Consider the following 55083-nt stretch of genomic DNA (forward strand, 5'->3'; position numbering starts at 1 on the left):
CAGACAGTCCGTGGCGCGCGGCAGATTCTCGGGCTGGACCGTTCTGAGGTCGATAAGATCAAGGAGTTATTCGAGGACTTCAAGAAGAAGTCGTTCGAGTACCGCTGGCTCGAGGCACTGCGGGATGCATTGCAGCACGGTGATATCAATGCCTTCAACTGGAATTTCAAGGTCAGCGTTCGATCTGAGCCGGAGGTGACGATCACTGTAAACCGCGCGTTTCTGTTGGAGTTCTTCAAGGAGAACCGAAAGAAGCCGTGGCTCAAGCGGCGCGAGCTGGAGAACCTGACTTCTGATCCGAGTGTGCTCCACATGATCGCATCGGTACAGCCGGTGATCGGCTCGTTGCAGGAGAAGCTCGACAAGATCTTGTACCCGGACGTCGCCCACGACGCTGCGACAGTGCGTGAACTGATCAGTAGATTCGAGGGTAAGGAAGGTGTCTACTGCCTCCAGACGGGTCCTGGGCTCACGCGCCGCAGGCTGGCGCCGCCCCACTCACGTCTCGCACCGCGAGTGCTGGCTTTCGCCGAAAACTACGGCGAGTAAGACTGAGTTATCTCAGGAACCTTCGTACGCATAACGGCATGGACGCATGACGGTTTGGCCAACGCGACCTCGTAGGTTCTGATCGGGTCTGTCAGAATCCCCTCATGACTGCGGCGCGCCCGGGACTCGTCATTTGGGATATCGACGGCACCCTGATCCCTGCCGACCTGAGATGGCTCAGAAGGGCTATCGCGCGTACTTACGCCCTACCGGAGCCAGATGTGGTTTTCCCAGCAGCACGAGTGCATGGGTTCACTGACGAGTCGATCGTTGTCGAAACCGCTCTTACGTCGGGCATCTCGCAAGAACTGGCAGAGGGCGGCGTCCCTCGCTTCCATGACGAGCTGGCGAAGGTGATGTCCGAAGGCGAAGCAGAGATGGCGCGAGACCAACCAGCCTACGCTGGCGCGGCTGAGTCGATCGCCGAACTGGACAAACATGGGTTCGTTCAAACCGTCTTGACCGGTAACTTGCGATCTGCGGCAGAAACCAAGCTGAGAGTAGCCGGCCTGGATTCGCTCCTGCGACTCGACCTCGGTGCTTACGGCTCGGATTCCCGGGACAGGCTGGAACTGCCTGCTGTTGTCGCCGACCGATATCTCAGCCAGTTCGGAAGCCCACTTTCCATTTCGCAGACTGTGGTTGTAGGTGACGCTCCGAACGATATCTATTGCGCTCGGCATGCCGGATTTCGAGTTATCGTCGTAGCGCACCGGATAAAGCACAGCGAATTACTGGAACACTCTCCCGATGAGATCCTCGATGCCTTGGATCCGGAATCGGTTGTTTCCGCGGTCCAATCACTGACCAGTGCCGCTCACTGAATCTCGGTACTCCGGATCCGTTCCCGGAGCGCCCGGACAGGCTGCTCGTTGCGCCACGGTGTGGTTCTCTCGATTGCCCGATGTGCACGTTCGATACCACGTTGGTTGCCCATGGCAAAGAGACTGCTGTGGGTTTCTCCGAGAATCCGACACCCCTCTTCGAGTTCGCCGATCTGGTTGTATGCGCTCGCCAGGTCGACCTGTGCGGCGAGCCCCACATTCCGGTTCCCGTCTCCAGTTGTGCTCAGTGCCGCGTCGAGAGCAACGATGGCTTTCCGGGGCTTGTTCAGGAAGAGCCAGCAAGTGCCTTCGTAAACAAGAATCCGACTCGCATCCCAGTCACTGAAAAGCCCAGTACGGTCGACTTCATCAATGTCGTCAACTGCACGCTGTGCGCGAGACAGAGCGTCCTGGCACTCCCGATCGAGCTCGAGCACCGCATATGCCTGGGCAAGCTCGGCGCCTATCCTTGCCCTGGCGGCAGGCGGCAAGCGATCCGTCATCGTCGAAGCGTCTCTGAGTATCCGCAGACCAATGATTACGTCGCCGTCCGAGCCGATCAGCGTCGCCGCATCCGACCGCAAGTTGCTTTCGAATATCCGAGCCACCCCTCCGATGACCGGATCACGCATGCTGTCTGCCAGCTTGCGAGCAAATGCGCAGTGCGAGAGCGCCATCGCACGATCGCCGACAGCACTCCATACTCGACTTGCAACAATGGAGGTCTCACCCAGCAGTGATCCGAGTCGTTCTTTCAGCCGGCTGTCGCTCGTATTCCGGAACAGGGCTGAAACAGTGTCCCGGTGTGCTTCGATGGGACCGAGGAGCGCACCCGGCGCCACGCTTTGGCGCTGACCGGCCAGCATGCGGGTCACCTCGACGAGACTCGTGATCGCATGTTCGGACATCCGCTGCGACCGAAGGTATGCACCGATCTGTTCGCGATCCAGTGGCATGTCTACATCTATGGCCTCCGATAACGCCCCTGGATGAATGCGCGGGCCGAAGACGCCAATGGGCACACACTCACTTTGCTCACCCGCAGAACCCGCTGTGCCTGCTCGGATAACGTCTCGACGGGTGACTTTCCGCTCTTGCTTGATCCGGTCGTGTATCGCCATAAGCTCACCATCGGCGTCGAGCCCTGCATCTATGGCCGCAACAAGATCTCGGGAAGGTAGATTCGCATCCTCCCATTCGGTCATGGACACGTACTGGCGCGTATACCCGATTCGGGTGGCAAGTTCGCGCTGGCTCAACCCCGCCGCCAGTCGCCGACTTTTGATTTCGCGCGCAAGTTCATCGGCCGCCTCCGCGCGCTGACGATTGTGGTCGGGCACCGCTACCCGTTCGACCTTCCCCTCCTGCATGACTCGATTCTGGGCGGAAAGTCCGCAACGGCAAGTCTCTTCCACCAGTTTTGCCACCTTACTTGCCATTCGGTTCCACCGCTGTTCTGGGACTGACAGCCCACCGAATCGACCTCGAGGGGAACAGCGATGAGAACCACCGATGCCCACGCCGTGACCGTATTTCCTCCGGGCGAAGTGTCTTCAGTTGCTGCGGCCGGCAGACCCGCTGAGAACAGCCAGTCCACGACACTGCAGGATCGCCAGCCCAGCTCTCGCAATCACCGAGTCCTTCTGGAACGGACAGTTGCAGGGCTCCGCGCCCTACACGACACCGACCCAATGGGTCCTTCCCGGATCGACCTTCCAATCCGCAACTACGCGCAGGCCGATCAGGCGGCGCCATGAACCATTCGATCGCGTTCGGCTGGATCGACTACGACATCAGCCGTGCACCCGAATGGGATCGCGCCCAGATACACCGCCTCGCCCGCCACCTCGGATACCGCCTCGTGTGGCCCGACGAACGATCGGTACTCCGGGTGGCCGACCAGGCACGCAACGCCCGGGCCGATCTGGTGATCCTGCCGGCGCCCGATCACCTGAGCCCGTTCGAGCTCAACGCGGTCATGGACGTGGCCGATGTGGAAACCGAGGTACCGCGACTCAGCTTTGCCCGCTGGGCATTCGCACAGGTGAGTCCATGAGCGCCACGGTGGCGATCGGTTTCGCCATCGCGATCGGGCTACCGCTGCTGGTGATCGCGGCAACGATCTGGTGGCCGTGATGATCGGAGGACCGAACCGCTTCGCGCATGTGCACAAGTCGGCCGCGACCTATCTCGACGTCGCCGCCAACGACCACGGCGACGAGAAGGGACTACTCGTATACCGGGCGTTGCAACGCGTCGAATCGCCTGAACCGCATCTCGTCGAGATCGGCCCGGGTGGCGGCGCTGCCGTCGACTACCTCGCGACGCGGGCAGCCGAGGAGCCACGCCCTGTACAACTCACACTGGTGGAGGCACCCGGCGTCTCCTCGACCTCGCTCACGGACGCGATCGGGCGGTTCAACGCGGTCGGGTCGTGCGTGCTGGTGCACAGATGGGCTCAGGACATCGAGCGACTGTTGCGCGAACCGGTCGACGTGATCAGCGCATCCGCACTGATGCACGAGGTCTACTCCTACGGTGGCGGCTACTCCGGACTGCACACGTTGATGCGGACACTGCCGACCGTGCTCCATCCCTACGGTTACTTCGTCTACCGCGACGTCTACGCCGTCGCCGCACCGAGCCTGCATGAGCGTGTCGTACAGTCCTACAGTTCACAATCCTGGTTGCAGTTCTGGCGCATGTTCGTCCCGCACTACCTGCGGGAAGGAACCCATCCCTATCACCATCACGACGACGAGGTCGTCGCCCGGCAGAACTCGCGCATTGTGCCCGTAGCCGAACTGGATACCCGGGTGTGCGCGGTGATCGAAGCACCGGTCGGGCTGTTCCGCGAGGTGCAACGGCACTACATCACCTGCCGCGACCATATCTGGCGTTCCGGGATCCTCGGGTTTCGGCCGGTTCTCGACGGACCCCTGTCCGGAGACTGGATCGACTTCCGATCCGGCCACAAACGAGTGCACTACACCCTCACGGAATCGGATCGGATGCCGGCGATGCAACGGGCGAACGTCCTCGCGGTGAGTGAGCCGTTCGACGATCATCACGTGATCGACGGAGATATCTTCGACGCGGTCAGCGACGTAGCCCTGATGGCATTCATCTCCGCGGCCGAACAGGGCGCCGACGACTGTGTCCGAGCCTGGGAGTCGTGGTTGACCCGGGAGGGTCGCGAGACCTACGCCTACCTCACCGTCGACGAGCTGCTTTCCGCGTTCGCGGTGCACTCGATCAACGCCCATCCCACCCAAGACCTGGTCTTGATGCCGGTCTCGGCCGATGATGTGTTTACCCGCGACCGGCGGTACTACAACCGATTCCTCACCCACCGCCTATCGAACCCGCTCGTCGACGCGAAGCAGATGGTGCTGTTCCAGAACATCCCGCTGAGCGACACCGAAACCCTGCAACGCGCCCTCGGCACCCTGCAAGCGATCTGCTCGAAACCGACACTTGCTCGACTGCACACGGCAATTCACTGGAAAGGATGATCCCCGCATGGACCTGATCGAGGTCGAACGCAAGCGCGAACTCGCCGACAGCGAAACCCTGCGCCGCCGCCTCGCCGGACTCGGCTATCGTGAAATCAGCTCGCTGACCGAAGTCGACACCTACTACAGCCGGCCCGACGTCGACTACATGGAAACCGTCGAATGCCTGCGGGTACGGCAGCGCGACGGATCGGCCGAGATCACCTACAAACCGCCATCCAACACAGCCACCCATTCGGATCGGGGTGTCATCGCGAAGCGGGAAATCAACGTTCGGCTCGCCGATGCTGGCCAAGCGGGCGCGGCGAACGCACTGCTCGAGGCGGTCGGGATGGTCGAGCTTGTACGAGTCGAGAAGGCACGTACCACCTACCGTCATCCAGGCCATGACGGCACAACCATAAGTATCGATATTCTCGCCGGCGTCGGTGCCTTCGTCGAAACCGAGATTCTCACCACCGACAGCGAGGACGCAGCTACACAGCTCGAGGGCATCGAACAGGCGATCGGTGTTTCCACTTACCCGATCGTGCGCCTCCCTTACCGGGACCTGGTAATACACGCACGAACAGCAGTATGAAGGACGCAGCAAGTAGCGATTGCGTGCTGTGCGCGCCCTCGCTCTCGCCTTCTGCCTTCCGCCGGAACTGCTCGGGTTGGCTGACTCACCGCCACACACAGTGCGGTTGGCCGCCCCCGCCGCTATCGTCGCCGTCACCCCAGCGCCGGACGAGGAGACCGAACCCATGCGTCGTCGCACGCTGCTGGCCGGCACCGTCACCGCTCTCGGCGTCACCCCGCCACCCTTGAGGGCGGTAGCGGCATCCGACTCACTACGCGAGCTGGAAAACGCGCTGCTTGCCCCGCCCGCCATCGGCACGCTCGACCACCCCCAAGACATCTATCTCGCCCACGGCGCCGACCTCACCGACACCCGGCCGGATATCAACGAGGCCGAAATGATCCTGTGGGTACCGCTCGACGAAGCGATGCGGATGATCGACCGCGGCGAGATCGTCGGCGCCGCGACCGTAGTCGGTGTGTATCGGGCGCTGCTGGAGGACCGCGGGTTGGTGGCCGGCCGCACGCCCGAATCGGCGGACCTTCGTTCACCGAATAGCTCGACGCCACCTACCCGGTCAAGGGCTGACCCCGCGGCCCCGTCCGATCAGCAGCCCTGCGGAGCCCGCCAGGCGTCCTGCGCGTAGGTGGTCGAGCCGACCATGGCGCCGATCACGCCGCCGATAATTCCGAACGGGATGGCCCCGACAAAGAAGACGGGCAGACCCGCGATCGCGCCGCTCCCGGTCCCGAGCAGGGCGCCCAGGCCGGCCCGGAGTTCGATGGAGTCGCCGGGCGCCATGCATGCCGCGATGGGCGACACCGCCCCGGTCCCCGGAGCATCGGGTGCTTGCACCGGCGCGACCGGCGCGGGAGCCGGGGCGGGCTCGGCCGCCGCGACGCCCCCTGATCCGACAATGAGCAGCCCGGCAATGACGCTGCCGAGCACGGTGCGGGTCGATATCTTCAACATATGCGCGCAGTTCCCTGATCAGTCGAACAATTGTGCGACCTGATTAGTCAGGTCTGCGACCATAATGTCGTATCGGCCGGTGTAATGCTCGCTTTCGGGTACCTCGGCCGGAGCAAGCCGGAAGCCGTGCTCGCCGATGATCCGGCCTACCCCGCCTGCAACGGGATAACACCAGCGGGGGCACCTGGAATTCCTTTCCTGAATGACGGTAGGTGCCGAGTATCTCAGGGTCCTGCTCCAGCGTACGCATGATTTCGAGATGGACACCGTCGAATGCTGCGGGTACGGCCGCTGTTCGGCGCGGCGGTACCCACCGCACTACGGTTTCCGGCCGACACTGTGAACTCGGCATCGTCGGCGAGTCCTCCCGGCAACACCGGAATCCGGCCCTCGGCAGATCAGATCGGCCGGGACATCGGACAGCTGATCAGCAGGTCCGGGCTCGGCTCACAGTTTGCCCTCGACCAGCGCAATGCGGTGATCGCCCAGACGCCGGCCGAACTCGGCAACAAAGTCCGGCCGGAAGGGAGGCCAGTTCCAGAATTTGAAACCGAGGTGCCCGAGGGCGAAGTAATCATCGGCCCAGATCCAGTCGGTCGGTTCCACCTGCTGTGCGCACGACGGACACGGCACAACGGCATCGTCCTGGCCTTCCGCCCAGGCGTGAATACTCGTGCCGAACAACTCCCAGACCTCTGGGATGAGCTCATAGCAGTCATCGACCAACCGGGTGGCAGTGCCGCAACGCGGGCAGCTGACCGCTATCGGGTCACCTTGTCCGGCGTCGAACACGGAACGTTCGGTGACGATCGCCAAACCGTTGGTCCAGAGGTCCCGAAAAGACGAATCCCCCGCTGCCGAATCGACCACCGCCGCAACAGCCGGACCGGGACGGTGCCCGGATTCCGCGCCCAGCACGCAATCATCCCGCTCGGCCACCACTACACCGGAACTGATCAACCAGTCGAGTATGTTCGCGGCCAGCGCCTGCGCGTTCTGCGCCGACACGTCTTTGTCGACGATCGTCTGAAACCAGTCACCCACAATGCTCCTCAGGCAGTACGTCAGCATGTATTTCCGGCTCACAAACCTCACCATCAACACGACACGGCCGCAACCGAAGGCCACCTGGTGCCATCCACCTGGCAGGCAACAGAATTCCGGTGTCCGTCGACGCATGCCGAATGGAGGCGGTACCGTCACTTCAGCCGATCTGCGACGCTGCGGAGGGCTATCGCGCGCACCTACTCTCTCTCGGAGACGGAGGTGGTTTTCCGGCAGCACGGGTGCACGGGTATACCGATGAGTCGATCGTTGTCGAAAGCGCTGTCGCATCGGGTGTCTCGCACGAGGCGGCGGAGCACGGCATCGCTCGTTTCCACGACGAACTGGCGAATGTCATGTCCGAAGGCGAAGAAGAGCTGGCGCGAGACCAGCCCGCCTACCCCGATGCGGCCGAATCGACCGCCGAGCTGGACAAACATGGGTTCGTTCAAACCGTCTCGACCGGCAACATGCGATATGCGGCAGAGACCGAGCTGAGAGTGGCCGGCCTGGATTCGCACCTGAGACTCGACCTCGGCGCCTACGGCTCGGATTCCCGAGACAGGCTGGAACTACATGCCGTTGTCGCCGACCGGTAGCTCGATCAGTTCGGGAGCGCCACCGATGTACCACGATCTCGGCCAGACCGGCCTGCGTGAACCCCAGCCGCTTCCGCTCCTCCGCAAGGTGGTAACCCCACTGCTCGGCCATGATCGACCGGCGACGACGCGCGGCCTCCTCTTCGCCCACACGGCGGCGATAGCCTGCACGATCCCATTTGGAGAGACTACTCATCACCCTTCCGCCCGGCTCCCTTGTCGGCCCAGGTAACTGTGTCGGACACTGTCTTTGCCTTCTCCTTCATGCCCACCGTGCACCTAACCTGACTCAGGGTAGGGTCATGCCGTAGATCGCAGACTGCGACCGGCGGCGGGCGTTCGGATTGCGAAAGGATCCGGCCACACCGGCCGATCCGGGGTGCATCGTGATCGCTACGCGAAACAAGGAGCGTGATGGAGACGATCACTGGAACCGCTGCCGGCGTCCCCTACACGGCGCTGCCACCCGACGGCGGGGTCGACGCTCCGGCGCCACTGATTGTGACCTGGCACATGCTGGATGCGCCGCGCACCGATGCAGCGTTCGCCGCAGCCCTGCCGATGGCCGCGGTGCCGGCCTGGCGGGTCCACTTGGGCATGCCGATGTGTGGCGCCCGGATGGTCGACGGCCGCGTCGACGCCGTGCTCGAACTCGCCCGCCAGGACGCCTTACTCGCGTTCCTCGCACCGTTCGCGCAGCAGGCTGCCGACGAGTTCCCGGCAGCCCTGGCGGCACTTCGCGATCAGCTTCCGGTCGAGGAGGGGCCGGTCAGCATTCTCGGCGCCTCGCTCGGCGGCACCGTCGCGCTCCAAGTGCTGTGCGCAGAGTCGATCCCGATCCGGCACGTCGCGCTCGTGAACCCGGCCGTCCGTATCCGGTCGGTGGTCCCCCTGACCGAGGGCATCGCCGGTCATCCGTACGAATGGACGGCCGAAGCCGAGCGTGTCGCAGACAGACTGGACTTCGTGGCCCGGGCCGCCGAACTCACCGTTGCGCCGGCGCTGCTGGTCATCAGCGGGGAAGAGGATCACCCCGACCTTCGCGCCGACGCGGCTGCGCTGGTCGACACCCTGCAGCACCGCTATGCACAGCCGGACAACGCCGAATTGGTCTCCGTGCCGAATCTCGCGCACCCGCTGGCCGACGAACCGGGTCTCGAACCGGCGCCACAGCGCCTTGAAGCGAAGGCGGTCGACGACATCCTGACGCAGTGGTTTCGCCGGCAGCTCATCTCCTAGACGTCGACCGGCACCGCCGACTGTGGTTCTGTCGGTGATACCTCATTCGGCCGCTCCGGCCGCGACTACACCCCAGTCCCTGGGAGTAGGTCATCTGTCGAGGGATCCGCGATCACGGCCGATGGCGGAAGCTGATGCGCATCAGCCGACTGTCGGCCCAGTCTTCGAGCCGAGTCGGCCGGATGGTGCCGGGGTCGTGGGGCTGATCGAGATCCGCCACGATCTCCGCCAGTACGCCCCGACGTTCAGCTGGGTCGGTGACAGGCGTCGCCCGTGCAGGCAGATCTGCACGGATCCCGTTCTCGAGGTGGAAGGTGAAGTCGGGATCGGCGAGAAGGTTCGCATGCCAGTCGGTCGCGGCACCGCCGGCGCCGCTACACAGGTAAGTGTTGCCAGCAGCTCGGTAGAAGCAGATCTCGATGCGGCGTGCTCGGCCGGTGCGGCGTCCCAGCGTCGTGATGTCGATGATCCGTTCTCTGGTGCTTGCGGGGGTGATCTCGATGGCTCGTCGGATGTGGTCGGGCAGGTGGGATAAAGACGCATCCCGTGCGGAGTCGTTCGACCCGGTCGTGTCTGCGGTGCTCATGCGGCCTCGGCCTGGAGGGCAGGGCCGAGGAGGAGCCCACCGTCGATGACGTACTCCGACCCCGTGATGAAAGACGCGTCCGATGACGTGAGGAACAGGAGAAGCCGGGTGACGTCGGTCGGCTCCCCGAGCCGGGGGATGGCGAACGGCGCGGGTGAGTAGAAGTCCGCGATCGCCGCGGTGGCGCCGGCTGCTGGTTCGTGGATGAAGGGGGTCGCGATCACCCCGGGGTGGATGGTGTTCACCCGGATGTTGTCGCGGCCGAGCTCGAGTGCTGCCGTTCGGGTGAGTCCTCGCACGGCCCATTTACTGGCGACGTACGGCGCGTAGTGTGCCGTCCCGCCCAGGCCCATGGTCGAGGCGATGTTGACGATGGTTCCCCCTGCTGCGCGACGCAGAGCGGGGGCTGCGACCTTGATGCCGAGGAAGGTTCCGGTGAGGTTGACGTCGAGGATGCGCGACCACGTGGCCTGGTCCGTGTTTTCGATTGTTGCAGGCGGGTTTTGCACGCCCGCGTTGTTGACGAGCACGTTCAGGGCGCCGAAGGCGCTTTCGGCGGCTTGCACAGCGGTGGACCACGAGCTTTCGTCCCTGACGTCGAGGCGGGTGAAGCGAGCGCGGGTCCCGAGCTCGTCGGCGAGCGCGGCGCCACGTTCGGCGTCGGTGCCGCCGATCACCACGTTCGCCCCCTCCGCGTGAAAGGCGCGCACGTGGCTCGCGCCCTGGCCGCCGGTCCCACCGGTCACGAGCACGGTCTGGTTGTCGAAGCGGGGCATCAGGTGTTCCTTCGGTACGTGGGTGGATGACCGGGATCACCAGTGATGAACGGCGGCCAGTGGTGAGTCGGGCGACTCACCATCTCCTCTGACACTAGGTCAGCGGCAGTGGCGAGTCAAGCCACTCACCTCCTATGCTTGGCCCATGAGCAGGGTCGTGACGACGTACCACCAGCGCGTCGCCCAGGAGAAGCGCGCGCAGATCGTGACGGCCGCGACCGCACTGTTCCTCGAGTTGGGCTACGACCGGACGTCGCTGGCGCGGATCGCAGAGCGCTCCGGCGTTTCGCGGGCCACCTTGTTCAAACAGTTTCCGAGCAAAGCTGCCCTGTTCGACGCCATCGTGACCGAGTCCTGGTCGACCGCTGCCGAGGAGGATCCTCCGCCGGCAGGCAACATCGTCGACGGGCTCAGCATCATCGGCCGCCGTTACGCCGAACTGTTGAGCCGGCCCCAGATGACCGACCTGTTCAGGATCGTCATCGCCGAGCTACCGCGGTTCCCGGAGCTGGCCCATGCGCAGTTCTCGCACGGGAAGATGCCCTACTTCGAGTCCGTACGCAGCTACCTCCTGGCCGAGCATGAGGCGGGAACGGTGCGAGTCGAGGACGTGGACCTCGCAGCCACCCAATTCCTGGGCATGATCTCCAACTACGTCTTCTGGCCGACACTCCTGGTGCCGGGCTGGGAGGTGAGCGCCGAACGCGTCGCTCAGGTAGTCGACGAGGCCGTCCGCACCATTGCCGCCCGGTACGCCGCAACTAAACAAGGGCGTCCACCAACGACTGAGTCCCGCCGTCCGCAACAGAGTCACTCTCTGCGGTCAGAGCCGCTCCAGCGCGGTGATCCCCAGTAGTCCGAGACCGTAGCCGAGGGGTCGGGCGATCAGCTGGGACAGGGCGAGGCGGTTGCTGCGGACCCCTGCTTCGAACTCCGGCTCATCCTCCACCATCGCCACCACACAGGTCCTCTGACAACCGACGAGGCCATCCGCCTCCGGCGTCAACTCGACGGATCCGACGGCAAACACCTCGATGGCGCGCTCTATCCGAAGCTGGCGGACAACGCCATCCGCCGCGCGAAATCCCTGCGCAAGAAGCACCAGCAGGAGAGCACGGAGACTACGACAACCCCTCGTCCTCATTCGACCAGTTGGTAACCCATATCCGCCAGGTGGCGAAGACCAAAAAGTGATCGCATCGGTCGGCTCACCGGCACAGCCACCCACTCGGCCAGGTCCTCACCCATCGACACAACGAAAGGCCATACCGCACAACGTAACTGAGTGCGGCTGGAGCACTAGTCATCGGGAAAGGCGCGGCGGTTTCGCTTGGTGATGCCGCGGCGCTTCTTCGCGGCGATGCGACGTTCCTTCGCGCCGCGCGAGGGCTTGGTGGCGCGGCGAACGGGCGGAGGGGCGGCAGCGGCGTCACGCAGTAACGAGGCCAGGCGTTCGCGGGCGGCTGCGCGGTTCTGCAGCTGTGCGCGATGCTCCGAAGCGGCGATCGTGAGCACCCCGTCGACCAGGCGGGTGGCCAGGCGATCGAGCATCCGGGTGCGCAGCCACTCCGGCACGGAGGGCGAGTTGGTGAGGTCGAACGACAGCTCGACCCGGCTGTCGGTGGTGTTGACGTGCTGCCCGCCCGGGCCGGACGAGCGTGAGAACCGCTCGCGCAACTCGGATGCGGGTATCACCAGCGTCCGAGTCACGGTCAGGTCTTCTGCCATGATCCGACGCCGTCTTTCCGATTCGCGAGTCCACTATCCCAAGTGGCTGAATGGTGACCTTGTCGTTCACGATAGCAACGACCTTGTCTACGGGTAACCAGCAGCACGCGGTCATCGCGTTCTCACCGATGCCGCCGACGCCGGACTTGCACGCCTCGCGAAGCTTCGCCCCCGAGGGCCTGTCGGAAGAGCGAGCGGACAGTACGGTGTCACTCTCGAGTACTACTGAGAAAGTCTCCCGCGGAGTGATGTGACGCGGCTCGGCTCGTTCGTAGTCTCGCCGTACTGCACAACGGCGAGAGGACTTTCCATGGCCACCCCCATCGAGCGGAAAACGCCGATGCAGCGGTTCCGGGTGCCGGTTCTGCTCGTCGGGACGGTCGTGTTGCTGATCGCCGCCCGGGGGCTGGACGCGCTCGTTTCGGGTGTGCCTGTGCTGCGTTTCTCCCTCGGGATCGGCGCGGCCGCCGGGGCGATCTTCGCCTACACGTGGCTTTCCCGCCGTGTCGAGAACCGGGTGGAGGTCACCGAACTGGCCGCCGCGGGGCGGTGGAGCGGGCTCGGGCACGGCGCGCTCATCGGCGCCGTGGCTTTCCTCGCGACGATGCTGCTCGCGGTCCTGTTCACCGACGCCGACGTCACCAGTGGCTCGTTCGGGGCCTGCCTGGGCGTGGCCGGCTCGATGGCTTCAGTGGCGGTCACCGAGGAACTGCTGTTCCGTGGCGTGGTGCACCGCATCCTGGAGGAACGGACCGGCAGCATCGTCGCGATCGCGGTCTCGTCACTGATCTTCGGTCTGACACACTCGGTCAACAGCAACGCCACGCTATGGGGCACCCTGGCCATCGCGGTCGAAGGCGGCGCGCTGCTGGCCATTGCCTACACCGCCACCCGGTCGCTGTGGCTGCCGATCGGCCTGCATTTCGCCTGGAACTTCACCGAGTCCGGCGTGTTCGGCACTGCGGTATCCGGCGCTGACGGCGAACCCGGCCTGCTGCGCACCGTCCTTTCCGGACCGGAGGTGCTTACCGGTGGGGCCTTCGGTCCGGAAGCGAGCCTCTTCGCGCTGCTGTGCTGCCTGGTCCCGGCGGTGTGGCTCCTCCGCAGTGCGAAGCTGGTCACCCCGCGCTGACCAGTTCACCTCCGGACCTCCCGAATTCCTGCCGTCGTGGCAGGTCCTGTGAGCAGAGCAAGTGTTCGATGACCCGCAGCCCGGCCCAAGCACCAGCGACCGCAGCATTTCCCTTCGCCCGCTTGGGCGCAAGCAACTCCGCCGGGGCATACGCCGGATGGGATGTGTGAGCACTGCGGTCGTCGCCGGATACGGCGCGCTACTCATCCGGGCGTCTGGGCGATCTGCACTATTTCTTGCTCGCGCGTGCGAGAGACGAGGATTCCACGGCCTGGAGGCAGTTTTGCCGGCCGGACGTCACCCATCACGATTCCCTCGTCGCGGGAACCGCTCATGATCAGTGTTTCTACCGCGAGATTCTTCAACGCACCGAGAATCGGATCGTAGAGGGCACGGGCGACCCCACCTATCCGGCGCGCGACGATCAGGTGCATCCCGACATCACGGGCCTGGGGCAGGTACTCCAGCAAGGGAGCCAGCGGGTTGTCGCCACTGGTCGCCACCAGGTCGTAGTCGTCGACCACGAGGTAGATCTCCGGTCCGCGCCACCAGCTGCGCTCGCGCAGTTCCTGGGGGGTGATCTGCGGACCGGGCAACCGCGACTGCAGTAGGTCTGCCAGATCGCGCATATTGGTTTTGAGACCTTCGGCACCGGTCGCGTAGGCGGCAAGCCGCTCCGGGGGGACGGCGCCCAGCAGGGTGCGCCGGAAGTCGACCAGGATGAGCGCGGCGTCACTCGGCGTATTGGATTCGGTGATGCCGGCCACGATAGTGCGCAGCAACGTCGTCTTGCCACATCCCACATCGCCGAAGGCCATGAAATGTGATTCGGCCTCGAAATCGAGGAGAACGGGCTGCAACTCGGATTCACCGAGGCCAACCACCACTTTGGTCCTCCCGAATCGGATACCGAGATCGCGGGTCGCCGCCAGCACCTGCTCGCGCGGGAGATGCGATGGCAGCATCCGGACTTCGGGGGCACGCCGGTTGCCGTAGCGGCGGCGTAGCACCTCGGCACCGCGGGCCATCCCGTCGGTCACGGTGCCCGGGTCCGAGTCGGAATCCAGCCTGGGGAGCGCAACCAGCATGTGCAGTCGATCCGCGGTGATACCACGACCGGGCCGGCCGACGGGCACCTGATGGGCGGTACGCCGGTCCAAGTCGGAGTCGGACGGATCGCCGAGCCGTAATTCCAGCCGGGTGCCGAGGCGGTCTTTCATCACCGGCCGGATCTCGGCCCACCGGGTGGCCGAGACGATCACGTGGATACCCACCGGCAGACCCTGTCCGGCAAGCGCTGTGATCTGCGACTCCAGCAGTTCGAATTCGTCGCGGATCGTCCGCCAGCCGTCGACCACCAGAAACACGTCACCGAATTGATCGACCGCCGGCGGAGCGCCGGCTTCGAGTGCGGCGATATCGCGCCGCCGGAATTCCGCCATCGATGCGATGCCGAGTTCGGCGAAGCGTTCGCTGCGCTGCCGCAGCAGAGTGGTCAATGCGGCAATCGTCCGGCGCACCCGGTCGGAGTCGCGCCGATCGGCCACGAAACCGACGTGCGGTATCCCGGCCAGCCCGGCCATTGTGCCGCCGCCGAAGTCCAGGCAGTAGAACTGCACCTGTTCGGGGGTATAGCGAGCCGCGGCCGCCATGACGATCGTGTGCAGTGTGGTCGACTTACCCGACTGCGGGCCGCCCACCACCGCGATATTGCCCTGTGCGCCCGACAGGTCGACGGTCAGCACATCACGGCGGTGCTCGTACGGTTTGTCGACCACGCCGATCGGTATCGACACCTGGTCATGCCGATTCGCCGGCGGGGACCGATCCGGATCGGGCAGCAACATATCCACCGTCGGGGACTCGTCCAGCGGCGGCAGCCACAGTCGATGCGACGGCGCGCCATGCCCCGGTATTCGGGCGACAACAGCGTCCAGTACCGATCGCTGCTCGAAGCTCCCGGTGTCCGAGCCCGGAGCGAGCCGCTCCGGCCCACTCACATACGCAGCCTTGAACCGTAACAACTCGCCGGTACCGGCATTGAGGTAGCCGGAGCCGGGAATACCGGGCAGCTGATAGGCGTCGGGGGTTCCCAGGACGGCCCGGGACTCGTTGGCCGAGAATGTGCGCAGACCGATTCGGTAGGACAGGTGTGATTCCAGGCCGCGCAGCTTGCCATCCTCGAGCCGCTGCGAAGCGAGCAGCAGATGCACGTGCAACGACCGGCCGAGCCGGCCGATCATCACGAACAATTCGGCGAAATCAGGTTTCTGCGTGAGCAACTCGGAGAACTCGTCGACGACGACGAACAGTGCGGGCAGCGGTTCGAGCGGAGCGCCTGCGGCCCTGGCCCTCTCGTAGTCGGCGGCATGGGCGTATCGACCGGCGGAGCGCAACAGCTCCTGCCGGCGGTTCAACTCCCCGGCCAGGGCATCTTTCAGGCGGTCGATCAGCGCGAGCTCTTCTTCCAGATTCGAGATCACCGCGGAAACGTGTGGCAGTGAATCCAGGCCACGGAAGGTCGCGCCGCCCTTGAAATCGACCAGCACCAGGTTCAGCGCGTCCGGCGAATGAGTGGTCAGCAGTGCGAGCACCAGCGTGCGCAAGCAAATCGGCGAAGTCGACATCGGCCTCGACCCGAGGGTATTGCGCATCGGATACCTCCGGCACCTGGCGATGCCCCCGGATCCGATCAACCAATTCCGCTGCTCCATCGGATATCTCCGACAGAACCAGCAGCTCGGGGTCCAAATCCCGCAGATCGGGCATGGCGATTCGAAAGGGCCGCTGTCTGAACAACGCCCAGCCAGGTCCGTCCGGAGGGCGAGCGGCGCGCTCCGGGTGCTGGCGAGAGCCCTCGTCGTTGATCGCCATACCCGTCCTTACTGCAGAAGACGTCTCGGACCGGTTACGGCTCAGCACGAGCAGTGCTTACGCCGCCATCGATCGTCTGCACGAGGCCGGAGTGCTGCGCCCCCTGACGAACCGGAAGCGGGAACAGGTATGGGGCGCCGGTCTCGTCCTCGACGAACTGGACGCACTCGGCGCACGAATCAAGAAGGCAGCAACTTGAATCGTTGCCGCGCCGGGTGATCCGCCTTCACTTCGGCTTCGAGGCAATTCCGGGAGGGCAACACCCCCTCGAGCCGGCCACCGGCGTCGAGCACCGCTTGCGCGAACACCGAATCGGCTCCCCGGGCGATACAGCTGATACTTCCCCTTCCGCTGGTCGTGGGACTCGCCGCACCGCACACCTAGCGGAAGAGTAGCGGTTCCCTATCCACGATCTCGGCCCGCGCGCACGTCGAACTTGTCGGCGGCCACTCGTAGCTTCGTGGAATGAACTGGAGACCGTGGCTGGAACTGTGGAGCGAGGAACGGATCACCGCAAGTGATCCTGGTGAGCTCGATCCTGAGATCGTGCGGCAGCGCTGGCTCGGGTACGCCCCGGCCGCCGAGGCCGACGTCGCGGCGGTCGAGGAGCGACTCGGCCTGAGGTTGCCGCCCTCGTATCGCAGCTTCCTGCTGACCACCGATGGATGGCGCCATGCCGGGGAATTCGTGTGGCGGATGCGTGGCACCACCGATCTCGGGTGGCTGCGTGACCTCGAACCGTCCTGGGAGTCGTGGGCCGACCTGGTCACCGATGCTCCGGTCGACGCACCGGGTAACCCGTTCGCTCGCGGGCTACTGATCTCGCTTCACACCGACGCCGGGGTTCTGTTCCTCGACCCGGCCGACCGTGACGAGAACGGCGAGTGGGCCGCCTACAGCGTGTTCTCCTGGGCGGACTTTCCGCGGCGACATCCGTCGTTCACCTCGCTCATGGAATCGCTGTACCAAGGCTTTCATCGGCTGCGCCGGCCGGTGGGCGAGACTCGTGACAGCTGGGATCTGGTGGTGGAGCAGGCTCGGGGCGAGGCTCTTTCCGGGAACATCGACACAGCGATGGTGGCCCTGGAAAAAGCCCAAGAGTTCGGACGGCCACGCACCACAGTCCTACGAGTCCAGCTCCAGATGTTCCTCGCCACTTCCTCCCCCTACGAGGCTTCCCGGCTTCTTTCGCAGCTGCTGTCCCCGGAGTCCGTCCCGGACGGATTCTTCACCGGTTCACTGTTCACCGAAGAGTTCCTGCCGTGCGTGTTCCTGCAACACACACATAAAGAGCCCTGGTATCGCTCCGCGCTCGAGGCTGCCCAGTACCAGGTAGACCGCGCACACGCCGGGCACCGCGTAGCACTCGAAATCGCCCAGCAACACGCCGACGAGGAGGACTCGCCGTACTCCGCGCTCGACGTTGCCCAGATCCTCGAGGATGCCCAGAACAACAAAGGGTTCGAGATCGGACGTGCCATCGACGAGCACCGAGCACGGGTGCAGCAGCCCGGCTATCGCCTCACCTATGGAAACCAGGCCTTCGACACCGCGGTACAGAGTGCGCTCGCCGAACACCACTCCGACCCGACGGCACTGTGGCAGGCACTCGACGCCGCGATGGCGCATTGGCAGCCCCGCGCTCCAGATCACATAGCCCCGGTCGCGCTGCTCGCCGACCCTGTTCTGGCGTACAGCCTCACCCCGGAACGCGGCCGCGCATTGTTGAGTAAACCGCGCAGTGGCCGCTGACCTCGCGAGCAACCGAACCCCACCGGCCTGACGGCGGGCCGGACCGGCGGGCGGGGCGATCACGCAGGGGTGCCGAGCGGCGGGTGCTCGAGCACGCGGGGCTTGTACTCGACCAGCTGGATGCGGCCGTCGAAGGTGCGATGCTCGATCATCTCGAGGGCGACGTCCGGATAGCCGTCGTAGATGCGCTCTGCACCCGTGGCCCCGGTGATCACCGGGAACATCACGACCCGGAAGCGGTCGACGAGTCCGGCTCGTAGCAGGGACCGGCACAGGCTGAGGCTGCCGATCGTGCTGAGCAGCCCCGAGCCACTCGACTTCATGGCGCGGACCGCCTCGACGGCGTCGTCGCGGACCAGCGTGGAGTTGGCCCACGTCAGTGGCTCCTCGAGCGAGGAGGAGAACACCACCTTGGACGCTTGCGTGAGCTCATCGACAGACGCCTCTTCTTCGGGCCTGAACTCGTCTTGGCCATCCGGGACCTCACCGGCGGCGAAGCCCGACATCAGGCGGTAGGTGTTCGCTCCCATCAGATAGGTGACCTCGGGCTGCTCGCCGAGCCACGCGAGGTACTCCGGGCCCTCGAGGCCCCAGAATCCGGGCCATCCCTCTCCCGATGCGTAGCCGTCGAGAGAGGTGATGAAGTCTATGAGAAGCTCCGACATGGCGGTGTCCTTTCCTAGGGTGTCACGAACTTCGACCGGCCGGGAGACACAAACTCATCGGCCGCGCTGTGGGGTGATCAGAAACCCATCGCCTCGCCAGTACACCCCACGAAACTGCGTTGCGGAGCACTCGACGTGCGCCCGGCATGCCTTCGCGCCCGCGCCCTGCGAGGCACCCCACAGATGCGATGCTCGCAACGATGATCCCTACCCGCGCGGACGACAGGCGGTTCGCAACCTTGCTTCGGGTCACGTGGAGTCAGCCGAGCCCTTGGGCGAATCCACCGTCGACGATCAATTCGGTGCCCGTGGTGAAGGTCGCGTCGGCCAGATAGAGCGCTGCCGCCGCGACCTCGTCGACGGTGCCCGGCCTACCCATCGGCGTGGTCTCCTTTCCGTCACGGATGAACTCCGCGCGCTGCTGCTCGGTCAGTTCCGCGACACCCATGCTCGGCGTCAGGATGAAACCGGGTGCGACGGCATTGACCCGGATATTGCGTGGCAGCAATTCGGCGGCAAGCACTTTCGCGAACGCACGCACGGCCTCCTTCGCCGCGGAGTAGGCGCTGAGCCCGGGGAAGATCCGGTCGTTGGACACCGTCGTGAAGACGATGCTGCCACCGTCGCGGATCAGTGGGGCGAGTCGCTGCACCGTGAAGAACGCACCCTTGGCATTGACGTCGAAGACGCGGTCCCAATGCTCGACGGTCGCTTCGTCGAGGGTTTTGAATTCGGCGACACCGTGATTGACGAACAGATAGTCGATGCCGCCGAGACGCTGTTCGACCACCCGGCCGAGCTCGGCGATATCCGCGGATTTCGTCGCATCGGAGCGCACGATACGCGCCGCGGCCGGATCCAGCTCCGCGCGCGCCTTCTCGATCCCGGCCTCGTTGCGGCCGGTGAGCACCACCTGCGCGCCGCGATCCACCAGGGACTGCACGATGGCCAGGCCCATACCGTGGGTGCCGCCGGTGACTACAGCCTTCTTGCCTGCGAGGGGTTGTGAGCTTTCGTATTCGGACATGCCGCTACGCTAAAGTCTCACGTCAACGTGAGAGTCAACCACCTGAGACGGGGGTCACATGCGGATCGGCGAGCTGTCCCGCAGAACGGGCATGAGCGTGCGGGGCCTGCGCTATTACGAGGAGCAGGGCCTGTTGCGGCCGCAGCGGCGCGCCAGCGGCTACCGCGAGTTCACCGAATCCGATGTGCAATCCGTGCGGCGCATCCGCATCCTGATCGCGGCCGGTGTACCGACCCGGGTGATCGCCGAGGTGCTGCCCTGCATGGTCGATGAAGGCCGCTATCTGGCGCCCACCTGCGAGGAGATGGCCGAGGACCTTCGTACAGAGCTCGATCGCATGAACCGCGACATCGCCGAGCGAGAGGCCGCCCGCTCGATCTTGCAATCGATCCTCGCGGTCGACCCACGCACGCAGGCCCACGCGTCTACCTAACCCCCGCTGCCGGTGAGAGCGGCGACGATCTGGTGGCCCTGATCGTCGCACCACCGACGTGCTTCCCCCGAGTAGCTTCCCGAGCAAGGTCAGGGCTTGAAGGTTACTTCGGTGAGTCGTTCGCTGTCGGTCCACAATCGCGTGCCCAGTTCGGTATTGTCGGCGTCTTTCGGGAGTTTCGCGGGCTTGGGGGTGCCGGAGGCCTGGTCGCGTCCGGCCGGTCCGATGAATTCTCCACTGATGACATCGGGGCTGGTGGCGGCGTAGAGCGAGGGCCAGGCGGCGCCGGCGGCGGAACCCATCAGCAAGCGCGCTGCGAGGGGAGTGAACAGGCGCGTCAGCGGTCCGGTGCCGTGTTGCTGGAGGCCGGTCATCGCCGAACCCGGGTGGACGACGAACGCCTCGACGGGTGTGTGGGCGGTGCGGCGGGCGAGTTCGAGGGTGTAGACGATGTTGGCGCGCTTGGACTTTGCGTAGGCGGCCATACCGCGGTAGCTGTTTTCACTCATCAGGTCATCGAGCTTGCCGATGGGCCAGCGTGCGGCGATCGCGCTGACGGTGACGACGCGAGCCGCGGCCGAGCGACGCACAGCGGGCCAGGCCTGGGCGTTGAAGGCGAAGTGGCCGAGGTGGTTGGTACCCACGGTCATCTCGAACCCGTCGCGGGTGGCCAGGCGTGTGGGCAGGTTCATCACCCCGGCGTTGTTGAACAACAGGTCGATGGTCTCGGTTTCCGCGATCCGCTGGGCCGCGCTGCGCACCGAGGCGAGATCGGACAGATCCAGGAGCAGGGTGTCGGTCTCGGCCCGCGGTGCTGCGGCGTGCACGACGTCGACCGCCTCGTCGAGCTTGGCCTGGTTGCGACCGGCCAGGATGACTCGCGCCCCGCGGGTGGCCAGGACGCGGGCCGTCTCCAGGCCGATACCACAGTTACCGCCGGTGATCAGGGCGGTGCGGCCGGTCTGATCAGGAATGTCGTCTGGTGTCCAATGCGCCATGCAGATCAGCTCCCTTTGTTGAATGAATGTTCATTAACAGACTGTGGTGCCGTGTTCGCTTTGTCAAATGAACGTTCAATAACTATCTTGGGGGTGTGCGGACCAGGAATCCCGAAGCGAAGCGGCAACTGCTGTTCGACGCCGCGCTGGCCGAATTCGCCGAGTTCGGCTTGGCCGGAGCGCGCATCGATCGGCTGGCCAAGCGCGCGGGAATCAGTGCGGGCCTGGTGTATTCGTTCTACAAGGGCAAAGACGAACTGTTCGACGCCGTCTTCGACATGATCGTGGACACGACGGTGGCGACCGTGCCGCTGGACGCGGACCGGCTACCGGAGTACGCGGGTCAGCTGTACGACGCCGGACTGGCCCATCCCCAGGTGATGCGGTTCTTGATGTGGTACCACCTGCTGCGTGGCGAGTCCGCCCAGCGCGCATCGGTGGCCGAGTCGATGCGAGCGAAGGTCGAGGCGATCGAAAAGGCTCAACAACGCGGGACGGTGACCACGGCACAGCCAGCCGCACACATCCTGGCATTGGTGCTGACAGTCGCGAACATGTGGCACCAACCCACGGAAGACATCGCGCGATTGGTACCCGAACCCCAACGACGCAGTCTCGTGCTCAACGCGGTCACAACCCTGATCTCATCCACCGATACCTGATATGACCCGCTTCCGCCGGGCGAGCCCCAACTCCCGGCGACATGGCATCGGGGCCGATCAAGCGGATCAGGTCCACGGTGATCTCTATCCCGGGGTCGGTCGTGCGAAGTAACTGTACTGAGGCAGCATGCGGGTGGACGCGTTGCGGCGGGATGACTCCGTCCGGGATACCGGGCCACGAGGTCTGGCACGCTGTGCACGCCTGTGCCCTGCGCTGCGCCACCAGGCCGCGGCGTAGTCGCTGTGACCTCGGAGCCGGAGCCGAATCGCAAGGTGGTGCATCGCATCGGCGTGGCCGGCCTCGGCTGTCCGTTGATACCAGATGATGGCATCATCGAGTGCGGTGCAACAGCTTCGGTTTGTTCAGATGTTCAGGAACTCTGGATGGACGATTCGGGTCTGCGCGTCACGCTCGTCGACCAGAACCTTACGGAAAACAAGTTTCCCCGACGGCGAAGTGATGTTGTGGCGGGCGTAGAGGAGCTTCGGTGAAGAGTTCGGATCAGGTCCGGCGATCGTAGAAATGGACAATGCGTGCCCGGGCCCGAGCGGGGTGGAATAGCCCGAGTTCTGCAGCATCCACACCAGATCGGGCGGCGTCATCTCGACGGCCGGCCGGAACCGGGGCTCGCGCCCGGCTTGCTTCTTCACCAAAAGGACCTTCCCGCTCGCCGGAAGAGTCCACCCACCGTATTCGGTCGCCTCGCGGATGAGCTCCGGGCCGGTCCCGGTTTCGGTATCTGCCTCCGCTGCACGGTCGACGGACTCGGCACATCCCATCCCTGTCAGCGCCACCAGCAGGAGCATGCAGACGAGGACGCCGCGCAGTGCCACCGGGAGAGCCGCCGGCGTCCCGCTGTCATCGGGTCGGGTCGGTGCGGTCGCCTTTCCTGCTGTCCGGTGGGTCCGGAAAATCGATAGCGCCATTGGTAGGCACCACCCCTCGTGGTGTTGGACCGACGAAGTTCCGAACATTCGATTCTTTGGCATATCCCGCAGTGCGCAAGCCGCCCATCCGCTTGTCACTGATGTCGAGCCGCGCATCCGGTCAGCCGGTCAGCCGACCCGAGTAGCGCCTCCTTCCCAGCGTCATACGCCGCCCGTGGGAAGAGAGCCACCGACCGGCCGGTTACATGCTGTATGCCGAAACCCTTCACCGAAGCCGAACGCCAGGAATTTCTCGCGGGCAAGCACATTGCCGTGCTGTCGGTCGCAGCGACCGACGGACGGCCGCCTGCCTCGGTCCCGATCTGGTACGACTACGTCCCGGGCGGTGATATCAGGATCAATACCGGCGCGAACCGGCGCAAGGCCAGGCTGATCCAGGAAGCCGGTGTGGTGACCATGGTCGTCCAGCGCGAAGAGCTGCCGTATCAGTACGTCATCGTCGAGGGCACCGTCGTCGATGCCGAGACCCCGTCCCCTCGTGCAGCGCGGGAAGCCATCGCCGTCCGCTATCTCGGTCCCGAAGGCGGACGCGCATTCGCCGATCAGATGGACGGCACCCAATCCGTCCTGTTCACCATCCGCCCCGACCGCTGGATCAGCCAGGACTACTCGAGCGACTTTTAACCAGTACTGTCAGCACACGCTGCGGGATCGGTCGGCACCTTCAGGAGATGTCCACCGATATCCGCCGGCTGAACGACTGCCTCGACGGCCAGGCCGTGCCGACCGAAGTCGACTCCGCATAGGCCAACAGTCGGGTCAACCGCCAGAAAGATCGCCGACCACCTTGCGCAGCCATTCGGCGATCGCGATCCCCCTGCACCGCCGTTCGTAGCCGGCACTACGAAGCCACACCTCGGCGACCCGGTCCTTGCTCGCACCGGAGTCGAGGAGGAGTCGAATCGCCTCGCAGATGCGAAGGCTGCCGGGAGTTCGCTGGCTGCTCGAGCACGGCTTCGACCCGAACTCCCCGGGCTGCGAAGTCGACATATTGAAAGCCCGGGCGATGCGGCATCGACCGCAGTACGCCCGGCTGCATCGACACCGGGTCTGCCTCAGGCCTCGAGTACTCGCCCGAACCCGGCACGGAGTATGAACCTCCACATCCAGGGCCCCGCGAGACCGATACGGCAGACTGTGCCATCATTACCGACTGCTGGTCATTGTCTGTGCCCGAGGGGGGCGGACGGCTGTGTCGATGTTCGGGGGTTCGATAGTGAGGACGATTTCCGCCACCGGTTGCCTGATGGCGAGTGTGCTGGCACTGGCGGCCTGTTCTGGTGGTTCCGCCGACCAGGAGGCGACGGCGGGGGTTCCGGTCACCACCTCACCGACAGTGTCTGCGGGGGCGAGCGTCTCCGTGCAGGTGAGTGTCCCACCGGCGCCGGCGCAGACCGGTGCGAAGCCGGTCCGGTTCGACCCGTGTGTGAGTGTGGGCGACGACCTGGTGACCAGAGCCGGATTCGACCCCAGGACCCGCGAAAGAGCTACCACCGAAGGCGTCGGCATCTTCACGGAAATCGGCTGCCAGTTCTGGCGCGAAACTCTTGTCGACGGTGAGAAGTACCCCACCAGCGCGGTATCGGTGACATCGAGCGATCTGACTCTCGACGATATCCGGAAGAACTCCGGTCACGAGGTTTTCAGCTCGGACCCGATCGGTGGGCGCAAGGCCCTGCTGTACCGGACTCCGGCGAATACCGGCGCGTGCTCGGCAGCCGTCGAATCAGCCGACGGGATCTTCCGGGTCGGCATCATGGCGATGCCTGCAGGCCCGGTCCAGGCGCCTGCGCCCTGCGACGAGATCCACCGGATAACCGAGATTTTGAGCGAATCGCTCGACACCCGATAGGACTTCTCTCGTCGCCGGGCCCGAACGAGCCGATAACTCGGTCGGTGCGAAGACTACGAGGAAACGAACGGAATCAAAGGATATCGATGACCGAGACGCTGTCGGCAAATTCCAGCGAGATCGCTGGTCTGGGTGTTCTCCTCACCTCGATCGGGGCCGACGTCCAGTCGGCGTCGGATTTTGTAGCCAAGGAGGGGAGGGCGGCGGATTGGCTGCACGGGCCGATCATCGACACCCTCGTGGCCCCTATCAACGATGCGGCAGACTGGATGGCCCAGCGACACCGAGTGCTCGCCGAGACCACCACCGGCAGCGGGACGGAACTCAACAAGGCCGCCTGGCTGTATCACGACCAGGACCAGAAGACCTATGCCGCGCTGAACGCGGCCACCGAGTCGGCCCTCCCGGGAAACGACAGCACCGAGGAGATCGGCGCAACCGCGCAGTATGCAGGAGCCGCCAGCTATCCCAAGCCGGAATCGTTCAAACTCGAGTCGCCTGCCGCGAACAAAGAAGAGCTCGCAGGTCTCATCGCCGAAGTCTTCCCGGTGCTCGGCAACGTGAACGAATCCATCAAGAGCATCACCCGGGCCGCGGGAACCGAATACGACCCGCTGGTGAAATGCCTGGAGCCGATTCCGGGAAACTGGTCCGAGATCCGCAGGCTCGGTGAGGTGTACAAGGCTGCCGGCAATGGCATCGAGGCATGTGGTAAAAACCTCGAATCCGGGGTGAAGCGGATCGACGGAAGTACGAACGGCCAACCCAATTGGTACGGCGCGGCCGCCGTATCTTTTCACGATTGGGCGACCAAGCAGATCGCAGCGATGAAATGGGAAGGCCCGGTCGGCCGGGTCGTCAGTGATTGCGCCGGCGAGGTCGCCGACATGATCAGGGACGGCATCCGGACCATCCTCGACAAGCTCTGGGGGATGCTCAACAAGTATGTCGACTTCGACGACATCAAAGGCGCCCTCAAGTCGGTTGCGAACATCCTTTCCGCGGCGGTACCAGGGCTCGGAGCTGCTCGTATCGCCAAGCTGGTAGTAGATATCGGTCTCCTCGTCAACGCCGCGATCGATGTGGTCGGCAAGATCAAAGAGCTTGCCGATGCCTTCAAGAAGCTGCTCGACATAATCAAGGATCCGGTGGGTCAGCTGCGAGAGAACGCGAAACAAAAGCTGGAAGAGGCCGTCGCGCCCGTCACCGGCAAGATCGATGACGCGACCCGCGCGGCGGCCGTCGGTCAGGACATCGCACAGATCGCGGATTACGGAGCCACCACCAACCGACCCACACAGTCCTATGACATAGGGTCCGGCACCGCACCGTGGGAGAACGCGTGAGCAAACCACAATGGGGCAGTATGCGGGAACCCGATATCGATCCCGCGGTGGACGCGATCGCCCGGAAGGTCATGGACGCGGTAGATAACCTGCGCACGGCCACAATCCGTTTGGCCGGCATGGACATCGATGAACTTTTCGACGCACCAACCGAGGTAACGGAGGAGTTCATTTCCATGGTCGCCGCGATGGACACAGCGTCCCCGGCGCTGAAGACATATGCCGAACGAGTCGCCGGCGGTGAATGCCGCTGGCGTGATATCGAGACTCTCGCGAATCCGGTGCCACCGGAAGTCGCCGAAATGAAGAACTCGCCTCAGTTCACCTGGACGTGGACTCCGGAACCGCCGCAAGTACCCGCACCACCGCCGGCTCCCACCTGGCCATCGACCCAGACCCCGACCCGTCGCCCACGAACGGGCGAAACGGTTGTCGGGCCCAGTGACTGGCCTGATGACTTCGACGAGTATCCCGGCGAGCAGCGGTGGCGCTGAGGTGAACACTGTTCGTACTCCAGCGTCGTATCGGTCGTTGGATTGCCAGTCGAGTTCGAGGAGACGAAATGGGTCGGTCCGGCAGGATGGTCGGCCCGATGTCACTGGTGTGGACACTGGGCGTCCCGGTAGCGGCACTGGCGTTCATGGCCGGCGCGTTGAATCTGGGCGCCGTTATCGCCCGGGTGACGGGGTCGCCGGTCGCCATGGCGCTGTTTCTCCCGGTGAGCGCGGTGCTGGGCATCGGCGCATGGATGCTTGTTCTTGCCGCGGCATGGCGAATACGCCGAAACTATCTACGGCGTGTCGGGCATGCGACGGCTGCGGTGGTGGTCGAATCCGACCTCCAGCGCAAGCACAATCGAGGGCCATTCAACTTCGATCTATGGCGGGTTCGGGTCGAAGCCCAGTTCTCGCACCCGGAGACAGGCGGCGAAGCCCGCGTGCAGAAGCAATACTTCTACCTTCAGTTTCAGGAGGCGAAGGCGCACGCACTGGCCGAACAGCTGAGTGCCGGGGCCTCGGTTCCCGTCGTCGTCCATAAGAATTCCGCACTGTTCGACGTCTCCAAACGGCCGGTCTGGGTCGATATCTGGTAACTGTCACCAGGAACCGCTCGATACCGCCACGTGAATCCAAGGCAGCTCGCGTCAGTGGCCGGTCCGCTGTAACTCTACGACGGGTATGACCCGATCGGTCTTGCGCTGGTACTCACCGAACTGAGGCTGCACGGCGACCTGTTTGGCGTAGATCTCGTCGCGCTCGGCCCTGGGCAGCACACGAGCGACGACCGAGAACGTCTCTGCGCCGTACTCGACGGTGGTGTTCGGGTTGGCCACCAGGTTGTGGTACCAGGCCGGGTGCTTCGGGCTGCCACCCAGGCTCGCGAAGACGAAGATCCGGTCACCCTCGACGTAGGGGACCAGCGGAGCGACGCGTTCGGCGCCCGATTTGGCGCCGATGTGATGCACGAGGATCAGCGGAAAGCCATCGAAGATGCCGCCGACGGTGCCGCCTTTCTCCCGGAATTCGGTGATGACCTGGCTGTTCATCTCGATGATGTCGTCCGCGTCTGCCATGCTCCGACCATATGCGGTAGGTGTTGAATTGATCGATAGCTGAATCGGCCAGAAACATATCCGTTTGTCGCACTATCATCGATCATATGGATATTCTTGCCGACGTACTGGCGGTCGGCGGTGTCCGCGGTACCGCGGGTGCGCGCATCGAGGCGGGCGGCACTTGGGGGATCTCATGGGATGCGCGCTGTAACGCCGCGTTCTATGCCGTCACCTCGGGCACCGCATGGTTGTGCCTGCCCGGCCGGGAGGCGCAGCAGCTCATGCCCGGCGATGTGGTGCTGTTGCCGAGTGGGGCAGAGCACGCGTTGAGCAGTGCTCCCGGCGTGCCGCTGGCCCCGTGCGGCGGGTGCGGCGGCAACGCGGCCATGGAGAACGGCAGTGTATTGCGGCTGGGCGCCGGTGCGGTGCAGACGCATATCCTCGGCGCGAGTTACGAATACGACCGCGCGGTGTCGACGCAGGTGATGACATCATTGCCGCAGGTTCTGCACATCAGGGCCGACCACGGCGGCAACTGTCTCGATGACACCGTCCGGCTGCTGTCGCGGGAGTTGGCCTACCCGCAGATTGCCACCGCATTCGTACTCAACCGCTTGGTCGACATCCTGTTGGTGCAGTTGATCCGGGTCTGGTTGGCGAAAAACCCGGACGAGGCGCGCGACTCCTGGATCGGCATGCTGGCCGACCCGGTGGTCAGCGACGCGCTCGCCAAACTCCATCAGGAACCGGCCCGGGGGTGGACCATCGACTCACTCGCCGCGGAGCTGACGCTCTCCCGTAGCACGCTGACGCGGCGGTTCCGCGCCGTGACCGGTACCGCGCCGGCCGAATACCTGACGCGATGGCGAATGGATCTGGCCGCGATCCGGTTGCGGGACAGCGACGACCCTCTCGATGCCATCGCCCGCTCGGTCGGATACACCTCGGTCTACGCGTTCAGTCGAGCATTTCGCCGGGCACGCTCGCAGGCTCCGGGGCAGTTCCGTAGCGCGGCGCGGGCGGCCGAGCACGGCCCGACACGTCATCATGGGGCCGCCACCGAATGAGGCCACTACGGTCATCCGGGCCACTCTCCCGCGACTACCTCGAGAGTGAAGTCGTGGGAAAGATCGACATGGTTCACCGGCGACGCCGATGTGGTCCCGCCCGGCCAGGGTGTCTCCCGATACCTCGATCCATCCGGCCACCAGAGCCGGCACAACCGCGCGGGAACATCAACGCGCGCAACAATGTTCCGCCAACTGCAACCTGTACCAGTCTGGAATACTGACGCTCGGCGAGTCTCGTTCGCGCACAGATGAGCTCGCGCCATCAGCCGAGTTGCAGCGATACGGGGGAAGGGGGCAAGAACTTCTGCGGTGTCATCGTTTACCACTTCCGACCACCACATCACGCCCAGCTCTTTCCTCGACCAGGTGACTGCCGGCTCGCCACATAGTCGAACCGAACCGCTGTGTCCCTCCCACGGCGACTCTTGGAAAGGCAGGTCCCACGATGACAACGACCTCGGAGCGTTCCGCATCCTCGACCGGGCAGAAGACTCGCGAGATCGACGCAGTCGTCGTCGGAGCCGGATTCGCCGGCCTGTACACGCTGCACAAGTTGCGCGGACTCGGACTCTCGGTGCAGGTGTACGAGGCAGGTGACGGAATCGGCGGCACCTGGTACTGGAACCGTTATCCGGGCGCACGCGTCGATGTGAAGAGCATGTACTACAACTACTCCTTCGACCCGGAGCTGGAGCAGGAGTGGGAGTGGACGGAGAAGTTGCCGCCGCAGCCGGAGTTGCTCCGCTACATCAACCACGTCGCGGACCGTTTCGATCTGCGTAAGGACGTGCAGTTGCGGACCCGGGTCACCGCCGCGGTCTACGACGAGTCCGCCGCGCGGTGGCGGATCACGACCGATCAGGGCGAGGTCGTCTCGGCCCGGTTCGCGATCATGGCGACAGGCTGCCTGTCGGCACCGAAGATGGTGGAGGTCCCGGGCATCGAAACGTTCCGGGGTCGCAGCTTCCACACCGGCAACTGGCCCGACCAGGAGGTGGACTTCAGCGGCCGACGGGTCGCGGTGATCGGCACGGGTTCCTCCGGGGTGCAGGTTATTCCGCTCGTTGCCGAGACGGCCGAGAAGCTCACCGTGTTCCAGCGGACCGCGAACTATGTGCTTCCGGCCGGCAATCACGCGATCGATCCCGAATTCCAGCGCGACATCAAGTCGCGCTACCGCGAGGTGCGCAAGGCCAACCGGGAATCGTCGTTCGGCATCGCGCGGCCCGAGGCCACCACAGGGGCGCTCGAGGTGAGCGAAGACGAGCGAAATGCTTTCTACCGCGCGGTATGGGAGGACAAGGACAGCGAACTGGTCAGCATGCTGACCGGATACACCGATACCCTCACCGACGAAGCCGCCAACGAGACGGCCGCCCAGTTCATCCGCGACCGCATCGCCGAGATCGTGACGGATCCGGCGGTCGCCGAACTGCTTCAGCCCTCCGGCCTGTTCGGCGTCAAGCGCCCGGTCCTGGGTACGGACTATTACGCGACCTTCAATCGTCCCAATGTCCGGCTCGTGGACGTCTCCGCGACCCCGCTCACCGAGGTCACCGAGTCCGGACTCGAGACGACGCAGGAGAGTTTCGAGTTCGACGACATCATCTACGCCACCGGATACGACGCGATGACCGGTGCGCTGGACGCGGTCGATATTCGCGGCCGGGGTGGTGCGGCATTGCGGGAGAAGTGGGCCGACGGGCCCGTAACCTACCTCGGTCTCGCCGTGGCGGGCTTTCCGAACCTCTTCACGATCACGGGCCCGGGTAGCCCAGCGGTCCTGTCGAACATGCTGGTGTCCATCGAGCAGCACGTCGACTGGGTAGCGGACGCGATCGATACGATGCGGTCCAAGGGCGTCACGACCATGGAGGCCCGGGCCGACGCGGAGCAGGAATGGACCCGGCACGTCGGCGAAGTCGGCGATATGACGCTGTATCCGAAGGTGGACTCCTGGTACGTGGGATCGAATGTGCCCGGCAAGCCGCGGGTGATGTACGCCTACATCGGCGGCGTCGGCGCATATCGCGAAAAATGCGACCAGGTCGCCGCCGACGACTACGACGGGTTCACTCTGGCGCGGTGACCGAGGCGCTGCCGGTGGCGGGCGCCGCAGGGCGCCCGCCACCGCTGGTGTCCGATGTAGTGCCTACCAGGCGAGACGCATCGGCGGGCACGCCGGAAATTCGACCGGTAGTGCCGCCAAGGCCCGGTGGAACTGGCCCTGCCGCCAAGGCAGCTGCTGCGCAGCGACTTTCGAACGGATATCCGGCAGGGCGTCGAGCAGCAGGTCGATGCCCTGCGCGGCGATGGTCTGGGCGAGGGTCTGGGCCGGGCAGCCGTGCGGGCCGCCTCCCCATGCGAGGTGCGACCGGTTGCCTCTGCGGTCACCGCCTGCGACGCTGGGATCGTTGTTGCACGCGGCCAAGCTGATGACCACCGGCTGATCGGCCGGCAGCCACACATCGCCGACGAGTTGCGGTTGTCTGGGGTAGCTCACGCACCAATTCGCCAGCGGCGGATCCTCGAACAGCACCGCATCGACAGCGTCCCGGGTGGCCATGGCGCCGCTGAGGACCTCGCCCCCGTATTGCTCGTCGGTCATCAACAGCAGCAACGCATTGAGAATGAGATTGCAGGTCGGCTCCGTACCCATCGAGAACAGGAGCGCGGCCTGATTCACCATCTCCATGGCATCGAGCCCGTCCGGGTGCTTCAACAGCTCCGAGGTCAGATCGTCGCCCGGCTCGGCCCGCTTCTGCTCGACGACTCCGATCAGGGCCTCGACGAAACGCTGCTGCCCCTCTTCGGCGCCCACCCCCTCCAGCATGGCAGCCATCCCGTGGTAGGCCTCGGCCGCGGCGTCTTCGGGAAAGCCCATCAGTTCACTCAGGACCCGGAAGGTCAGCGGATACGCGTAGTCCGTTCGCAGGTCAGCGGTACCGCGTTCGCAGAAGTCGTTGATCAGCGCATCGGCGGCCCGGGCAACCGCGCCGTGAACCCTGTGCATGTCGACGGTGTCCAACGCCGCGATGATGGTGCGCCGGTAACGCTCGTGTTCCAGACCTGCGGTTCGCAGCGCGTTCTGGCGGTAGCCCAACATCGGCAGCATCGGCGAGTCCGCGGGGGCGTTCTTCTCCCATCGGCGTGGGTCGGCGGGGAAATGGGACTCGTCGTTGAGGATTTGCATGGCCACCTGGTAACCGATCACGAGCGTCGCCGGCACACCCGGAGAAAGCTCGATCGGCACCAACGGGCCGTGACGTCGCATATCTGCGTAGGCACGGTGCGGATCGGCCGCGAACGAGGAGGTGTCCAGCCGCACGCGTGGGCCGGCGGATACCGGGGACCCGTGCGCGATCAGGGGTCCCCCCGGCGAACCCGGATCTGTATTGCTCAACGCGTGACTCCCCCGAACGGTGCCGTGTGGTGTCCCTTCCGGCCCGCTCCGGGACGGCCTGGCATTCGCTGTGTGGGCATGCTGGCGCATACTACCGGGAACCGTTACGGTCCAAGATCTTTGGCGATCGCGGGCACGGCACAGAGCGGGCGTGGTCGTTCTCCCACAGCCGACGGCGAGTCCGGGCTTCAGTTGGGTTCGCTGCGTAGCGGCAACCGGCGGATTCGCCGCTGCGCTATCGTGACGAATATGACGGTCGAGCCACCACCCCAGGGCCTCCCGGCGGTGCGCGCCACCGACAGCGAACGCGATAACGCCGCCGCGCTCATCCAGCAGGCGCACGGCGACGGACGGCTGGACCTCACCGAATTGGATGAGCGACTCGCCGCCGTGTACGCCAGCAGAACCAGACCGGAACTGGAAGCGGTCACCGCCGACCTGTCGCCTGTCGCCCACGGTAGTACGGCAGACCGCCTGGTCCTGCGCTCGAAGGGCAGCAAACTCATACGCCACGGCACCTGGCTGGTGCCACCACAGATCGTCGTGCACTCCGAACACGGCAAGGTGGTACTCGACTTCGGCACTGCCGTGTTGCGGTCCCGGGAAATTCTGGTCGAGGTGGACTCCGAACACGGCGGCGTCGAATTCGTTGTACCCCGGGGTTGGATCATCGACCTCGACGATATGGTGACCGAGTGGGGCAGCATCAAGAACAAGGCGGTCCCGCCGGTAGCCGGGATGCCCCGGCTCCGGGTCAGCGGCCGCATCGAGCACGCCGGAATCACTGTTCGTCACCCCCGCCGCCGGCGCTGGTGGTGGCCGTTCCGCTGAGCAGGCGGCGCGACCGGACAATACAGCCGTCCACACTGCCGCAAGTCATGGCGACGCACACCGATCATCAGTGCTCCCGCACCTCGGCCTCGCACGCCGCACATCCGGGCAGGACGCACCATGAACGCCCTGGTAGCAGCCGAGCTGACGAAGTTTTGGTCGGACCGGTCGAGTGCCGGGAAGCCTCCTTCCCTATCCAAGGAAATCCGGCTGTAACGGTTCGGCGAATCCGGCGATACTATGCTCGACAACTCCGCGCCTCGGAATGGGTGGGGTTCAGAGAGGCCGAAATGCCAGGAGGATCGGGAATCGTCATGAAACGTTGCCTAGTGACCGTGTTCGCATGCGCCGCAGTAGTTCTCGGCGTAAGCGGGTGTGGCGACGACTCAGAATCGCACGAAGATCACGGGACGACCTCCAGCGTAGCTCCGACCAGCACGGCGGCGCCGTCGAGCGTGGCATCGACCACCCCGCAGCCGCCGAGCCCGGCACCGGCTCCCCCCGCCGCCGTCGAACCTCCGCCCGCGGCGGAACCTCCTGTCGCGGAACCGCCGGCCGAGGCGCCGGCGCCGGAGCCTCCCGCACAGCAGCAGGCGCCCGTACAGCCCGAACCCGCCCAGCCCGAGCCGACACTCACCCTGCCTGATTTCGATCCGCAGGCCGGCTACTGACCGACGGGAAAGTCTTGATTCGCGAATTTTTTCGGCGCCGAGGTGGAATGGCCGGCGCCGTGGTGGCGGCCGCCCTCACCGTGACCACCCTGTACGCACCGGCCGCAGCGGCGCCGGTCGAAAACAACCGGCCCGAGGGCAAATCCTTGGTGGTGCTCGGTGATTCGTTCACCGCGAACTATCCGAAGTTCTTCTCGGCGACCAAGGAGTGCCTGCACGCGCCCACATCGTGGCCGACTCGGCTGAGCGAGCGGATGGGGGTCGCGGGCACGCCGGACTTCGTGGATGTGTCCTGCAGTGGCTCCACGATCTCCACGGGGGACGGCTGGTGGCTGGTGCACGAGGTGGCCGAGGCGGCCAAGCAGCAGGCGTTCGGGCCGGAGACCGAGGTCATCGCTATTCAGACCGGGATGAACGACGTCTGGGCCCGCAACAGTACGGCGACGATGATCACGTCGTTGCAGCCCTGCGTGTTCAACCTTGTCGACGGATGCGGGCTGGAGGCGGCCGAACAGGGACGGTTCACCGACTACCGGAACGTCACGGGCAAGGTCTACGCCAACCGCATCCGTGAAGCGGTCACTTATATGCGCTACTACGCGCCGAACGCTCGGATCATGCTGGTCGGTTACCCGGAACTGTTCCCTCCGGCGCAGGAGCATGTGTGCGTGAACGTACTCGGCGCCGGGCAGGTCGTGCAGCCGAGAGGCCGCGCGGTGACCGAATACCTGGACCGTCTCGATATCGCGCAACGGGACGCCGCAGAGCTGCTGAAACTCGAGTTCGTCGATATTCGCTCGGTGACCGCGGGCCACGGGCTGTGCGCGGCCGACCCGTGGCTGAACGGTTTCTTCGATCCCGCGGCCGACGTCGCCGGAATGCCGTTCCATCCCTCGACGCGCGGTGATGAGGTGACCGCGGAGACGGTGTACGAGCGGATCCGCCGGTGAGCCTGGCGCCGCCCCGGACCGAGTCCGGATCGGAGTTCCTCGATGCGGCGGCGGCGCGACCGGCGCTGCCGTCGCTGACGGGGGCACGCTGGTGGGCGGCGTTCGCCGTATTCCTGCTGCACGCCCTGGTGTTCCTGCCGGTGTATCCGTTCCAGAAATCGGAGTTGTTCCGGCAGATCCATCAGCTGATGCCGATGCAGCTGGGTGCCGCGGGAGTGACCTTCTTCTTCGTCCTGTCCGGGTTCATCATCTATTGGTCGTTCCGGCCGGGAAGCTCGGTGCCGCGGTTCTACTGGCGCCGGGTGTTGAAAATCTACCCGACCCACCTGGTCGCGGCCCTCGCGTTCATCCTGGTGGCGAGCGTCCCCCTGACGCGGATGGTGGTCTGGGCGCCGAACCTCGCGCTGATCCACACCTGGGTGCCGAAGTGGACCACGGTCGGCGGGCTCAATGTGCCGTCCTGGTCGCTGGCTGCGGAAATCCTTTTCTACCTGAGCTTTCCGCTCGCGCTGCCGCTGGTGCGCCGGATCAAGAGCCATCACGTGTGGTGGGCGCTGGCGGGGCTGCTGGTGGCGATCCTGTTACTGCACACCGCTTATTACCTGTGGGTGCCCGGGCCCAAAGGGATCGCGAATACCTTCGCGCCACGGCTGATACCGGGTGAGGTGTCGCCGTACTTCGAACTGCATGCCGCGCCGATCTGGTTCGAGCAGCCGGATATCCCGGTGGCTCCGTCGTATTGGCTCAGCTACAACTTCCCGCTCTCGCGGCTGCCCGAGTTCTTCCTCGGGGTGCTCGCGGCACGGCTGGTGCTGGAGGGCCGCTGGCGCAACACCCGGCTTGTGCCGCCGATGATCGTGCTGATGATCGCCTACGCGGCGACCTGGGTGGTGCCGCCGAACTACAAGATGTCGGCGCTGCTGCTCGCGCCGATGACGGCCGTGGTGGCCACGCTGGCCGCGCGCGACCTGGCGGGAATCCGGGGATTCACCGCCTCGCCGCGGATGGTCTGGCTGGGCAATATCTCCTTCGCGTTCTATCTGATCCAGTTCCCGGTGATGGTGCTGATCACCCGGTTGTTCATCGGCGGAAAGCAGTTCGGGCCGCTGGGCTGGCTGGGATTCGCCGCACTGAGCTTGGTCGGGTCCACGGTGGTGGCGGCGGCCATCTATCACTGGATCGACGACCCTCTGATGCGCAAATTCTCCGGTCGCCGCACCGCGGCGAAGCAGTCCGGGTCGACGCCACCAGAGCCCCGGCAGTAGCCGGTTCGGCGATCGGGCTCCGCTGCCGGTGAGCGCGGCGACGATCCGGTGGCCCTGACGGTCGACTCACAAACGAACACTACGGACTGTGACGGCCATCCGGCGAAGCCTGCCTCGGATCCGGCCATCGGTATCGGGCTTCAGCGTCACGCCGACCATGTCGGCGATTCGATCGGCCACCGCCGCCACCGGGGTCGTGTCGGTCCAGATATGGTCGGCGAACTCGGGCCTGTTCAGCTGCTCGAGGCAGAAGTCCAGCCTGTCCACCGCGAACTGTTCCGCACGCAGCAGCAGATCACCCTGGCCGACCGCGCGCAGGAGGGGAGCGAAGCCGAGCCCACGATCGCGCAGACGATCCAGAACTGTCTCCCGGCGGGCCAGTAGCGCGAAATGGCGTACGTCGTGGCCGGATTCGCGCAACCGCCCGACCGTCTCGTCGAAGTATCGGGGGTCGGCGACGGTCATCGGGGCGATCACCACACCCTCGTGCTCGCGGAGCACATGGTCCAGTACCTCGAACACGCCCTGCCGCCAGCTCGGATAGTCCTGGAAGTCGGTCCGGAGCGTCGGCGGCATCATCCGGTGCAGGCCGTATCCCACCATTTCCGGGTCGCACACCACACTGCCGGGAAGCCGGCGGTGCAGCTCGAACGCGGTCTGTGTCTTTCCCCCGCCGAAGGGACCGTTGATCCAGAGCAGCATGGCCATAACCCTATCCACAGAAGTCACGACCGAAGCCACTTCGCGGCCTCGCTCCTCGCCGACCGAGGTCCGTTCGAACGACAGCCCCGGCTCCCGGATTTCCCTCTAGGCTTGCGCCTGTGGTGCAGGCAGAGTTCTGGCGCAGCGACGCGCTCCCCTTTCTCGAGAGCAGGCGCGCCTGCCGCACCGTGTCGTGCTACAAGCCGCACTCCCACGATGCGATGTCGATCGGCGCGGTCGACCAAGGGCGCAGTGTTTTCACCGGCGCACCGGGCGGTCCCGTGCAACTCACGGCGAAGAATCTCGTGGTGATCCCCGCCTACCGAGTCCATGCCTGCAACCCCGTCGAAGGCCGGTGGAGCTACCAGATGCTCCACGTGGACGAGGCGTGGCTCGCCGGATCTCTACCCGAACTCGGTATGGGAGCCGATCGGCCCGTACGCATCATCGACGAGCCTGCACGATACGCCGCGTTCTGCCACCTCAACGAGGTGCTGTTCTCCGACGCCGACCCGCGCGAGAAGGAAGAACTGCTCGTCACTGTGCTCGACGAAATACTGAGCGCACCCGCTCAGATCATCGCCGGCACCAGGGTCGGTGAGTCGGACCTGGCCATCGTCGCCCCAATCCTCGAGCACCTCCGCAGCTCGAACATGCAGGTCTCACTCGGCGATCTGGTCCTGAACACAGGTCTGAGCCGGTTCCAGTTGGTTCGGCGGTTCCGTGATGTCACGGGGTTGCCTCCCATTGCCTGGCAGATCAACGAGCGCATCCTCAGAGCGCGTTCCCGGCTCCGCGAGGGCTGCGGCCTGGCCGAAGTCTCCAACGACCTCGGCTTCGCCGACCAGAGCCACTTTCACCGGATCTTCACATCGCGCACCGGGGTCACGCCCGGCGAGTACCGCGCCGGCGCCCGCCACTGAAACGGACACACCGGCCCTGCAATTTCGTTCAAGACACTTCTGCGGCGACATCGGCACAGTGACTCGGTCCGTACCCGTCGAGCACAGAGGAAGAATGAATCAATTCGCTGCTGTGGCCGGTGCCCACTTCCTTGCCCTGTTGTCCCCGGGCCCCGACTTTTTCCTCATCGCACACTCGTCGATGACCACCGGATGGCGTCGCGCGACAGGTGCGTGTGCGGGCATCGCGGCCGCGAACGCCGTCTTCATCGCTACCGCGTTCGCGGGCCTGTCGATCCTGCGGCCCGACGCCATCGCATTCACCGCTGTCCAGATCGCGGGCGCCGGATTCCTCGTCTACCTCGGCATACGCTTCCTGCGCTCGGCCGGCGCCACCTCGATTGCGCTGGCACCGGGCGACGAAACCGTGCGCACCGCCGGGGGCTGGTGGAAACTTGCCGCGACGGGGTTCGCCTCGGCCGCCCTCAACCCCAAGAACGCACTCTTCTACGCAGGTCTCGCCGCCGTTCTCACCGTCGGCACCAGCAGGGGACAGCTCGTCGCCTACGGCATGTGGATGTTCGGTGTCGTGCTGATCTGGGACCTGCTCATTTCTGTTCTCATAGGCAACCGCGTCGTCCTGACCAGATTCGCTCGAGCGCTTCCGACGCTCGAACGCGCATCCGGAGTGGCGCTGATCGTGCTGGGTCTCGGCGTTCTCCTGATGGCGGCGTTCCGCTGACAATCGCCGGCAGGGGCCGGGTAGGCGGACGCACCCGCGTCGACGGGCTCAGGCAGCAACGCCGGATCGGGCAGCCACGGCCCCGCCGGGCGCCGTGACCAGGGCGGCCGCGGCCGCCACCCCCGCCGAGACGCAGAGCAGCACGGATGATCCGACGCCGTCGAGGATGACGCCGCCGAGGAAGGATCCGAGCGCGATACTGCCGGTGAAGGCACCGACGAAAAGACCGGTGACGGCCTCGCGCCGTTCGGGCACGGCCTGGACGGCCCAGATCTGGCTGCAGACCGAGACTCCCCCGTAGGAGAACCCCCACAGCACCAGTACCACCGCGGCGCTGATCGGGGCCGTACCCACCAGCGGCAGCGCCAGCAGGGCGGCGGTGATGCCGGTCGCCAGAACGAGCACTGTCGACCGAACGCGGCGCGTGGCAGCCGCACCCGCGGCGAAGTTCGCGACGATCCCGCAGAGTCCGTAGACGAGGAGCAGCAGCGAGATACCGGCACCGTGGATGCCTGACAATTCCTCCAGCACGGGCCGCACGTAGGTGTAAGCGGCGAAATGAGCGGTAACCAGGAGGGTCACCGCGATCAGTCCACGGCGCACCGCCGGAATCGCCAGAAGAGAACCGGAATGCTCACCCGATCCAGCGTCCTGCCTCGGTGGTAGTGCGGGCAGGAGCGCGGCGAGCCCCGCGGCGAGCACGAGAGCTGCCAGCGCGAGTAGGCCGAAAGCGCTGCGCCACCCAGCGATATCACCGAGGAAGGTACCGAAGGGAACACCCACAACCGACGCTACCGCTACGCCGCTGACGACCGTCGATACCGCCGGTCCCGCCCGGGAAGCATCGACCAGCCGGGTGGCGAGCGCCGCCGCGAGCGCCCACACCGTCGCCATGGCGAATCCGACGACCACGCGGCCGAGCGCGAGCACGGCGAACCCCTGGGCGATCGCGGTGATCAGATTTCCGGCGGCGAGCACGAGCGCGGCCGCCACCAGGACGTGGCGCCGATCCGCGCCGCCGATCGTCCGAGAGACGAAAGGAGCGGCCAGTGCGGCCACGACCCCGGTGACGGCCAGACTGAACCCGGCTGTTCCCGGCGTGATGCCCAGCCCTTCGGACATCGGTGTCAGCACCCCGACCGGCAGCATCTCCGAGGTGACAACGAGAAATGTGGACAGGGCCAGGACAGCGATCGAGGACCAGCGGCCACCGGGTTCGGCCGCGGGTGCTGGTGATTCACGCACAGTGGACATGAATCCAGTCAAGGATGCCCGGTGGGTCGGAACAACAGTGATCAGCTCATTGTTCGATCAGCTGAACTCATCGATCGCCGCGACGGAGGGAGCGGGATGCCGGACCTTCCCGCCCGCGAGCTGGAATGTCTGCTCGTACTGGCCGAGGAACTGCACTTCGGCCGGACAGCACAGCGGCTGCGGGTATCCCAGAGCCGGGTCAGCCAGCTCGTCGCCGCCCTGGAACGCAAGATCGGGACACAGCTCGTGGAACGCACCAGCCGCCGGGTGGCGCTCACCGAGAGCGGGGCGGAGTTCGTAGACCGGGTGCGGCCCGCTTATACCCGGCTGATCGAGCTGGTCGACGGCGCTCGGCAGGAGGCCGGGCGAGCCGCGCCCATCCGGATCGGTTTCCAGGGCCTTGCCTACGAGACGATCACCTGGACACTGGCCCGATTCACTCAGGAGAACCCGGGCGTGGCTCTGTCGCTCCGGGAGCTACCGCTCGGTGACCCGTTCGGTGCGCTACTGGCCGGGGATATCGATGCCGCCGTCGCGTTGCTCCCGGTTCGGGAGCCGGGGCTCTCGGTCGGGTTCGCATTCCCACCTGCGCCGCGGATGCTGGCCGTGAGCCACGGTCATCCGCTGGCACGAACGGAGCATATCGATGCCGAAGCGCTGGCGGACGTGGACCTCGTATCGGTGGACGGGCCCGCGCCGTGGTATTGGCGGGATGTGCACTTCCCGCGCTTCACGCCGCTCGGGAAAAAGATTGCCGGTACGGCCCGCGTGGCGACCCTCCAGGAGGGGATGACTCTGGCCGCGACCGGTCGGTACGCGATGTTGACCTGTCGTCCCGTGGCCGAGCGCAACCAGCGCGCCGACCTGCGCTATGTGCGCGTCACCGGATTCGACGAGGAGTCCAGAATGGCGCTGATCTGGCGTTCCGCGCGGCGCCCCGCGCAATTGACGAAGCTGGCGGCATTACTGGGCGCACTCCCCGATATCGCGGAACCGACGTGGCAGCGCATCTGACAACGCGCCGGGGCCGTCCGGAACTCTGTCATGGCTCGTACGAGGCCTGGCCGGCGAGGAACTCCTCGATATCGGCGGCTATCCGTTCCGGTTGTTCGCCGTTGATCGCGTGGGATGCGCCGGGATAGACCTTCACCGTGCCGTGGCGCAGGTTCTCCCGGGCGGTCCGGGCGGCAGCACCGCTGTCGTGCATCGGCGAGTCGCCGGCGATAATCGCCAGCACCGGCATCTCCAAGGCTCGAAGCCGCTCCGGGCCGATCAGATTCGGTGTCGGTAGTTTCATTGTGTACGAGGACATTCCGGCCTCGATCATCCGGGCGACGGGGACGTCCTCGACCGGGGCGCCACCGGCGCTCCAGCTGTTGAAATCGTCCCGCCACGACTTCGGGAACCAGCTGACGCTCGCCGAAAGCGACCGCACCAGCAACTCTGTGGAGAGGCCGGCGAATGTCTGCACCGGCTCGACCAGGATCAGGCTCGCGACCTTTTCGGGTTCGTGGATGGCGAGGTTGGCCGCGGTCCAGCCGCCGATCGAGAGTCCGAGCAGGTGGAACCCCGGTTCGGGCAACGCGAGCAGGACTTCGTGCAGCCAGCGGGCTTGATCGGCGTGGGTTTCGATCGGACGGTCCTGCACGCTCATTCCGGGTTCACCCAGCAGGTCCAGCGCGTACACCGCACGCTGAGCGAGCAGGCCCGGCATATTGTCGGCGAATACGGGTGCGCCCGATCGTGTGCCGGGAAGCAGTAGGAACGGTTTCCGCTCGCCGGTCCCCTCCGGGCCGGCGTATCGGTACACCCGCACGATCCCGTAGCCGGTCCGCACGTCGAGGACGCGCTCCGGTTCGGGCATCTCCCGCATCGCCTCGTGGTACGCCCCCAGGTAGCGGGCCTTGTCGCCGGCCGAGTCGAAATGGCCCACCGGCGCGGTGTCCCGCAGGATGAGCCAGGCCAGAATCGCCGCGGCGACGATGAGGGCGACGACCAGCAGTGCTCTGCGGAACCGCGACCGTGGTCGGCCGGTCGACCGGGCTCCCTCGTCACCGGCTGCTCCGGCAGTGGGTTCCGCGCCACGGCCGGGTTCGTCTTCGGCACGCCCATCGGAGGCGTCCGCGGTCATTTCTGCTGTGCGACGAGTAGACATCGGTCGAGGAAATCCTTTGTTTTCTGATGCAGCACACGGTCTTCCGGTGGCCAGCTGTGATCGGACCGTTCCATCGCGCGGTACAGTTCGCCGGTTCCGGCGGGCTGATCCCGGAGCGCGTACTCCGTGGTCGCCTGCCATTCCCGGCCGAGGCGACGACCCGAGCGCGAATCGGCCGGCACCTCGTTTTCCACGAGCAGTAGTGCCTGGACGGCATGCGCCTTCCAGTTGAAGTAGGTGGTGATCACCCGCTCCACATCGATCTCGAGACCGGCAGGTGCACGCGCGCCCGGATTTTCCACACCGGGGTGGCGCAGCAGGGTGCGGTCGAGGCTCATGGTGGCGGCCACGACCCCGGCCGGCACCCGGGCGCCCGGATGTTCCCGCAATATCTGCGTCACCGCGGCCAGCACGGTCCGCTGACATCGCAACCGCAGCTCCGCGATCTCGAGCAGCCGGACCTGTTCGCTGTAGGTCTCGACCAGCGGCCGGCCGGCCTGCCGATCGAGCGCCGCGCCGACCTCGTCGAGCCGCAACCCCGCACTGGTCAGCAGCTGGATCCGGCGAAGGCGATCCAGGTGCTCCGGGCGGTAGCGCCGGCGTCCGCTGTCGTCCCGCTCCGCGACCAACAGCCCGATCCGGTCGTAGTACTGCAGCGTGCGCACGGTGGTCTCGCACCGGCGCGCGACGTCACCCACGGCGATCCATTCCGATGCGTCCCGAGCAGGCATGACAGCGAGCCTGACATATGACGTTACGTCACCTGCAAGACCCGGTCGGCGTCCTTCCTCGGTGCCCCGGCGGTTTCCGCGGGGGCCGGTCTATCGACCGCCCGAGATCACGAATGGTGCGGTCAGGGGACGAATACTTCGGCCGTTGCCGGAACGCTCGGACGGTCGGTGCGCACGGTGAGCGCGACCCGCCCCGGGCCCGAGTCCACGTGCACATAGAACGGCCGGGAACTCGTGTTGCCGGCGGGGATGAACTGGCTCACCGAGCCGCTCCGGCCGGTGTCGAGGTTGCGCCAGTCGACGATCGCTGTGACGTCACACGCCAGGATGGCCGGTGCCCAATTGCCCAGTGGGGAGAAGCCCTGCGTGATCCGCAGTTCTATGGAATGTGCAGTGCCCGGAAAGACGTGGTACCGGTCCAGGGGGCCGTCGTAGGCGACTCCGGCGGCACTCAGCATACCGACACAGATACCGTTGCCCACCGTCCATGCCGGGGCCGTGCGGACCTCTGTCATGGCGCATGTGCGTGGACCGACATTCGACACCCCGAGCTGGCAGGGATCGGCCGCGGCGGCGACGCCCGGCGCTGTCACGGCCATCGCCGCACCGACGAGTCCGGTAGCTGCTGTCGTGGCCAATTTCCGTGCGATCGTCATGCATTGATGATCGTGCATCGCCTCGTATTCATTACGTTTCGCACCGTCACCGGCGGGTCGGTCCGCGCGCACTTATGGCTCGCCGGCCCCGGATCGTAACGGCACTCCCCCCCGATCTGGTGGAAGTCGCCGGCGCGGTGCTGTCTCCGGGCGGCCGTGGAGACCGAATCGAGCCTGCTGTTCCCGCTGGTTACGCCGTAGAATTACGATATCGAACCGCGCATCGGACCGGCCACCGGAAGGCAGGTGCACCAATGACGCATCACAATGACCCCCTCGCCGCCGGCATGCACACCGCACACGCCTGGTTGCGGGCCGTCGCCGACGATCTGGGTACCGAAGATCTCACCTTCGCGCTGCGTGCGCTGCGCGCCTGGATGCACACCGTCCGGGACCGGATAGGTGTGCCCAATTCCGCCCATCTCACCGCCCAACTACCCGATTTCCTGCGCGGTATCTGGTACGAGGGATGGGTACCGAGCCGGGTACCGGGAAACCACGGCGTCGCCGAGTTCGTCGACGAGTTCGCGGAGCGCGCCGGGATCTCGGCGGGCGATGTCTCGTTCACCGCCGGCTGCGTCACCTCCGCGCTGGACCGGATGATGTCGCCCGGCCAGCTGGATCATGTGTTCGCCGTGTTCCCGGAGCGCCTCGGTGTCGTGCTGCGCGGGGAGAGGCCGATGGCCGAAGCCTGACACACCGCCGCCCGCCCCGATCCCCGGGTCCACCGAGCCGAAGGGACGGATATGCGCACCACGTCGAACGAAGTCTGGCCGGCCCTGCGGGTGGACGACTGGGCCGATACCCGCGACACACTGCACATGTGGATGCAGATCGTCGGCAAACTCCGCTTGGCCCGCGCCCCGATGGTCAACCACTGGTGGCAGGTCACCCTCTATATCTCCGCACGCGGTTTGACCACCTCGGCGATCCCCTACGACCGCGGGATGTTCGATATCGAATTCGACTTCATCGACCACGAGCTGATCATCCGCTCCTGCACCGGCGCACGGCACCGGATCAATCTGGAGCCCCAGACGGTGGCCGCGTTCTACGAAGAGGTGATGGCAGCGCTGGACGCGGTGGGTATCGACATCACGATCCTGGCGCGACCGGTCGAGGTGGAACGCGCGATTCCGTTCGCCGAGGACACCACACATGCCGCCTACAACCGGGACCACGCCAATACGTTCTGGCGCCAGCTGATGGCCGCCGATCGCGTCCTGAACCGGTTCCGCGGGGAGTTCTCCGGCAAGGCCAGCCCCGTGCATTTCTTCTGGGGTGCGATGGACCTGGCCTATACCCGCTTCTCCGGGCGCACCGCCCCACCACATCCGGGCGGCGCCCCGAACTGCGCCGACTGGGTCATGGTCGAAGGCTACTCACACGAACTGGCCAGCTCCGGCTTCTGGCCCGGCGGCTCGGCCGAGGGCAGTTTCTACGCCTACGCCTATCCCGAGCCCGACGGGTACGCGGACACACCGATCCGGCCGCGGGCCGGCTACTACGACGCCTCCGTCCACGAGTTCCTGCTGCCCTACGAGGCCGTGCGCACCGCCGACGAGCCCGAAGCCACCCTGCTGGAGTTCCTCCGGTCCACCTACGATGCCGCCGCCGACACCGCCGGCTGGGACCGTGAGCACCTGGATACGGTCACGCCCCGGCCGCGGTGACCCCGGGCATCCGCCACGGCGGCGAGCGTTACGAGACACCGATTACGCCCGAGACCGATCACCGACTGGTGAGGTGCTGGTCCGGGTGAGCGCCGTAGCACTGGACAACACCGACCCGTGGACCCGCGAGGGCGCCTACGGCCGCCCGGGAGACCCGCGGGCACGGTCGGGCCGACGCGGCCCGACCGATTTCCCGCGCGTCCGAGGCGCCGATTTTCGCCGGCCGGATCGCGGCGGTCGCAAGAACGACTCGCGCGCCGGGAACACGTCGGCAAGATCGTCCTGAACCCATAGTCGGCAACATTTCTGCATCTTCCGACCCTGCGCGCACCGCGCCACCATCCGACTCGAGCAGAGCGACCATCACTCGATCTTCGGACTGTTCACCGCCCGCTGCCCGGCCCTGATCTCACTGCGACGCCGGGCGGCCTTCTGCTCACCCACCCGGCGACGGTAACCGTCACGATCCCGGTCGGTGAAGCCGCTCATCCCTACGGTGGACGAAAGCAGTCGCGGAGTGGGCCGCGACCGGCAACAGATCATATCCGGGCCGTCGGCCAGGGATACGCGGGCGGCCTTGCGGAATTGGCAACAGATCACGGAATCGATGTGCACGAGGAGCGCCCGGGGAGCGGCGGCCCCAACCGAACCTCACCGGCACCCGCCGCCGAGATCCGGACGGCCCGTGGGGAAGAGACGCTGTCGCTGGAGAAGCGCGCCAAGCTCGACCTGCGTAAGCGCGAGGTCGCCAAAGTACTTGTCGGCAAGGGAGTCTGCGGCGTTCGCGCGCGGGTCGTGCTGGTCCTCGACAAGACGGGCAGTATGCGACGTCTCTACAGCGCCGGAACGGTCCAACGGGTCGTCGAACGTATGATCCCGATCGCGATACAACTCGACGACGACGGCCACATCGAGCCCTACCTCTATGCCGCCGACTACGCCAGACTGCCCGCTATCACAGTGGACGGCGCCGATGCGTGGTCGGCCGAATACCTGCATCTGCGTGGCCGCCACGGCGGTATCGACTACGCGGAGATCGGTGGCTCCAACAACGAGCTGCCCGTCATGCGCGAGATCATCGCCTCGGTGAATCGCCATCGGCATCCGACATTGGTCTTGTTCTTCACCGACGGCGGGTTCCGGGAGAAGGCGAAGATCACCGCGCTCATGCGCGAAGCCTCCGCGCTCCCCGCGTTCTGGCAGTTCATCGGGCTCGGCCACGCCGACTACGGACTCCTGCACACTCTGGACACGATGACCGGGCGCCGGGTCGACAACGCCGGCTTCTTCTCCGTCGACGATATCGACACGGTGACCGATGCCGACCTCTACAACCGGCTGCTCGGCGAGTTCCCCGATTGGCTGAGCGTGGCGGAGTCCGCCGGAATCTGCCGCGGCGCCTCCTGATCGGCGGTCGGGCCACGCCGACGGACCACCTGAATCAGCTCATCGCACTTCCCCCGCGCCGACATCGGTCGGCGACCGACCGGGCCGCGTCGCCGACCGGGGTATCGGCGACCAGAACGAGGTACGAGGTGCCGAGATCGTGCAGGCCGTTGATCGAGCATTCATAGCCGATCCGGTGCGCTACTTCGCGAACCCACCGGATCGCGCGTTTTCGCTCGGCCGGGGAGGCGCGCCCGGCATCACACACGATGAGGAGGCGGCGGGCGGCGAGGGCGGTCGCCATCGCGGTAGTCCTCTCGCACATCCGATTTTCGCAGGTTCGTGCCTTCGTCTCCCGCAGGAGCCACCGGAGGCCCACCCGACCGCCGGGGGACCCGCCGAACAAGGAATTCACGGCCGACATCCTGATCCGGGGACGAGCGGAACGCGCTGCGCCGATGCCGCGCATACGCCCTGCTCCTAGGGTTCCTTTTCGTCGCGATCATGGTTGTCGTACCTGTCTTTGTGTGCGTGAGATGTTCGGGCGTCGAACAGCGCCTCGATCCGAGCCTTGATCTCGGCGGTGCCGAACTTCGACTCTCCCTCGTTTCTTCGGTCCGCTATTCCTGGTGCAGGCATGATTACTCCCGAATTATAAAATTGCACGGCTCATCGCCGTGAACTGTTACGCGTATGCTCAGTGACAGAAATTATCCGAAAGGTTCCGGATACGAGCGATGACGGAAAAACAAACCCTCTCGCCTTACCATTCGGCGGAGGACGAGCCGACAAGTGTTCCAGCCCGAATCCTATCCACCACCAGGATGGCCGGGACCTCCGTCGAGATGAGAACCGCTTCAGCGCTTCTTCTTTCGCACGATCACCCTCGACTGCTCCTGCCGCTCACGCTTCACTGCCCGGCGCTGCCCGAGGGTCGACGACGGTTTTTTCAACAATTTCCCGCGCGATTTATCAGCCACTGTCGCTCCTTTTCCGAAGTTCCATCCGACCGACCTCGACCATACGTCAGAAAAAATAAAAAGCCAGTCCGGCGGAGTCGGCCGGTGGAACCCGCAGCCCGCGGACTCCTCGGCCGCAGGCCTCGCAGCGCCACCGACCGGCCCGAGGGCGCCACTTCACTCGGCGGCAGAAACTGGGAATCGACCGGTGCGTGTGGGAGGGATCTTCGCGGCGAGGAGCTGCAGTGCGTGGGCCGAGCGGGCCGGTCTCACGGTCCCGGTCATCACCGCACGCGAGGAACAGCCCGCCTGTCCTGAGCCGGGACCGGGCAAGGATCGATGTCACACGACGGAATAGCCGTCGAACGGGCCGACGTTGCATCCGCTTGTGACCGATACATCGCAGCTCGTGGACGGCCTGTTCGAACCGTTCGAGGTGAGGTCGTTACACCTGCGCAATCGATTCGCGATGGCGCCGATGACCCGGATGTTCTCGCCGGACGGAATCCCCACCGTGGACGTCGCCGAATACTATCGGCGGCGCGCCGCGGGCGGTGTCGGACTGATCATCACCGAGGGCACTTACATCCCCGACCCGGCAGCAGGGCCCCATACCTCGGTGCCGCGCCACTACGGGGAACAGAGCCTCGCCGGCTGGAAAGCGGTGGTCGACGCCGTGCACGCGGAGGGCGGGCAGATAATCCCGCAGCTGTGGCATCTCGGGGTCGGCCGCGGTGACAAACCGGAGCTGAATCCCGAGATCGAATCCGTCAGCCCGTCCGGCTTCGGCCTCGACGGCACCGCATCCGGACGTGCACTGACCGCGTCCGACCTCGAGGCATTGCGTGACGCCTGGGTCGGCGCCGCCGTCAACGCGAAGGCCACCGGATTCGACGGCATCGAACTGCACGGTGCACACGGCTACCTGCTCGATCAATTCCTCTGGGACCGAACCAATCTCCGCTCCGACGACTACGGCGGCACGCTCGAGGCCCGCGTTCGCTTTCCGGCCGAGGTCGTCGCGGCGATCCGCGAAGCCGTCGGCCCCGACCTGGCGATCGTGTACCGGTACTCGCAATGGAAATCCAGTGACTACAACGCACGTATCGCGGCGACACCCGACGAACTCGCCCGCGTGCTCGCCCCGCTCGTCCGGGCGGGGGTCGACGTTCTACACCCGTCCACGCGCAGGCACTGGGAACCGGCCTTCCCCGAATTGTCCGGCACGGATGGCAAGCTGGGGCTGGCCGGGTGGACCAAGAAGATCACCGGGCTGCCTACGATCACCGTCGGTTCCGTCGGTCTCGACGAGGTGTTCACCACCTCCTTCACCGGCAGGGGAGATTCCAACGTCACCGGTATCGAACGACTCCTGAAGCAGCACGCAAACGGCGAATTCGATCTCGTCGCACTCGGCCGCGCCCTGCTCGCCGACCCGGAGTGGGTCCGGAAGCTTCGCGAAGGGCGCAGCAACGAACATATCGCCTACCGGCAGGAACACCAGAGAACGCTGACGTAGAACGCGCTCGCGGTGCCGTGGGCCGCGAGACCTCTTCCGACATATCCAGAGACATCGACGAGGGGCGTCCCCGGAACTCATCGGTACAGGCGAGAGAAGGGCCTGCACCCGATGGATGCAGGCCCTTCTCGTCCGCGCATGTCACCCGTGGGTCAGCTTGCGGCGCAAACCCTCGGTGGCGACGACGAGGGCGGGGACCAGGGTCAAGTGCGTGATCGACAGCGCCACCGTGGACGCGGTGTCGAAGTCGGCATTCACGGTCATGCCGATGGTGGCGACGGCGAGCACCGAACCGATCACCGCGGCGACGCGCAGCACACCGATCCACTTGTAGGACAGCAGTACGGCCGCGCCCAGCCCGATCAGCATCGGGACCACGGTCAGCATGATGATTCCGCCGGGGGCGACACTCTGCACCCGGCCCGCGTCGGTCATCTCGAATGTGCCACCGGCGGCCGCGCCGATCAGCCAGACGACCAGGTTGGCCACGAGGGCGGCGCCGATCGCGCCGAAGAGGGCGACGGGACGATTCAGTGCGGGGATACGGGCGGCAGTGCCGGCGAGTGTGGTCGCGATGCTCATGTCGATCTCCTGAAGCTGTGAAGTTCACGTGAGACCATCTTGAAACCTAAACAAATGTTTAGGTCAATACTTTTCGGTACTTTCCCGGCAGAAGCTCCGCGGCGCCGGGGTCGCCGACGGTCGAGGCGACCTTGCCGAGGGTGTGTCCGCGTCCGACGCACTGGGCGGCCTCCCCCGTCGGCACGAACCGACGATCAACAGAGGCGGATCCGGTGCACACCGGACCGCGAGACGGTGATGTCGCGATCCCGCCAGCGCCAGGACCTGCCACTTCCTACTGTCGGCCGGTGTGAATACTGATCCTTCCGCAGGGCCGGATGCCGGCGATCGCCTACGCGGTTCCGTCGTCCTGTTCATGTCCGTCGCGGCCGCACTCGGCACCTCCACGATCTATCCACTGCAACCCGCGATCGCGGATGTGGCGCAATCGCTGAACTCGCAGATCGCCGCGGTCGGACTCGCGCTCGCGTGCGGGCCCGCCGGTTACCTGGCGGGTCTCGGCCTGCTCGTCCCGCTGGTGGACCGCTTCCCACCGGGACGGGTTCTGGCGATCCAGTTCGCCGTCCTGGCAGGAGCGCTGGCGGTATGTGCGGCGGTGGACGATGTGTGGCGACTGGGGATGGTGACCGGTGTGGTCGGAGCATGCTCGGCAGTGGGCGCGGGCCTCAGTTCCGTGGCCGGACGATTCGCTCCGCCGCGTCGGCGCGCGACGATCCTGGGAATCGTGACCGCCGGAATATCGGTGGGGATCCTCGCCGGCCGGATCGCCGGTGGGTGGCTGGCCGACGAAATGGGCTGGCGGGGCATGGTTCTGGTGTTCGCCGCGTTCTGTGCCGTATTCGCGGCATCCTGTGCGGTGGTGCTGCCGGGTGCGCGGGGTGCCGGTGAGCGCGGCTATGGAGCGACTCTGCGCTCGCTCCCCGGGCTGTTCGTGCGATACCCCGAGCTCCGGGTCACGGCGATATGCGGCGCGATGTGGTTCTTCGCGTTCTGCGCGGTGTGGGCCGGGCTCGCGGTCGCCCTCGCGAAGCCGCCGTTCTCCTACTCCGCGGAGCAGATCGGCCTCTACGCGGCGGCCGGGCTGGCGGGTATACCGGCAGCCCGGCTCGCCGGCGCCTGGGCCGACCGGGTGGGCGCCACGCGCGTCGTTCTGGCGGGGCTGGCGCTGGCCGGAACGGCCGCGACCGTCGCGGCATCCACCCTCACCGACACCCTCGTGACACTGGCCTGCCTGGCCCTTTTCGATGCGGGGCTCTTCGCCGCACAGGTGGCGAATCAGAGCACCGTACTATCGATCGACCCTGCCGCTCCGGCGCGGTTCAACAGCGCCTACATGCTGGTGTACTTCGTCGGCGGAAGCCTCGGGTCCGCCGCCGGCGCGGCAGCCGTCGACCGGTTCGGCTGGGCGGCAACGGCTTACCTCGCCGCGGCAGCCGTCGGGATCGCCGCCACGATCGTCGTGACCACGTCTGTTCGACATTCCCGAGCGACCGGCCGATATCCGGTGACTCGGACCGGTCGTCCCGGCGGTGCCGTCGTGCGCGGCGACGCACCCGGACCGACCGGCTAGACCGTGACGACGACCTTCCCGGCATGGATTCCCTTCTCGAAGTGCCGGTGCGCCGCCACGACGTCGTCGAGGCCGAACACCTCGTCGATGGCGGGACGCAGTGCGCCGAGGCGTACACCGGCGTTCATGAAGGCCGCCATACGCCGTACCACCACGGTGTCGAGGGTGTGCTCGAAACTCCGGTAGCCGTGGATCGTGAGCGACGTGCCGTCCGGGAAGGGTGTCGGCCGCGGATCCAGGAAGCCCGCGGCGACCAGCGTCGCGCCGGGGCGGGCCGCCGCCAGGAGATCCTGCTGGCCGGGGCCCATGACGAGGTCGAGGACGATATCGGCGCCGGCCCCGCCGGTGTGGTGACGGACGGCTTCGGCGATGCCCACCCGGTCGGTGGCGATGACAGCGGCGGCGCCGGCGGCGATCAAATCGTCGGTCTTCGCGGCATGCCGAGTGACCGCCAGGGGCACGGCGCCGATCTGATTCGCGATCTGCATCGCCGCCCGGCCGACACCACCGGACGCGGCAGTGACGAGGACATGGTCGCCGGGACGCATCCTCGCCTTCTCGACGAGCGCGCCGTAGGCCGTGGAGTACGCGACCCAGATCGCCGCCGCCTCCGCGACGCCGAGCCCGGCGGGCCGGGCGAGTACCCGGCTCGCGGGGACCGTGGTGTATTCGGCGTAGCTACCCCGGACACTCGCGTCCGGAACGGCCGTCAGGATGACCGGATCACCGGCCTCCAGCCCGGTGATCTCGGGGCCCACCGCGTCGACGAGGCCGGTTCCTTCGACGCCGAGGCGGGCGTGCGGCAGGGCCACGGTCGCGGGCATACTGCCGGAACGCATCATCAGGTCGAGCGGATTGACGGCGAACGCTTCGACCCTGACCCGTACCTCGCCGGCTGCGGGCTCGACGACCGGTTCCTCGACGATGCGCAGGACATCCGGACCGCCGAACCGGTCGAACACAACGACTCGTGACATGGTGATTCCTCCGTATCCAGCGCTGAATGCGCTGTACCAGAACGCTACGGAGCCGTGCGTTACCTCCTGGTACCTTCGAATTCCATGCAGAACACCGCCGCACCGGCCTTCCTGGCCGACTGCCCCACCCGCCTGGCGGTCGAGATCATCTCCGACAAGTGGGCCGTGCTCGTGCTCTTCGGGCTCAGCCGGCAACCTCGCAGGCACGGGGAGCTCGTCGACCTCATCGGCGGCATCTCCCGCAAGGTCCTCACCCAGACGCTGCGCCGACTCCAGCAGTACGGTCTGGTCGAACGTCATGCCGAAGCGCCACGGCGGGTCGTGTACAGCCTCACCGACCTCGGGGGGACCCTGGTCGAGCCCATCGAGGTCCTGACGAGCTGGGCGCGGGACCACGGCGGGGCCATCGCCGACTTCCAGGAGGCGAACCGGAACGTTGCCTCGGATCGGGCACGCCCGGCGAGTTGATCCCGACGATGGCCGGACCCACCCGAGTACTCCCCCAGGACCCGACCGGATGCATTCGAGAACTGGAGTGCAGTGTGCGGTACCGAACCGTTCCCGGCCGGGCGCGACGGAGTGCGGCGACTAATATTCCGCAGATGTCGTTGCCGAATGATATGCGTGCGTTCAATCGGTCCGTGGTCGAGAATTTCCGCGCCGGAGGCGGAACGATCACGATGGAGGGGATGCTGAAGGGATCCGACCTCGTTCTACTGACCACCGTCGGCAGGAGTAGCGGACGGCAACATATCGTGCCGCTCGGGTACCTGACCGACGGTGACGATCGAATCGTGTTGTGGGCGTCCAATATGGCCGCCGCCGAACACCCGGCGTGGTACCGGAATCTGGTCGCCGAGCCGCAGGTCATCGTGGAGCGGCCCACCCCGGCGGGTATCGATCTGTTCACCGGTACCGCGCACACCGCCGCGGGGGCCGAGCGGGAGCGGCTGTTCGCGATGCTGGCAGACCGGTTCCCACATATGGCCGCACATCAGCAGCAGACCGAACGGGAGATTCCGCTCGTGGTGGTGGAACGAGTGTCGGGCCGCGCCGATTAGAGTGTCGGGTCGCGCACCTGCAGGTCGTCGCGGACGGCCCGTAGGCCCTCGGCTCGTCCGGCCGGCGAGCTCGTGCCGAGAGCTGGTCGGCGGCAGCCGATCTCGCTTCACCGAGAAATGCTCGCCATGATTCTGGACCTGGGTCTGCCACCGGTCGTGCCATAGGGTTCGGTCGCCCTTGCCTGTCACCGGCCACCGGAACTGCGGGACCGCCTCGTCGTCGCGGCGTCCCCGGTCGGCCGACCGGCTCGAGCGCAGCTCGAATCGTCGCCGGCACCGCGCCGCACATCGTATGGCCGGCCGACTTCCCAGAAGGAGTCCGATGTCCTCCGTGCGTGGCCCCGCGATCGGGTTGTCCGTCTTCGGTGTTGTCGCAGTGTGTTGCCTGAGCCTGGTCATGACCTCCGCGCGTGGACCGGCCACCGAGGTCGACACCGAATACGCGGCCGTCTTCAGCGATACCTCCGGGCTCACCGCCGGCAGCGGTGTCCAGCTGGCCGGAGCCCGGATCGGAACGGTCACCACGATCGATGTCGCCGACGACGCCACGGCCCGGGTGGGGTTCACCCTGGGCCACGACCGGACGGTCCGGGACACCACGCACGCCGCGGTCCGCTATCAGAGCCTGCTCGGGCAGTACTACCTGGAACTGTTCGAGTCCGGCCCAGGAGGGACCGTGCTCGCCTCCGGGGCCACGATTCCGCGCGAGCGGACCACGCCGAGTGTCGACGTCTCGCGGCTGTTCGACGGATTCCGGCCATTGTTCACCGCGCTCGACATCGAGGAGCTGGGTCGGGTGGCGGAGAACGTGGGCCGGGTCCTCCAGGGCGACGGTGCGGGTATCGGACCGGTACTGACGGCGCTGGGCGACCTGCTCCAGTACGCGACGAACGAGCACGCGGCCGTGGCGGTGTTCATTCACAATCTGGGGAAGATCGCCACCGAGGTCGGCGGTATCGCCGAACAGGTCGGCGTACTGATCGAGGGGATCGCCGCCCTGGTAGGGCTGTTCGACGACGCCGCGAAACTGGTGAACTCGCTGTTCGCGGAGGATTCGAGCCTGGATTCGGAAGGCGGACTCCTCGCCGAGCCGGAATCTCTTTCCGAAGACGCCTACCCGGCGCTGCACGAGCAGTTGCGCGTACTCGCTTCTCGCCCCGACCAGCTCGTGGAGGTCCTGTCGCTGAAGCCGGAACTGATCAACGGCTTGAACTCGGACCAGCCGGGAGGAAGCGCGGAATCCGCGGCCACCTGTCCGACCTGGCCGGTGGCTCCGGCCGGCGTCGCCGGAACGCAGCAACGGGCGGTGTGCCGATGAAGCACACCCGACCGGGCCGGATCGAATCCAGGCCCTCCCCTATCGGCGACTACCCGTGCCGCACCGGCACTCCCGTAGTGAGTGAGGACCCTCGGTGAGCGATACCTCGCAGACCGGCGAACAGCGGAAACTCGATGAACAGCGCGCACCCGGTTCGTTGGCCACCGTATCGGCGTGGGGACTCGCCGCGGTCGCGTTCGTCGTCCTGGCGGCACTTCTCGGCTGGCGCTGGTACTCCGCCCAGCACGAGCTCGACGACCTACGCGGCCGCATCACCGATCGCGACCGGGTGGCCGCCGTCGCCGCCGACTACACGAAACGTTCGCTGACCTACGACTTCCGCAGCCTCGACGCTTTTTTCGCCGGTGTCCGGCAGGGAACGACGGCCGCGTTCGCCCACCGTTACGACACCGTCGGCGACACACTCGCGAAAGTCATGACCGAGGCCGAGGTCGTCGCCCAGGGCGAGGTCGTGAGCACCGCGGTCGAGGCCGTCGACGCGGACAACTACATCGTCACCGTTTTCGCTACCCAGCAGACCCGCAACGTCCGGCATCCGGAACCGGTCGGCGCACCCACCCTGGTGACCGTCGGTGTGCAGCGCGTCGGCGACGAATGGCTCGTCGCCGACTACCGCCCGCGATGAGGCGCTCATCGCGGGCCTGACCTGAAACCCGCTGGCCGATTCTCGGCGCCGCGCTCACCGGTGGCTCATGTCGGCGGCGGACCTGGTGGCACAGCACGCGATTCCCGACGTAACCCTCCCGGTGGGTGCCGTCACCGTCTGCCTCGGTGGCGCGTACCTGGTCTGGCTGCTCCTCCGCGAGACCCGGCGCTGGTGAGCGACACCGAGCGTCCGCTGCGTCCTCATCCGCCATTCCCGGAGGTGGTGGGCGAGAGCCGATTCCGCCACAGCGCGAACGCACCGAGGACCGCGGCCACCGATCCGATGGTCAGGGCGAGGAAGCCGCCGACGATCCCGTATCCGGTGCCGGGCCCGCCTTCGGCGGCGAGGACGACCAGCCCACCGAGCACCAGACCGGCCGACCCGGCCACGAGTGCGACGAC

The 55083-nt window shown here is 65.9% G+C and carries 60 protein-coding genes and 2 pseudogenes (1 of these 62 only partly in view); 37 read left to right on the forward strand and 25 right to left on the reverse strand.

The window, feature by feature from the left end; translation table 11 throughout:
• A pseudogene (locus NF4_RS38740) lies at positions 1–549 on the forward strand (hypothetical protein); the annotation flags it as partial.
• Positions 550–653: 104 nt separating this feature from the next.
• Positions 654–1373 carry an HAD family hydrolase gene (locus NF4_RS36735; protein ID WP_084533367.1) on the forward strand — a complete coding sequence of 240 codons (720 nt, stop codon included), beginning with the start codon at positions 654–656 and terminating at the stop codon, positions 1371–1373.
• Here NF4_RS36735 and NF4_RS36095 read toward each other — a convergent pair.
• Positions 1367–2812 (reverse strand): helix-turn-helix domain-containing protein, encoded by a 1446-nt coding sequence (locus tag NF4_RS36095; protein ID WP_084533368.1) that lies wholly within the window; start codon positions 2810–2812, stop codon positions 1367–1369. The two genes, NF4_RS36735 and NF4_RS36095, sit on opposite strands and share 7 nt — an antisense overlap.
• Positions 2813–3126: 314 nt before the next feature.
• Between NF4_RS36095 and NF4_RS23240 the strand changes: the two genes are divergently transcribed.
• The 4 genes from NF4_RS23240 (at position 3127) to NF4_RS23255 (ending at position 6096) form a co-directional block, all read left to right on the forward strand.
• The gene (locus NF4_RS23240; RefSeq protein WP_063129502.1) at positions 3127–3429 is read left to right on the forward strand and encodes a hypothetical protein; all 303 of its coding nucleotides are present in this window, start codon (positions 3127–3129) and stop codon (positions 3427–3429) included.
• A 79-nt stretch (positions 3430–3508) separates the two neighbouring features.
• Positions 3509–4888, forward strand: coding sequence for a hypothetical protein (locus NF4_RS23245; RefSeq protein ID WP_063129560.1), 1380 nt, complete (start codon positions 3509–3511; stop codon positions 4886–4888).
• 7 nt (positions 4889–4895) lie between these two features.
• Positions 4896–5468: a class IV adenylate cyclase gene (cyaB, locus tag NF4_RS23250; RefSeq protein WP_063129503.1), complete on the forward strand. Its 573-nt coding sequence runs from the start codon at positions 4896–4898 to the stop codon at positions 5466–5468.
• 166 nt (positions 5469–5634) lie between these two features.
• Positions 5635–6096 carry an NUDIX hydrolase gene (locus NF4_RS23255; RefSeq protein ID WP_157120525.1) on the forward strand — a complete coding sequence of 154 codons (462 nt, stop codon included), beginning with the start codon at positions 5635–5637 and terminating at the stop codon, positions 6094–6096.
• On the opposite strand, the gene NF4_RS23260 is transcribed toward NF4_RS23255, so the two are convergent.
• On the reverse strand, positions 6057–6422 hold the full coding sequence (locus tag NF4_RS23260) for a hypothetical protein (protein WP_063129505.1): 366 nt from the start codon (positions 6420–6422) through the stop codon (positions 6057–6059). The genes NF4_RS23255 and NF4_RS23260 overlap by 40 nt on opposite strands.
• A 447-nt stretch (positions 6423–6869) precedes the next feature.
• Positions 6870–7550 (reverse strand): hypothetical protein, encoded by a 681-nt coding sequence (locus NF4_RS23265; protein WP_198165437.1) that lies wholly within the window; start codon positions 7548–7550, stop codon positions 6870–6872.
• 35 nt (positions 7551–7585) lie between these two features.
• On the opposite strand from NF4_RS23265, the gene NF4_RS23270 reads away from it, so the two are divergent.
• Together NF4_RS23270 and NF4_RS23275 are read left to right on the forward strand one after the other, a co-directional pair.
• Positions 7586–8065 (forward strand): HAD family hydrolase, encoded by a 480-nt coding sequence (locus NF4_RS23270; RefSeq protein WP_157120526.1) that lies wholly within the window; start codon positions 7586–7588, stop codon positions 8063–8065.
• A 414-nt stretch (positions 8066–8479) separates the two neighbouring features.
• A complete protein-coding gene (locus tag NF4_RS23275) occupies positions 8480–9304 on the forward strand; it encodes an alpha/beta hydrolase family protein (RefSeq protein WP_063129508.1) in 825 nt (274 codons plus the stop codon).
• 112 nt (positions 9305–9416) lie between these two features.
• On the opposite strand, the gene NF4_RS23280 is transcribed toward NF4_RS23275, so the two are convergent.
• Positions 9417–9890: a nitroreductase/quinone reductase family protein gene (locus tag NF4_RS23280; protein ID WP_063129509.1), complete on the reverse strand. Its 474-nt coding sequence runs from the start codon at positions 9888–9890 to the stop codon at positions 9417–9419.
• The gene (locus NF4_RS23285; RefSeq protein WP_063129510.1) at positions 9887–10666 is read right to left on the reverse strand and encodes a glucose 1-dehydrogenase; all 780 of its coding nucleotides are present in this window, start codon (positions 10664–10666) and stop codon (positions 9887–9889) included. The genes NF4_RS23280 and NF4_RS23285 overlap by 4 nt, the downstream gene beginning before the upstream one ends.
• Before the next feature lie 145 nt (positions 10667–10811).
• On the opposite strand from NF4_RS23285, the gene NF4_RS23290 reads away from it, so the two are divergent.
• Positions 10812–11522 carry a TetR/AcrR family transcriptional regulator gene (locus NF4_RS23290; RefSeq protein WP_198165438.1) on the forward strand — a complete coding sequence of 237 codons (711 nt, stop codon included), beginning with the start codon at positions 10812–10814 and terminating at the stop codon, positions 11520–11522.
• Here NF4_RS23290 and NF4_RS23295 read toward each other — a convergent pair.
• Positions 11490–11768, reverse strand: coding sequence for a hypothetical protein (locus NF4_RS23295; RefSeq protein WP_063129511.1), 279 nt, complete (start codon positions 11766–11768; stop codon positions 11490–11492). The two genes, NF4_RS23290 and NF4_RS23295, sit on opposite strands and share 33 nt — an antisense overlap.
• A 197-nt stretch (positions 11769–11965) precedes the next feature.
• A complete protein-coding gene (arfB, locus tag NF4_RS23300) occupies positions 11966–12394 on the reverse strand; it encodes an alternative ribosome rescue aminoacyl-tRNA hydrolase ArfB (protein ID WP_063129512.1) in 429 nt (142 codons plus the stop codon).
• Positions 12395–12704: 310 nt separating this feature from the next.
• Between arfB and NF4_RS23310 the strand changes: the two genes are divergently transcribed.
• Positions 12705–13526: a CPBP family intramembrane glutamic endopeptidase gene (locus NF4_RS23310; protein WP_084533369.1), complete on the forward strand. Its 822-nt coding sequence runs from the start codon at positions 12705–12707 to the stop codon at positions 13524–13526.
• Positions 13527–13729: 203 nt separating this feature from the next.
• On the opposite strand, the pseudogene eccCb reads toward NF4_RS23310, so the two are convergent.
• Positions 13730–16132 (reverse strand): annotated as a pseudogene (gene eccCb, locus NF4_RS23315) (type VII secretion protein EccCb); the annotation flags it as partial.
• Between the two features lie 257 nt (positions 16133–16389).
• Between eccCb and NF4_RS37955 the strand changes: the two are divergent.
• Both NF4_RS37955 and NF4_RS23320 read left to right on the forward strand, forming a co-directional pair.
• Positions 16390–16599, forward strand: a complete 210-nt coding sequence (locus NF4_RS37955; RefSeq protein ID WP_157120528.1) for a hypothetical protein — start codon at positions 16390–16392, stop codon at positions 16597–16599.
• A gap of 266 nt (positions 16600–16865) precedes the next feature.
• Positions 16866–18152 carry an SMI1/KNR4 family protein gene (locus NF4_RS23320; RefSeq protein ID WP_063129515.1) on the forward strand — a complete coding sequence of 429 codons (1287 nt, stop codon included), beginning with the start codon at positions 16866–16868 and terminating at the stop codon, positions 18150–18152.
• A gap of 59 nt (positions 18153–18211) precedes the next feature.
• Here NF4_RS23320 and NF4_RS23325 read toward each other — a convergent pair whose 3' ends face one another.
• Positions 18212–18817, reverse strand: a complete 606-nt coding sequence (locus tag NF4_RS23325) for a dihydrofolate reductase family protein (RefSeq protein ID WP_063129516.1) — start codon at positions 18815–18817, stop codon at positions 18212–18214.
• A gap of 259 nt (positions 18818–19076) precedes the next feature.
• Positions 19077–19844, reverse strand: coding sequence for an SDR family NAD(P)-dependent oxidoreductase (locus NF4_RS23330; protein WP_063129517.1), 768 nt, complete (start codon positions 19842–19844; stop codon positions 19077–19079).
• Between the two features lie 58 nt (positions 19845–19902).
• Here NF4_RS23330 and NF4_RS23335 point away from each other — a divergent pair, with 58 nt between their 5' ends.
• Positions 19903–20277, forward strand: coding sequence for a MerR family transcriptional regulator (locus NF4_RS23335; RefSeq protein ID WP_063129518.1), 375 nt, complete (start codon positions 19903–19905; stop codon positions 20275–20277).
• Positions 20278–20366: 89 nt separating this feature from the next.
• Here NF4_RS23335 and NF4_RS23340 read toward each other — a convergent pair whose 3' ends face one another.
• Entirely contained in the window at positions 20367–21275 is a 909-nt protein-coding gene (locus NF4_RS23340; RefSeq protein ID WP_063129519.1) for an oxidoreductase, read from the reverse strand.
• Between the two features lie 95 nt (positions 21276–21370).
• Between NF4_RS23340 and NF4_RS23345 the strand changes: the two genes are divergently transcribed.
• Positions 21371–21937 carry a TetR/AcrR family transcriptional regulator gene (locus tag NF4_RS23345; RefSeq protein WP_063129520.1) on the forward strand — a complete coding sequence of 189 codons (567 nt, stop codon included), beginning with the start codon at positions 21371–21373 and terminating at the stop codon, positions 21935–21937.
• 363 nt (positions 21938–22300) lie between these two features.
• Here NF4_RS23345 and NF4_RS23350 read toward each other — a convergent pair whose 3' ends face one another.
• Positions 22301–22864, reverse strand: coding sequence for a hypothetical protein (locus NF4_RS23350; protein WP_157120530.1), 564 nt, complete (start codon positions 22862–22864; stop codon positions 22301–22303).
• A gap of 213 nt (positions 22865–23077) precedes the next feature.
• On the opposite strand from NF4_RS23350, the gene NF4_RS23355 reads away from it, so the two are divergent.
• The 5 genes from NF4_RS23355 (at position 23078) to NF4_RS23380 (ending at position 27176) form a co-directional block, all read left to right on the forward strand.
• Complete coding sequence (locus tag NF4_RS23355) at positions 23078–23509, forward strand: pyridoxamine 5'-phosphate oxidase family protein (RefSeq protein WP_063129522.1); 432 nt, start codon at positions 23078–23080, stop codon at positions 23507–23509.
• A gap of 592 nt (positions 23510–24101) precedes the next feature.
• Positions 24102–24737 (forward strand): DUF3558 domain-containing protein, encoded by a 636-nt coding sequence (locus NF4_RS23365; RefSeq protein WP_198165439.1) that lies wholly within the window; start codon positions 24102–24104, stop codon positions 24735–24737.
• A gap of 86 nt (positions 24738–24823) precedes the next feature.
• Complete coding sequence (locus tag NF4_RS23370; protein ID WP_063129525.1) at positions 24824–26083, forward strand: hypothetical protein; 1260 nt, start codon at positions 24824–24826, stop codon at positions 26081–26083.
• 47 nt (positions 26084–26130) lie between these two features.
• Positions 26131–26577, forward strand: a complete 447-nt coding sequence (locus NF4_RS23375; RefSeq protein ID WP_232330612.1) for a hypothetical protein — start codon at positions 26131–26133, stop codon at positions 26575–26577.
• A 98-nt stretch (positions 26578–26675) separates the two neighbouring features.
• Positions 26676–27176, forward strand: coding sequence for a hypothetical protein (locus NF4_RS23380; protein ID WP_232330613.1), 501 nt, complete (start codon positions 26676–26678; stop codon positions 27174–27176).
• A 51-nt stretch (positions 27177–27227) separates the two neighbouring features.
• Here NF4_RS23380 and NF4_RS23385 read toward each other — a convergent pair whose 3' ends face one another.
• Positions 27228–27656, reverse strand: coding sequence for a nitroreductase family deazaflavin-dependent oxidoreductase (locus NF4_RS23385; protein WP_063129528.1), 429 nt, complete (start codon positions 27654–27656; stop codon positions 27228–27230).
• An 86-nt stretch (positions 27657–27742) separates the two neighbouring features.
• On the opposite strand from NF4_RS23385, the gene NF4_RS23390 reads away from it, so the two are divergent.
• A complete protein-coding gene (locus NF4_RS23390) occupies positions 27743–28705 on the forward strand; it encodes an AraC family transcriptional regulator (RefSeq protein ID WP_063129529.1) in 963 nt (320 codons plus the stop codon).
• Between the two features lie 448 nt (positions 28706–29153).
• On the forward strand, positions 29154–30797 hold the full coding sequence (locus NF4_RS23395) for a flavin-containing monooxygenase (RefSeq protein WP_063129530.1): 1644 nt from the start codon (positions 29154–29156) through the stop codon (positions 30795–30797).
• Positions 30798–30860: 63 nt separating this feature from the next.
• Here NF4_RS23395 and NF4_RS23400 read toward each other — a convergent pair whose 3' ends face one another.
• Positions 30861–32111 (reverse strand): cytochrome P450 family protein, encoded by a 1251-nt coding sequence (locus tag NF4_RS23400; protein ID WP_063129531.1) that lies wholly within the window; start codon positions 32109–32111, stop codon positions 30861–30863.
• Positions 32112–32360: 249 nt separating this feature from the next.
• Between NF4_RS23400 and NF4_RS23405 the strand changes: the two genes are divergently transcribed.
• The 3 genes from NF4_RS23405 to NF4_RS23420 all read left to right on the forward strand — a co-directional run bounded on the left by NF4_RS23405 (position 32361) and on the right by NF4_RS23420 (position 35828).
• Positions 32361–32942, forward strand: a complete 582-nt coding sequence (locus NF4_RS23405; protein WP_063129532.1) for a DUF1707 SHOCT-like domain-containing protein — start codon at positions 32361–32363, stop codon at positions 32940–32942.
• Between the two features lie 718 nt (positions 32943–33660).
• Positions 33661–34563, forward strand: coding sequence for an SGNH/GDSL hydrolase family protein (locus tag NF4_RS23415; RefSeq protein WP_063129534.1), 903 nt, complete (start codon positions 33661–33663; stop codon positions 34561–34563).
• A complete protein-coding gene (locus NF4_RS23420; protein WP_157120532.1) occupies positions 34560–35828 on the forward strand; it encodes an acyltransferase family protein in 1269 nt (422 codons plus the stop codon). The genes NF4_RS23415 and NF4_RS23420 overlap by 4 nt, the downstream gene beginning before the upstream one ends.
• Positions 35829–35894: 66 nt before the next feature.
• Here NF4_RS23420 and NF4_RS23425 read toward each other — a convergent pair whose 3' ends face one another.
• The gene (locus NF4_RS23425; RefSeq protein WP_198165440.1) at positions 35895–36536 is read right to left on the reverse strand and encodes an AAA family ATPase; all 642 of its coding nucleotides are present in this window, start codon (positions 36534–36536) and stop codon (positions 35895–35897) included.
• Between the two features lie 113 nt (positions 36537–36649).
• Here NF4_RS23425 and NF4_RS23430 point away from each other — a divergent pair, with 113 nt between their 5' ends.
• Complete coding sequence (locus tag NF4_RS23430) at positions 36650–37453, forward strand: helix-turn-helix transcriptional regulator (RefSeq protein WP_063129535.1); 804 nt, start codon at positions 36650–36652, stop codon at positions 37451–37453.
• A gap of 94 nt (positions 37454–37547) precedes the next feature.
• Positions 37548–38174, forward strand: a complete 627-nt coding sequence (locus NF4_RS23435; protein WP_063129536.1) for a LysE family translocator — start codon at positions 37548–37550, stop codon at positions 38172–38174.
• 48 nt (positions 38175–38222) lie between these two features.
• On the opposite strand, the gene NF4_RS23440 is transcribed toward NF4_RS23435, so the two are convergent.
• Complete coding sequence (locus tag NF4_RS23440) at positions 38223–39428, reverse strand: MFS transporter (protein WP_063129537.1); 1206 nt, start codon at positions 39426–39428, stop codon at positions 38223–38225.
• 96 nt (positions 39429–39524) lie between these two features.
• Between NF4_RS23440 and NF4_RS23445 the strand changes: the two genes are divergently transcribed.
• Positions 39525–40442 carry a LysR family transcriptional regulator gene (locus NF4_RS23445; protein WP_063129538.1) on the forward strand — a complete coding sequence of 306 codons (918 nt, stop codon included), beginning with the start codon at positions 39525–39527 and terminating at the stop codon, positions 40440–40442.
• Positions 40443–40470: 28 nt separating this feature from the next.
• On the opposite strand, the gene NF4_RS23450 is transcribed toward NF4_RS23445, so the two are convergent.
• The 3 genes from NF4_RS23450 to NF4_RS23460 all read right to left on the reverse strand — a co-directional run bounded on the left by NF4_RS23450 (position 40471) and on the right by NF4_RS23460 (position 42970).
• Positions 40471–41583, reverse strand: coding sequence for an alpha/beta fold hydrolase (locus tag NF4_RS23450; protein ID WP_232330614.1), 1113 nt, complete (start codon positions 41581–41583; stop codon positions 40471–40473).
• A complete protein-coding gene (locus NF4_RS23455) occupies positions 41556–42314 on the reverse strand; it encodes a MerR family transcriptional regulator (protein ID WP_084533376.1) in 759 nt (252 codons plus the stop codon). The genes NF4_RS23450 and NF4_RS23455 overlap by 28 nt, the downstream gene beginning before the upstream one ends.
• Before the next feature lie 122 nt (positions 42315–42436).
• Positions 42437–42970, reverse strand: coding sequence for a hypothetical protein (locus NF4_RS23460; protein ID WP_232330615.1), 534 nt, complete (start codon positions 42968–42970; stop codon positions 42437–42439).
• 254 nt (positions 42971–43224) lie between these two features.
• On the opposite strand from NF4_RS23460, the gene NF4_RS23465 reads away from it, so the two are divergent.
• Together NF4_RS23465 and NF4_RS23470 are read left to right on the forward strand one after the other, a co-directional pair.
• A complete protein-coding gene (locus NF4_RS23465) occupies positions 43225–43665 on the forward strand; it encodes a DUF2267 domain-containing protein (protein ID WP_063129540.1) in 441 nt (146 codons plus the stop codon).
• Positions 43666–43716: 51 nt separating this feature from the next.
• Entirely contained in the window at positions 43717–44643 is a 927-nt protein-coding gene (locus tag NF4_RS23470) for a DUF5996 family protein (RefSeq protein ID WP_063129541.1), read from the forward strand.
• Between the two features lie 363 nt (positions 44644–45006).
• Here NF4_RS23470 and NF4_RS39825 read toward each other — a convergent pair whose 3' ends face one another.
• The gene (locus tag NF4_RS39825) at positions 45007–45132 is read right to left on the reverse strand and encodes a hypothetical protein (RefSeq protein WP_269749646.1); all 126 of its coding nucleotides are present in this window, start codon (positions 45130–45132) and stop codon (positions 45007–45009) included.
• Between the two features lie 120 nt (positions 45133–45252).
• Here NF4_RS39825 and NF4_RS23485 point away from each other — a divergent pair, with 120 nt between their 5' ends.
• Positions 45253–46050: a vWA domain-containing protein gene (locus NF4_RS23485; RefSeq protein WP_063129544.1), complete on the forward strand. Its 798-nt coding sequence runs from the start codon at positions 45253–45255 to the stop codon at positions 46048–46050.
• A 34-nt stretch (positions 46051–46084) separates the two neighbouring features.
• Here NF4_RS23485 and NF4_RS23490 read toward each other — a convergent pair whose 3' ends face one another.
• Together NF4_RS23490 and NF4_RS39830 are read right to left on the reverse strand one after the other, a co-directional pair.
• Positions 46085–46333, reverse strand: coding sequence for a hypothetical protein (locus NF4_RS23490; RefSeq protein ID WP_063129545.1), 249 nt, complete (start codon positions 46331–46333; stop codon positions 46085–46087).
• Between the two features lie 553 nt (positions 46334–46886).
• Positions 46887–47009, reverse strand: a complete 123-nt coding sequence (locus tag NF4_RS39830) for a hypothetical protein (RefSeq protein ID WP_269749647.1) — start codon at positions 47007–47009, stop codon at positions 46887–46889.
• Between the two features lie 367 nt (positions 47010–47376).
• Between NF4_RS39830 and NF4_RS23495 the strand changes: the two genes are divergently transcribed.
• Entirely contained in the window at positions 47377–48507 is a 1131-nt protein-coding gene (locus NF4_RS23495; RefSeq protein ID WP_063129546.1) for an NADH:flavin oxidoreductase, read from the forward strand.
• A gap of 141 nt (positions 48508–48648) precedes the next feature.
• On the opposite strand, the gene NF4_RS23500 is transcribed toward NF4_RS23495, so the two are convergent.
• Positions 48649–49089, reverse strand: coding sequence for a DUF6069 family protein (locus NF4_RS23500; protein ID WP_063129547.1), 441 nt, complete (start codon positions 49087–49089; stop codon positions 48649–48651).
• A gap of 289 nt (positions 49090–49378) precedes the next feature.
• Between NF4_RS23500 and NF4_RS23505 the strand changes: the two genes are divergently transcribed.
• Positions 49379–50659 (forward strand): MFS transporter, encoded by a 1281-nt coding sequence (locus NF4_RS23505; protein WP_232330616.1) that lies wholly within the window; start codon positions 49379–49381, stop codon positions 50657–50659.
• Here the strand turns inward: NF4_RS23505 and NF4_RS23510 are convergent.
• Positions 50656–51636 (reverse strand): zinc-dependent alcohol dehydrogenase family protein, encoded by a 981-nt coding sequence (locus tag NF4_RS23510; RefSeq protein WP_063129548.1) that lies wholly within the window; start codon positions 51634–51636, stop codon positions 50656–50658. The genes NF4_RS23505 and NF4_RS23510 overlap by 4 nt on opposite strands.
• A gap of 84 nt (positions 51637–51720) precedes the next feature.
• On the opposite strand from NF4_RS23510, the gene NF4_RS23515 reads away from it, so the two are divergent.
• The 5 genes from NF4_RS23515 to NF4_RS39835 all read left to right on the forward strand — a co-directional run bounded on the left by NF4_RS23515 (position 51721) and on the right by NF4_RS39835 (position 54857).
• Complete coding sequence (locus NF4_RS23515) at positions 51721–52104, forward strand: winged helix-turn-helix transcriptional regulator (RefSeq protein ID WP_063129549.1); 384 nt, start codon at positions 51721–51723, stop codon at positions 52102–52104.
• 134 nt (positions 52105–52238) lie between these two features.
• Positions 52239–52697, forward strand: a complete 459-nt coding sequence (locus NF4_RS23520; protein WP_063129550.1) for a nitroreductase/quinone reductase family protein — start codon at positions 52239–52241, stop codon at positions 52695–52697.
• Between the two features lie 322 nt (positions 52698–53019).
• Positions 53020–54015 carry an MCE family protein gene (locus NF4_RS23525; protein ID WP_198165441.1) on the forward strand — a complete coding sequence of 332 codons (996 nt, stop codon included), beginning with the start codon at positions 53020–53022 and terminating at the stop codon, positions 54013–54015.
• A gap of 94 nt (positions 54016–54109) precedes the next feature.
• Complete coding sequence (locus NF4_RS23530) at positions 54110–54661, forward strand: hypothetical protein (protein ID WP_063129552.1); 552 nt, start codon at positions 54110–54112, stop codon at positions 54659–54661.
• Between the two features lie 67 nt (positions 54662–54728).
• A complete protein-coding gene (locus NF4_RS39835; protein WP_269749648.1) occupies positions 54729–54857 on the forward strand; it encodes a hypothetical protein in 129 nt (42 codons plus the stop codon).
• Positions 54858–54882: 25 nt separating this feature from the next.
• Here NF4_RS39835 and NF4_RS23535 read toward each other — a convergent pair whose 3' ends face one another.
• A protein-coding gene (locus tag NF4_RS23535; protein ID WP_063129553.1) for a DUF6223 family protein crosses the window boundary here: on the reverse strand, positions 54883–55083 show its 3' portion. Its footprint extends 165 nt past the window's final position; the window shows 201 of its 366 coding nt (coding positions 166–366); the start codon falls outside the window, past its right edge; its stop codon occupies positions 54883–54885.

The organism is Nocardia fusca NBRC 14340 (assembly GCF_001618425.1).
Classification (GTDB): Bacteria; Actinomycetota; Actinomycetes; order Mycobacteriales; family Mycobacteriaceae; genus Nocardia; species Nocardia fusca.

What these genes read in the sequence shown, in the direction of transcription:
- NF4_RS23435 (WP_063129536.1), top strand. Translation starts at nt 37,548, where the DNA reads ATGAATCAATTCGCTGCTGTGGCCGGTGCCCACTTCCTTGCCCTGTTG.
- NF4_RS23290 (WP_198165438.1), top strand. Translation starts at nt 10,812, where the DNA reads ATGAGCAGGGTCGTGACGACGTACCACCAGCGCGTCGCCCAGGAGAAG.
- NF4_RS23455 (WP_084533376.1), bottom strand. Translation starts at nt 42,314, where the DNA reads ATGCCTGCTCGGGACGCATCGGAATGGATCGCCGTGGGTGACGTCGCG.
- NF4_RS23510 (WP_063129548.1), bottom strand. Translation starts at nt 51,636, where the DNA reads ATGTCACGAGTCGTTGTGTTCGACCGGTTCGGCGGTCCGGATGTCCTG.
- NF4_RS23405 (WP_063129532.1), top strand. Translation starts at nt 32,361, where the DNA reads ATGACGGTCGAGCCACCACCCCAGGGCCTCCCGGCGGTGCGCGCCACC.
- cyaB (WP_063129503.1), top strand. Translation starts at nt 4,896, where the DNA reads ATGGACCTGATCGAGGTCGAACGCAAGCGCGAACTCGCCGACAGCGAA.
- NF4_RS23390 (WP_063129529.1), top strand. Translation starts at nt 27,743, where the DNA reads ATGGATATTCTTGCCGACGTACTGGCGGTCGGCGGTGTCCGCGGTACC.
- NF4_RS23255 (WP_157120525.1), top strand. Translation starts at nt 5,635, where the DNA reads ATGCGTCGTCGCACGCTGCTGGCCGGCACCGTCACCGCTCTCGGCGTC.
- NF4_RS23440 (WP_063129537.1), bottom strand. Translation starts at nt 39,428, where the DNA reads ATGTCCACTGTGCGTGAATCACCAGCACCCGCGGCCGAACCCGGTGGC.
- NF4_RS23260 (WP_063129505.1), bottom strand. Translation starts at nt 6,422, where the DNA reads ATGTTGAAGATATCGACCCGCACCGTGCTCGGCAGCGTCATTGCCGGG.
- NF4_RS23310 (WP_084533369.1), top strand. Translation starts at nt 12,705, where the DNA reads ATGGCCACCCCCATCGAGCGGAAAACGCCGATGCAGCGGTTCCGGGTG.
- NF4_RS23385 (WP_063129528.1), bottom strand. Translation starts at nt 27,656, where the DNA reads ATGGCAGACGCGGACGACATCATCGAGATGAACAGCCAGGTCATCACC.
- NF4_RS23445 (WP_063129538.1), top strand. Translation starts at nt 39,525, where the DNA reads ATGCCGGACCTTCCCGCCCGCGAGCTGGAATGTCTGCTCGTACTGGCC.
- NF4_RS36735 (WP_084533367.1), top strand. Translation starts at nt 654, where the DNA reads ATGACTGCGGCGCGCCCGGGACTCGTCATTTGGGATATCGACGGCACC.
- NF4_RS23355 (WP_063129522.1), top strand. Translation starts at nt 23,078, where the DNA reads ATGCCGAAACCCTTCACCGAAGCCGAACGCCAGGAATTTCTCGCGGGC.
- NF4_RS23325 (WP_063129516.1), bottom strand. Translation starts at nt 18,817, where the DNA reads ATGTCGGAGCTTCTCATAGACTTCATCACCTCTCTCGACGGCTACGCA.
- NF4_RS23350 (WP_157120530.1), bottom strand. Translation starts at nt 22,864, where the DNA reads ATGGCGCTATCGATTTTCCGGACCCACCGGACAGCAGGAAAGGCGACC.
- NF4_RS23490 (WP_063129545.1), bottom strand. Translation starts at nt 46,333, where the DNA reads ATGGCGACCGCCCTCGCCGCCCGCCGCCTCCTCATCGTGTGTGATGCC.
- NF4_RS23245 (WP_063129560.1), top strand. Translation starts at nt 3,509, where the DNA reads ATGATCGGAGGACCGAACCGCTTCGCGCATGTGCACAAGTCGGCCGCG.
- NF4_RS23330 (WP_063129517.1), bottom strand. Translation starts at nt 19,844, where the DNA reads ATGTCCGAATACGAAAGCTCACAACCCCTCGCAGGCAAGAAGGCTGTA.
- NF4_RS23340 (WP_063129519.1), bottom strand. Translation starts at nt 21,275, where the DNA reads ATGGCGCATTGGACACCAGACGACATTCCTGATCAGACCGGCCGCACC.
- NF4_RS23465 (WP_063129540.1), top strand. Translation starts at nt 43,225, where the DNA reads ATGACGCATCACAATGACCCCCTCGCCGCCGGCATGCACACCGCACAC.
- NF4_RS23470 (WP_063129541.1), top strand. Translation starts at nt 43,717, where the DNA reads ATGCGCACCACGTCGAACGAAGTCTGGCCGGCCCTGCGGGTGGACGAC.
- NF4_RS23415 (WP_063129534.1), top strand. Translation starts at nt 33,661, where the DNA reads ATGGCCGGCGCCGTGGTGGCGGCCGCCCTCACCGTGACCACCCTGTAC.
- arfB (WP_063129512.1), bottom strand. Translation starts at nt 12,394, where the DNA reads ATGGCAGAAGACCTGACCGTGACTCGGACGCTGGTGATACCCGCATCC.
- NF4_RS23240 (WP_063129502.1), top strand. Translation starts at nt 3,127, where the DNA reads ATGAACCATTCGATCGCGTTCGGCTGGATCGACTACGACATCAGCCGT.
- NF4_RS39835 (WP_269749648.1), top strand. Translation starts at nt 54,729, where the DNA reads ATGTCGGCGGCGGACCTGGTGGCACAGCACGCGATTCCCGACGTAACC.
- NF4_RS23335 (WP_063129518.1), top strand. Translation starts at nt 19,903, where the DNA reads ATGCGGATCGGCGAGCTGTCCCGCAGAACGGGCATGAGCGTGCGGGGC.
- NF4_RS36095 (WP_084533368.1), bottom strand. Translation starts at nt 2,812, where the DNA reads ATGGCAAGTAAGGTGGCAAAACTGGTGGAAGAGACTTGCCGTTGCGGA.
- NF4_RS23425 (WP_198165440.1), bottom strand. Translation starts at nt 36,536, where the DNA reads ATGGCCATGCTGCTCTGGATCAACGGTCCCTTCGGCGGGGGAAAGACA.
- NF4_RS23460 (WP_232330615.1), bottom strand. Translation starts at nt 42,970, where the DNA reads ATGACGATCGCACGGAAATTGGCCACGACAGCAGCTACCGGACTCGTC.
- NF4_RS39825 (WP_269749646.1), bottom strand. Translation starts at nt 45,132, where the DNA reads ATGAGCGGCTTCACCGACCGGGATCGTGACGGTTACCGTCGCCGGGTG.
- NF4_RS23380 (WP_232330613.1), top strand. Translation starts at nt 26,676, where the DNA reads ATGTCACTGGTGTGGACACTGGGCGTCCCGGTAGCGGCACTGGCGTTC.
- NF4_RS23450 (WP_232330614.1), bottom strand. Translation starts at nt 41,583, where the DNA reads ATGTCTACTCGTCGCACAGCAGAAATGACCGCGGACGCCTCCGATGGG.
- NF4_RS23525 (WP_198165441.1), top strand. Translation starts at nt 53,020, where the DNA reads ATGTCCTCCGTGCGTGGCCCCGCGATCGGGTTGTCCGTCTTCGGTGTT.
- NF4_RS23280 (WP_063129509.1), bottom strand. Translation starts at nt 9,890, where the DNA reads ATGAGCACCGCAGACACGACCGGGTCGAACGACTCCGCACGGGATGCG.
- NF4_RS23395 (WP_063129530.1), top strand. Translation starts at nt 29,154, where the DNA reads ATGACAACGACCTCGGAGCGTTCCGCATCCTCGACCGGGCAGAAGACT.
- NF4_RS23520 (WP_063129550.1), top strand. Translation starts at nt 52,239, where the DNA reads ATGTCGTTGCCGAATGATATGCGTGCGTTCAATCGGTCCGTGGTCGAG.
- NF4_RS23320 (WP_063129515.1), top strand. Translation starts at nt 16,866, where the DNA reads ATGAACTGGAGACCGTGGCTGGAACTGTGGAGCGAGGAACGGATCACC.
- NF4_RS23500 (WP_063129547.1), bottom strand. Translation starts at nt 49,089, where the DNA reads ATGAGCATCGCGACCACACTCGCCGGCACTGCCGCCCGTATCCCCGCA.
- NF4_RS23275 (WP_063129508.1), top strand. Translation starts at nt 8,480, where the DNA reads ATGGAGACGATCACTGGAACCGCTGCCGGCGTCCCCTACACGGCGCTG.
- NF4_RS23515 (WP_063129549.1), top strand. Translation starts at nt 51,721, where the DNA reads ATGCAGAACACCGCCGCACCGGCCTTCCTGGCCGACTGCCCCACCCGC.
- NF4_RS23370 (WP_063129525.1), top strand. Translation starts at nt 24,824, where the DNA reads ATGACCGAGACGCTGTCGGCAAATTCCAGCGAGATCGCTGGTCTGGGT.
- NF4_RS23285 (WP_063129510.1), bottom strand. Translation starts at nt 10,666, where the DNA reads ATGCCCCGCTTCGACAACCAGACCGTGCTCGTGACCGGTGGGACCGGC.